This is a genomic window from Paenibacillus campinasensis, from assembly GCF_002272015.1.
GTDB lineage: Bacteria > Bacillota > Bacilli > Paenibacillales > Paenibacillaceae > Paenibacillus_AQ > Paenibacillus_AQ campinasensis.
The window spans coordinates 1-57,671 of sequence record NZ_NPBY01000027.1 but is presented as its reverse complement, the minus strand read 5'-3'; the positions used below and the strand labels follow the sequence as shown (position 1 = coordinate 57,671).

Genomic DNA, 57,671 nt, shown 5'->3' with positions numbered 1-57,671 from the left:
TCGGGGCGGTCTGTGTCGGCTTTTTTCACAAGCCGGAATTGGCCGTCATTCTGGCGCTTGCCCATTATGGCAGCGGGCTCCTTGTCGGCCTCTTGATGCGATTCCATGGGCGTAAGGAAATAGAGGCCACCACATCCCGCTCGGAGAATAAACGGAAGACAAGCCGCATGAAGGCTGCCCTTCAGGCAATGCACGCCGCAAGAGCACGTGACGGGCGGGATCTGGGCACCTTGCTGGCCCAGGCGATTCAGTCCTCCCTCCAGCTTATTATTGTCGTCGGGGGGCTGGTTGTATTCTTTTCTGTTTTCCTGGAAATGTGGACGCAGGCAGGCGCCATTCCGCTGCTCACCCGCGGGGTGAATGAACTGCTGGCTGTGATGGGCATGCCGGAGGAGTTATCGACGGCGCTGATGGGCGGATTGTTTGAGGTCACGCTTGGCGCTCGCTATGCCGGCGAGGCCTCAGCGGCAATCCCGCTTATGTATAAGGCAGCTGCCGCTGCGTTTATCTTGTCCTGGGGAGGCCTCAGTGTCCATGCCCAGATCGTCAGCATTCTGAACACTACCAAGCTCAGATACTGGCCGTTTGCCATGGCGCGATTCATCCACGGGGTACTCGCTGCCGGCCTTGTGCTATTGCTGTGGAACACGCTGATGGGATCAGAGCCTTCCGGCACGGTTACGCCATCCTTCGCCTACTCGGCTTCCGGCGGGTATGCTACCCTGATGTCCGCATTCTGCCTGCTGTTTGGAATGCTGCTCGGCATTGCTTTACTGATGCATTGGGTCAGCCTGTGGCGGCAGAAATTTCGCAATTTTCCCCGGTGAGCGTTGTGTTCTCCTTCAGGTTTGAGTTATCATCGTTATATACCCTTATAAAGGAGCTATCAACTTGAGATATTATGTTCTGGATCGCGGAGACCCATTGTCTGTCGAGCTGACGCAGCAGTTTCACAAGCTTGCGGAACAGCGGGGATTTGAGCTGGATGCAGAATCGCCTGAAATTGTCGTCTCCATCGGCGGAGACGGAACTATGCTGCATGCTTTTCATACGTTTATAGATCGGATTCCCGACTTGGCGTTTGTCGGTGTTCACACCGGGCATCTTGGATTTTACGCAGACTGGAAAGCGGACGAGCTGCACGAGCTCATCGACCACATGAGCGGCGCCCGTGGTTCCGACTCGCATCCCCGGATTGTTAAATATCCATTGGTTCAGCTGGAAATTCACAAGAAGTCCGGAACGTCCTCTTATATCGCCTTAAATGAATTTACGCTCAAGGGCATTGACGGCACAGTCGTCGCCCAGATCGACATCAATGACGTGACCTTTGAAATGTTCCGGGGCGACGGCATATGTGTATCCACACCTTCTGGCAGTACTGCCTATAACAAAAGTGTGGGGGGAGCGATGGTTCATCCTTCGATTGAAGCGCTCCAAATCGCTGAGATCGCATCGATCAACAACCGGATTTTCCGTACGCTAGGCTCCCCGCTGCTGCTGCCGAAGCATCATCATTGCGACATTTTCTCACGCAAGGAGCAGCGTCTGCTGCTGACCGTGGACCATATCAACATTACGATTGACGATCTTATCTCTGTTCGCTGTCAAGTTGCCGAACAAGAGGTCAGCTTTGCCAGATACCGCCCGTTTCCGTTCTGGAATCGGGTGCGGGATGCGTTCCTCGGCTAATCGAATAGGTATACACCATAAGGCCCCCTGCTTGGTTGCAGGGGGCCTCTATGCTTTTTCTATGCTTTTTCTATGCTTTCGTTGTCTCTGCCTCTTTCGAAGCATCCTTGGCAGCTTCCTTGTGGGAACGTTTCTCTTTGGATTCCCGGTGCGCACGCGCTTCCCGCTTGCCTTCCCGCTCCCGTGATTCCCGGGCTTCACGCGGCTCGCGCGGTTCCTTCTTGCCTTTGGCTTCGCCCTCAGGCCGGGGCTCGGCCGAGCCCCGGCTCTCGCGGGCTGCATCGGCATCCTTCGCATCTTTGGAATCTTTGGAATCTTTGGCGTCTTTAACGTCCTTGGCCTCTTTAGGCTCCTTGACATCCTTCAGCTTCTGCAGCACGAAATGCGCGCAGCCGAAGTTGCAGTACTCGTTAATATAATCGGATACGCTGGAAAACGTCGCGTCCTTGGGCGCTTTCGGATGGTTGTCACGATAGAAGCCCTTCAAACGGAGCTGGTTGTAGCCCCAGTCGCCCACGATGTAATCATAACGATCCAGAACCTCGCTGTATCTCTCCCGGAAAGCCTCGGGGTTCCAGCCGTTGCGGTGGTCCTTGAGCACCTCGTAACTTTTGTTGCCGATCACGATCACTTACGGTTCCCCTGCCTTTCATCCAAGGTTAAGAGCTTACTGGCTCTTCCTTCTGGCGCTGAGCCGATTTCACCTGTTCATGCGCATGGTAGGAGCTGCGGACAAGCGGCCCGGACTCGACATGGCTGAATCCGCGCTTCATGCCCTCTTCCTTCAGCTGTGCAAACTCCTCCGGCGTGTAGTATTTCTCGACATTCAGATGCTTCGGTGATGGCTGCAAATATTGTCCGATCGTCATGATGTCGCAGTCTACTGCGCGAAGATCGTCCATCGCCTGCAAAATCTCGTCCCACTGCTCGCCGACGCCCAGCATGATGCTGGATTTGGTTGGGATGTCCGGCTGCATTTTCTTGGCATTGGCCAGCAGCTGCAGGGAACGGGAATATTTCGCTTTGGCGCGGACCCGATCCGACAGTCTCTCCACCGTCTCGATATTGTGATTCAGAATATCCGGCTTGGCATCCATAACGATCTTCAGCGCATCTTCGCTGCCCATGAAATCCGGAATCAGCACTTCGACCGAGCAGAGTGGAAGACGTTTGCGAATCGCTTTGACCGTTGCTGCAAAAATCGACGCCCCTCCGTCCTTCAGATCATCGCGCGCCACACTCGTCACGACGCAGTGCTGCAAATTCATCTGCTCGGCAGCTTCCGCTACCCGCTCTGGCTCCTGAAGATCGAGCTCCGTCGGCAGTCCCGTATTCACCGCACAGAAGCGGCAAGCACGGGTACAAATATCGCCCAGAATCATAAAGGTTGCCGTCCGGTTCGCCCAGCACTCGTAAATGTTCGGGCAGCGTGCCTCCTCGCACACGGTATGTAGCGTCTTGGAACGCATCATGTTCTTGATTTCCTTATAATTATCGCCAGTCGTCAGTTTGATTCGTATCCAGTCAGGTTTTGGCTGTTTAGTTTTGGACAAAGAAAATACCTTCTTTCGAATGGATTAAGGGATATGGTTCCCCCTCTATCTTCAACTGTTCCATATTATATCATGAAAATGGTTGATTTACCTGTTTCACATCGGTATGAGATTGATCTAGGTCCGGCATGGATAAAATTTCTCCTTTGGAAGCACGCTACTGGGTAGGCGAGAATCTATCGCCCCGACATAGGACCGGCGTTCAGCCAAACGCTGGCTGCCTATAGCCATCAAATTGCAGTCCTTTCATTCAATATAAGGAGGAGAAGACGCCTTGAGGATCGTCAATCTCAGAGACCGCCGCTCTGCCGGCAAACGGTGGAGTGCTGCCTTCATTGCCGCCGTGACGGCAGTATGCTGCCTGAGCAGCTCCGAAACCGCCGAAGCATCTCCTTCATCGAAGGAGGAGCCCATGGCAGCCAAGATTAAGGCGGAGACGGCCGAAGAAATTTTTGCAGCTCGTAAAGCGTTATATGACCAAATCTCAGCCGTTACCCATATCCCGTGGTTCCGTCTGGCTGCCATTGACCAATATGAGCGCACCATGACCCGCGTGCATCCGAAGGATCGCAAACATCCGGACCGCCTGATCGGCATTTTCGTCCCTCCGACGCGCTGGGCAGGACCGCTCAATCCTGACAAGGAGGATACGAATCCGACATCCATTCGCGTGTTCTCCGGCATCGGCCGGGACGGCAATGGCGACGGCATCGCGGACCCGAACAATGATCTGGATCTGCTATACTCCATTGCTGCCAAGCTGGGCCCTTACGGACATTCCCAAGAGGATTTCAGCATTGGGCTATGGGCTTATTACCAGAACAGCCGGGCGGTTCAGCGCGTCGAGCAATATTCGAAGCTATATGAAACCTTTGGCAAACTCGACCTGTTTGAGCATGCCTTCCCGCTCCCGATCAAAAGCGACTATTCGTACAGAAGTACCTTTGGCATGGGCCGAAGCTGGGGCGGCCGGCGAATACATGAAGGAACCGACCTGTTCGCCGATTACGGCGTTCCTGTCCGCAGCACCTGCTATGGCGTTATCGAGATCAAAGGCTGGAACAAGTATGGCGGATGGCGAATCGGAATCCGGGACTTGAACAACCAGTATCATTATTACGCCCATCTCCAAGGCTTCGACAAGGGAATCAAGCTCGGCGACGTCGTACGCCCAGGGCAAACCATCGGCTGGGTCGGCAGCTCCGGCTACGGCAAGCCCGGCACCCAGGGGAAGTTCCCTCCCCATCTGCACTATGGCATTTACCGGGATACCGGCCTGACCGAGTGGTCCTTCGATCCTTATCCGCTGCTGAAGCAGTGGGAGCGGGAAGAGATGCGCCGGCCGAAGAAGAAAACGCGCTCCTGATTGAAATCAGGGCGCGTTTGTCTGTGTACCGGCCGAGTCTGCGTCGCTTCCGGATATGCCGCCGCTATTCGGCGCCCCCTCCGGATGTGGCGGCGGCTCAAGCGTCGTCCCGGATGGCGACATTTCCAGCCCCCCGGTGCTGGACTCTTCCTCCGAAACCGTCGGCGGCGGAAGGGCAATGCTTGGCGCACTGGCGCTGTTCTCGCCTACCGCTCTGCCCTGGCCGTCATAGTAATACATCGGCACATCACCGACGATCAGCAGATACGAGATCGGAATATCGGTCTGAACAGTCTGGGCCTCCATATCAAAGGGCACCACAACCGCTACCTCTGTCGTGATCCGAACATACACCTCCACCAGGATGTTGTTGATGCCCGCTTCCTTCTGGCGCGTGGACAACTGCACTTTTACAGCTCCTTGCGGCTCAATCTTGACGGGAATTTGCGGGCCGAAGGAGGCGACGATCGGGCTCTTAAGCACCTGCCCTAGCGGAATATGCTCCTGCCGCTTGTGAATGTCATCGAGCGTCTGCTGCACAATTTCCGTCGTGAAGGACGTAATCTTCAAATGCTCGTCATAGTTCAGCATAAAGCCGCTGACTTTTCCAGAGGCATCGGTTTTCCAGTTGACTAGATTGTCAAATTGCTTGCCTTGGGCGACCTGGCTGGAGATCGCCTTGTTAATGGCCTCCGTGGCAATCTGCTTCACCCGGATTTGCGCCAGATGCATAATGGGCGGGCGCAGATTGCGCTCGATATACATGAAAAATTCAAACATCGCGAAAATCATAAGAAACACCGCGAGGAGCACCCATTTTTTCCGGCCGCCGGGCTTGACGGTTCTTGGCTGGTGCGAGGAAGGCCTTGGTGTCCTGAAGCTTCGTCGCTGCGCCTTGAACCCCCGGCGCGCTTTGGGCCACGAAATGGACGGAAAGGTCAAGCGCCTCGTTCCCCATCTTTTTCTTCTCAAAGCGTTCCCCCCTCTTTACATTCATGAGGAGTCTGTGTTGACTTGGCAAGCTCCTTTCTGTATAGAAGGTATGCAGACAGGCGCCAAAAAAGAAGAGCCGGGACACTCGTTCGTCCCGGCTCTTCACTCTTATTATGAAGACTCATCCGTATCCGATTCCACATAAGCGCGAAGCATGGACAGCTTGTTCTCCCAGAAGCGGTCAAAGTAAGATAGCCACGCCTTCAGCTCCAGCAAAGGCTCCGTGTCCAGGCTGTACCTTGTTTCGCGCCCGACTCTCCGCTCTTTCACCAGACCGGCCTCGGACAAAATCCTTAAATGCTTGGAGACGGCCGTTCGAGTCATTGAAAAATGCCCGGTAATATCCTTGAGCGGACGCTCTCCGTCGCCGAGCAGGCTGAGCAGCTTGCGGCGGGTCGGATCGGCAACTGCCTGAAAGACATCATGCTTGGCAGGGGCTGCACTCATGATTACTCCTCCACAACCCCGGCCAGTTTCTGCACGAGACCGCCCCAGCCGTTGTCCATCCGGTCCCGAACGATCGAGTGGGCCTCTCCAAACTCGGTCAGCTGATCTGCTGTCCATCCGCCGTGAATCAGCGTGAACTGCGTGTAGTCCCCCTGCTGCACCAGCTCAAAGGTGACCGTCCAATCCTTACCCCAGTTGAACGATAACCCATTCGGTGGGTCGATCATCGTCACCTTGCACGGGGAAATCCCGAACGGTCCTGCATTCAGCTGAAACTCATAGCCCTCGATCGGCTCAAATGTGTTCGGCATGAACCATGAGGCTATGCCTTCGGATGTGGCAACTGCCTTCCATACCTTATCGATGGAAGCCTTCAAAACCAAGGTGTGGCGAATATCAGGCAGCTTGGACGGATCTATGTGCTCACTCATGTACATCTTCCTCACTTTGTATCTTATTTTATGAAACCATTCGGTTTCCATTTCGATTATATGACACCATATGGTTTCATGTCAATCCAGATAATCATCGCCTCTATCTTAGCTAAATGAAAAAACCGGCGCTCTCGGGTAGATTCCCCGAAAGCACCGGCTTTATGCCGCGTGCATAGCTGCATCAGCGTGGAATGCTTATGGAACCACGGGATATTCCGTCCTTGTCTAATGGATGAGCGGATCTCCTAGGTTTGCGATGCCGGCCGGCTTCTTCTCACCGCCAAACGGAGTAACTGGATAAACAACGCAAAGATCCATCCAGCCAGAGCAAACAGCACAATGAGCGTCATGCCCGTGGCAGCAATGCGTCCAACGTTCAGCAAGAGAAAAACACACCCCATCCCGGCCCCCGCCAAAAAGTAGACGAACATTTGCCATATCACACCGTATTTCATGACCCAGGCATCGATATAGATAGATACCGGCACAGCAAAGAACACATATATAAAGAACAGAACCAGGAATCCTTTAAGGAAGGTGCCGTAATAATACAGCAAGCCAGCCACATCCGGGCTATTGATCACAGTAAACCCCAGCGAGAGCAGCATAGCCGACAATATGGCAGACATAAACCGGATCAAGATACGCCCTCCCTCCAGCATTCACAATTTTAACGCATGGTGCCGAGACTGCCTGTCATCCATCATTTCGGCGTGTCCTTCGATGATCCCTTTAGTTCCATGCCTCTTGTAAAGAATACGACCCCCAGAGCGGCAAAAGTAACATAATTGCTTATTCTCGCTATGACGGCCTCATCATTCTCATATTGAATCCAGAACAAGAGAGCAATTGGCGAGATGATCATGAGTGCTTTCATAACGAGCATAAAAACATACCGGACTTTCTGCTTTCGCAAATCCCCTTCAGTTTCCGCTATTCTAAGGCTCACCTTGGACGAATCATAAATGGTGATCAATAATGCGATGATGCTCGTATACGCCGTTATTTTAACGCCGATCTGAATCCATGGTATAAAGGCCACAACGGCAATGCCCAAATATATTCCTGCAGCCAGATAAAAAAGGTTGCTCTTTAGTTTGTTGCGCAGCATTCTCTCTCTTGTCCTCTCATCAGCCTATGATTTAATCATTATCGGAACGCTTTCCGCTCGTTATGAAGGAATGAGCGGTTTATAACATCCGCTGCCGCAGCGCCTCAAACAAGAGCACGGAAGCGGCCATCGCCGCGTTAAGCGATTCCGCTTTCCCCGGCATCGGAATGATCATCGTATCGTCGACGAGCGCCTCCACTTCAGGAGATACGCCGCGGCCTTCGCTTCCGATCACCATCCAGCAGTTGCCCCCAAAATCATATTCATAGCAGGAGCGGGATGCGGCGAGCGATGTGGTCACCATTCTTGCTCCGCGCTCCCGGGCTTCAGGCAAAATGGTCAACAGATCCCCCTCCACAACCGGCAGGTGAAACAAAGAGCCCATGGTGGAGCGGATCGTTTTCGGATTGTATAAATCCGCACAGCCCCGGCCGAGCAGCACCCCCGCTGCTCCGGATGCATCCGCACTGCGAATAATCGTCCCGACGTTGCCCGGGTCCTGCAAACCATCCAGCACCACAACGAGCCCCTCCTCATGAAGAAGCAGCTCCTGCCAGCGGCGGGATTCCTTGCGCACGACGGCAAAGGTCGGCTGCGGCGAAGGCGTGTCACTCACCTTGGCAATGACGGCTGGCGAGACGCCGATCCATTCGATCGCTTGTCCCGTATCCACGGTGGCAGCCTTAAGCTCATGCGGAATGCCTTTCTCCACATCATAAGTGACACATTCGATGTCCGCTCCGGCCTGCAGCGCCTCCTGGACCAGATGAATGCCCTCGATGATATATTTTTGCTGCTTATCGCGATGCTTCTTCTCCTGCAATTGTGCCCACGCTTTGACTCTAGCGTTCTGGGGCGACAAAATCTCCATAGCTGATCATACGTCTCCTTTATTTGGCATACGCCAGTTCAAGCTTGGTCAGATCATTCTTATGACCGACGATAACGAGGATGTCTCCATCTTCAATCCGGTCGTCCGGATGCGGGGAAATGTTCATATCCTCTCCTTCGCGGATCGCCATGACGTTGCAGCCAAAGCGTGCCCGGATATCCAATTCCCTCAGGTTATGGCCAATCATATTGCCCGAGGCCTTCATTTCCATAATGCTGTAGTCATCCGACAGTTCGATATAGTCCAGAATATTCGGCGATACAAGATGGTGGGCCACCCGCATCCCCATGTCCCGTTCAGGGAATATCACTTTGTCTGCACCGATTTTGGCAAGTACCTTCCCGTGCAGTTCATTTCTTGCTTTTACAATAATAACCGGCACGCCGAGATCCTTCAGGATCAGCGTGGTCAGAATGCTGGCTTGAATATCCTCGCCAATCGCCACAACCACGACGTCGAAGTTCCGGATGCCAAGCGCCCGCAGCGCCTCTTCGTCCGTGGAGTCTGCGGATACCGCATGGGTAACCAGACCCGCTATCTCCTGTACTCGCGATTCGCTTGAATCCACCGCAAGCACGTCAAATCCCATTACGCTTAGTTCCCTGGCCACGCTGGTGCCGAAACGGCCCATGCCAATGACCGCATACTGCTTCTTCGCCATGTCAATATCCTCCCACGAACCTGAGCTTTCCTTATATGATCAGTATATCACACTGTCTTTGTTCCTTGTATGTAACTCGGGTCAAGCGGGTACATTACACATTGACCCTGAATAACAAGGAGGAGCATTTCGATGTCCATATTGTTAGATCTAAGGCAGGCCGTCATTCACAAAGTCCATGACCAGGACAAAGACCAGCTTCGCTCCATGATCGAGGGTTCCGTTGACGGGCCGGAAGCTGCGCTGCCGGGACTCGGTGTTATGTTTGAGATGATGTGGAAGGATATGGATGCCAGCCAGCAGGATCAGCTTGTTGATACCATCCATCATCATTTGCAGAATACCACGCCGGGACAGCTTGTGAACGGTGCCGGCAACGAATGAAAAAGGACAATCCCCCGGCGGTCTTGCCTGGGGGATTGTTGTCTCCATCGCCTAATAAGCGATTTTACGGAGCCATCTCAAGGAACTGGGCGGTCGGATTTTTCTCCATCGCCGTTCTCATCGCATATTCATTTTCAAACAGAACGACATAGTTGTCCTTCTTGTCCTTCACCAAGGTGGAGTTAATTCGGAATTTGGACGGGTCCAGATTCTCGTCCACGATCCAGCGGGCGAACTGGTACGGCATCCGCTGCAGCTGAACGTCTACCCCATACTCGCCCTTCATCCGATATTCGAACACCTCGAACTGGAGCTGGCCGACCACGCCGAGGATCGTCTCGTCAAAGCTTGTGGTGCGGAACACCTGAATCGTCCCTTCCTCGGTAAGCTGGTCGATCCCCTTCTGATACTGCTTATGCTTGAGCGCATTTTTCACCGTGACTTTGGCGAACAGCTCCGGCGAGAATGTCGGAAGCTCGTCAAACACCACTTCACGGCCTTGGCTGAGCGAATCTCCGATGCGGAAGATGCCCGGGTCGAACAGCCCGATAATATCGCCAGGATAGGCTTCCTGGACAATATCCCTATCCTGTGCCAAAAATTGCTGCGGCTGCGACAGCTTGATCTCCTTGCCGGCCCGCACATGCTTTACGCTCATGCCGCGTTCGAACTTCCCGGACACGATGCGCAGGAAAGCGATCCGGTCGCGGTGGGCCGGGTTCATATTGGCCTGAATTTTGAATACATACCCCGAGAATTTCTCGTCGGTCGGCTCGATCAGCCCTTCCGTGCTCTTGCGCGGCTCCGGCTTAGGTGCCAGCTGCAGGAAGTTCTCCAGGAACGTCTGGACGCCGAAGTTGTTGATCGCACTGCCGAAGAAGACGGGCGTCAGCTGCCCTTGCAGCACTTTGTCATAATCAAACGGATCACCGGCCACGTCCAGCAGCTCCAGGTCCTGGCACAATTGCTCATGCAAATATTCGCCGGCCATCTCGCGGATCACCGGATCGGTGTAGCCGTCTACCTTCTGCACTTTAATCGTGGAATGATCGTCCCCCTGGAACAGCTCCACCTGATTCTTCATGCGGTCATAGACGCCGCACAGATCCCGCCCTGAACCGATCGGCCAGTTCATCGGCACCGAGCGGATGCCGAGCACCTGCTCGATCTCCTCCATCAGGTCAAACGGACTCTGTCCCTCCCGGTCCAGCTTGTTGATGAATGTAAAGATCGGAATGCCCCGCTTGGCGCAAACCTGGAACAGCTTGATCGTCTGGGCCTCGACGCCCTTGGCGACATCGATAAGCATGACCGCGCTGTCTGCGGCAGTTAACGTACGGTAGGTGTCTTCACTAAAATCCTGGTGACCCGGGGTATCCAGAATGTTCACCCGATGTCCCATATAATCAAATTGCATGACAGAGGAGGTTACGGAAATCCCCCGCTGCTTCTCGATTTCCATCCAGTCACTTGTCGCATGCTTGCTTGCTTTCCGGGCCTTGACCGTGCCCGCCAGACGGATCGCGCCGCCGAACAGAAGCAGCTTCTCGGTCAGCGTCGTTTTCCCCGCATCCGGGTGAGAGATAATCGCAAACGTTCTGCGCTTATCCACTTCCTGCTGGAGCTCATCTATTTTACTCATTTCACATATCCCTTCGCACTAAAGTCACGTATATCATTGTACCACAATTCATACGCAAATCATCCCCATACGTAACACGCATGAGGATGATTTCAGCGGCCTGCCCGGGACATGTTTACTGCCCTTTCAGCCACACCACGTTATCTTCTTTTTGCCCGTTAACCGGCCACCAGTGGAATCCGTCTTCCTGCAGCAGCTCGTCGGCCTTCGCCGGCCCCCACGATCCTGCCGGATACATCTCCAGATCCCCTTGCTCTTCCTTCCACGCATTCGCAATCCGGTCGACAAAAGCCCAAGCCGAAGCGACTTCATCCCAGCGGGTGAAATAAGTGGAATCTCCGCGCGCAGCATCATGCAGCAGGCGCTCATACGCCTCCGGCGAGTTGATGCCAACGATGCAGCTTTGGCAGAAATCCATCGCCACCGGCGCAATCTCCGATTCCGACCCTGGCTTCTTCGCATTGATCTTCACGTAGATGCCTTCCATCGGATTGACGCGAATCACGAGCAGGTTCGGCTCCAGCGAATGCTTCTGACCCAGGTAGACATTGGTCGGCATCCGTTTGAACTCAACGACAACCTCGGTCGTTTTCACCGGAAGGCGCTTGCCTGTACGAATATAGAATGGAACGCCGGCCCAGCGGAAATTGTCCACGAATACCCGGGCTGCAAAATAGGTTTCCGTCAGCGATTCCGGATGAACCTTGTCTTCTTCACGATAAGCAGGCAGCTCCTTGCCGTCCGCCGATCCCTTCGTATACTGGCCGCGAACAACATTGTTCCGCACTTCCTCACTTGTGGCATACGGACGCAAGGAGCGAAGCACCTTCACCTTCTCGTCGCGAATATCCTCGGCCAGCAGGCGGCTAGGCGGCTCCATCGCAATCATCGTCAGCAGCTGCAGCATATGGTTCTGCCCCATGTCACGCAGCGCCCCCGCATGATCATAGTATCCGCCGCGCTCCTCAACCCCGACCGTCTCACCGAGCGTAATCTGAACATTGGCGATATGCTTGTTGTTCCAGAGCGGCTCGAAGAAGGCGTTGGCGAAGCGGATGACCTCGATGTTCTGAACCATCTCTTTGCCAAGATAGTGGTCGATCCGGTAAATCTCCTCTTCCTTAAATACCTTCCGGATTTCCTCGTTCAGCTTCGCTGCCGATTCCAGATCGTATCCGAACGGCTTCTCGATCACCAGCCGGTTCCAGCCTGCGCCTTCGAGCATGCCGCCCTTCATCAGATTGAACGATACGCTGCCGAACAGCTCCGGTGCCAGCGCCAGATAGAACAGGCGATTGCCCGGAATGTTAAACTTCGTCTCCAGCTGCTCAGTCTGCTCGCGCAGTTCCCGGAAGCCGTCGATGTCGTTAATATCCAATGATTTATATTCAAAATGCGCTGCAAATTCGCCCCACTCCGGCGCTTGCTCCGGCTTATATCGGCAAAACTCCTGAATGGACTGATACACGTCCTCCCGGAATTCCTCTTGCGTCCGTGAACGTCTTGCCACGCCGATCACCGCAAAATCTTCGCTCAGCTTGCCTTCGCGATAAAGACTGTAGATCGCCGGAAACAGCTTGCGTCTTGCCAAATCTCCGGTTGCTCCAAAGATGAAAAATACCGTTCCCGGTGCTTTCAAAGGTTCTAGATTTTGATTTTCAGCCATGGCTCCTCATTCTTTCTATGTAATATTGTATATGCTCCATTGTAAACACAAACTCAATGTGATGACATTTTAGCATATTCATTTCAAGGATGCTATTGCCAGCCCGATTTTTCATTGTTGTTTCAGAAATACACTTTCAATACTCAACGGTAATGACGGGAAATCCGATCGTGATTCTATTCCATTTATTTATGGAATCTTCATGGACCGCAATCTGCATCTGGATCGGCTGCCGTCCGCTCATGACATGAAGCGGGAGGTCGGGAACGTTATAGGACCGGCTTATTGTCGTTACATCTTCATAATTCTCTACCTGCTGAAAATGAAGCATCGGAGACAGCTCGCGTTCAACCTGAGCGATTGTCTCATGAACCGCCGCAGTCTGCCCGGCATACCCCTGCATCGATGCATTCCAGTCAGCCTTGATGCCAAGCGCCGCCATCTCCGTCTGTACTTGCTGCTGCAGCGCGGTCAACCATTCCACTTTATCCGGCCGTTCCTCAGTCAGCATCACCCTCACATAGCTGTTGCCATCCGGCGTTACTGCCCAGTTCAGAGCAGTCTGGATCCCGCCGATAACCCCTTCCGCATGATACACGTCATTGCCATGAAGCTGGTCTTCCCGGACCTCGGTCAATCCGATGGCCGAAGCGAGCTGCTGGGCCGCTTCCCTAGCTTGTACGAATGATGCATGATTTATCAGTTCTCCTTGCAATTTGACAGTGATCGTCCCGCCTGCTTCCATCTGCCGAGCGCCAAGGTCGATAAGCATGCGCAGCTGATCAGCCGCGTCAGCCTTGTCGCGTTCCAAGCGCTGCCCGGCCTCCGAACCCGATATAACGCCACATCCCGACAGAACGACGACGATACCGCTTAACAAAGATATAATCATTGCCAGACTCCACAACTTCATTCCGAATTGTCTCATGCTTGGCCCCGCCCCTCTTACAATCTATCAATCTAGTAAAAGGTTAGCCAAAGGACATTCGCTTTATACCTTCCCCCGTCCAAAATAAAACAAGCCTAACTCTTCTTCTACATAAAAAAGAACCGGCCTTATTACTCTGCCAGTCCGTTCTTGTAGGCATAAATCGCTGCCTGTGTCCGATCCTCCACACCCAGCTTGCCTAATATATTGGTCACATGAAATTTGACCGTCTTGATGCCAATCACCAGCTCATCGGCAATATCCTGATTCGATTTTCCTTGCGCCAGCAGACGCAGCACTTCCATCTCCCGTTCGGTAAGATCATGATGCGCAGCCGACTCTGTCTTCGGATGACGGAAACGATTCATCATCTTCGAAGCCACCTGCGATTCCAGCACCGATTGCCCGCGAGCCGCAGCCCGTATCGCATCGGCCACCTCGGAAGCCCGGGATGTTTTCAGCAGATAACTGAAAGCTCCTGCTTCAATGACCGGGTACATCTTCTCATCATCCAGATAACTCGTCAGCACAATCACCTTCAGCTCCGGAAACAGCTTCATCAGCTGCCGGGTCGTCTCGATCCCGTCCATGCCGTCCATCACCAGGTCCATCAGCACCACATCCGGGTTATATTCCTTGGCCAGACGGATGCCTTCTTCGCCGCTGCCCGCTTCCCCGACAACCTCAATCCCGTCCTCTGTTCCGAGCACGGCAGCCAATCCGATGCGAACCATCTCATGATCATCCACAAGGAGGACCTTAATCGGTGTCTCCACTTCCATTTGTTTCACCCCGTTTACGTTCTTCGTTCATTAGTGGTACTGTAATTTCAATTCGTGTCCCTTTGCCAGGCGCCGTGATGATCTGCATCGAGCCTCCCAGCTCCGCCACCCTTTCCTGCATCGTTGAAAGGCCGTAGGACGTTTGCTTCTTCTCATCCATTTCGAACCCGACTCCGTCATCCCGCAGCATGACACGAACCGTATTGTTCTTGCGGTGGATGCGAATGTCCATCTTCTCCGCTTTGGCATGCCGAAGCGTGTTGGACATCGCCTCCTGGACTATCCGGAACAGATGGTTCTCGATCCCTTTGACCAGCTGAATGCCTTCATCCATCTCAAATGTAATCTCCATCGGCACCTTGATCCGCAGCTCCTTGATCAGCTCCCGCAGCCCTTGTTCAAGCGCCTTGCCTTCCAGGTACACGGGACGCAGATGAAGCAGCAGCGCTCGCATCTCCGACTGGGCCACAGCGGCCATCTCCTCAATCAATGCCACCTGTCTCTGGGCTTTGTCAAAATCCTTCTCCAGCGTCCGTCCAACAGCCGTTGCGGTCATCGAAATCGCAAACAGCTGTTGAGACACCGCATCATGGAGCTCGCGCGCCAGCCGCTGACGCTCTTCCACGATAGCCGAAATCCGCGCCTGCTCGGCAAGCTGCGCATTGTTCGTGGACAGCCGCTGCAGCGTAGACACCTGATCCTCCCATCGCTTGCTGATCCGGACCAGCTGCTCCCCGAGGCGGCCGACCTCGTCTTCCCCAATATCAGGCATGACATCGGTCAGACTCCCCTTCTCCCAGCTTACCAGAGTTTCTCTCACGAGGTCGAGTCTTTGCTTCACCCGATAGCCTTGAAAAAAACCGTACACCGCTCCCAGCCCGAGCGGCAGCAGCACCAGCGTAATCACCGCTTCGATCCGTCTTCCCCACGATTCAAACGGCTGAAGATATCCATATGTATAGAGCAAATACAGCACCACCAGCATAACGCCAAGACCCAGAAGGGTTCCTTCTCGCATGCTTCGGGTAACCATATTTGCTTTTTTATCCGATTTCACCGGGCAACCCTCCTGATTCTCTCCGCTATGGCGCGCCTTCATTCTATACCTGGCGAATGGTCAAATCTCCGCCCAGGTACGACACCATAAATTTCACTTTATATTCGGACGCTTCATAATTAGGCGACTTCCAGCGTACCCGGTTCATCAGACCCGTTTCCTTCCGTCCGTCAAAATCAATCGAACCGAACAAAATAAAACCCTCGATCTCCACGCCATAATAGTCTGGGATGACAAGATCAATATCGCCAAGCATCCCGTAGAACATCATGACGGTGTGCCGCTCCTCGGGCAAGGCAAGCGTCAGATCAACGTCGGCTTCGCCGAGCACATGCCATATGCTATGGCTCCGCATCACCCACGGGGCCCGGTCCCAATCAAAATTGGACATGAAGTTCTGTTTCTGAATATAACCATCCGTCGTATGCGCCTTGCGGGACTTCCGATAAAATATCCCGAGCGATACAAGACCGATCCCAATGATAAGCATCAGGTGCTCAAGCATCACCATAATGGCCCCGACCGCAAGCAGAATATATCCCTTCTTCACCTGACCGTCCCGAATTTGCAGCACGCCAGCAAAGATTAATAAAAGGGCGACAATCGTAAAGAAACCAAACCATTGGCCAAACAGCATGATGAAGCCCAGGAAGATTAATCCAACGGCAATCCAGCGGTTTCTATCCATGTCGCACCTCCTCAAGGATCATGATGATAAGCTTGCAAAAGCCATAAAGCGGGCCTTGGGCCCACCGTATGGCTTTGCTTGGAACATCCTTAGCATATCCCATTGCTATAGCATATCACATGAATCTAGATTTTCGAATAAGATCGGCACTTGTAAGGGTGAAATAATGCTTACTCCGGTTTGGAGCTGTCATTCATTTTGTTCTTCAGTGCCTGAAGCTGTTCTTCAACTTTCAGCTGCTTTTCAGCATCTACAGGGCTAGTGTAGGAGGAAGCGCCTGTTGGGCGGTACGGAGCCCGAAGCACATCCGCCTCGGCTTCCATCTCCATAATCTTCTCTTCCATACGGTGGAAGCCCATCGAAGCGCTGCCGCTTTCGATTGTGTGCAGACTGCTGATCTGGGACATCTGCTTCTTCGCTTTGGCCATTTGGGCACGAGCGACAAGCTCATTGCGCTTGTTGCGCATTTTATAGAACTCATCCTTCATTTGATGCAGCTGGTCCACCAGCTCTTTGGCTTGGCTTTCGGCCTGCATGTGCAGCTCCACATACTCGGTTACTTTTTGATCGAAGTATATTTTCTCTTCCAGCAGCTTGCGCGCCACTTCCTCCTGACCGTTCTTCAGTGCCAGCTCAGCCTGGGCTTCGCGCTGCCCTGCCATTTTTACCGCTTCGTCCACACGATGCTTCATCCGGCGCTCATTCGCCATTTGCTTCGCAACCGTAACCTCAGCCTCGTGAATCTCTGCCTCCATGTCGCGCAGATACTGATTCAGCATTACAATCGGATCTTCTACTTTATCCAGCAGATCATTTACAGACGCCTTCGTCATGTCTTTAATTCTTTTAAATACTCCCATTGTTATTTATCTCCCTTCTCATAGTTCGAAAGTTTTTTCTTAAGTTCCTCAATTTCCTTCTGCAAAGCCTTCTTCTCGATATCTTTCATCATAGCGTCCAGATCGGAGTCATCCGACTGGGCTCTGCCGCCTCTCGCGTCGTAACTGTCATCGTAGCGGGCATCACGTTCAGGACGATCATATCTCGGACCGTATCCGCCGCGGTTGCCCCGAGGACGGTCGCGATCATAACTGTCACGATAGTCTCTGTAGCGGTCGCCGCGCGACCCGTCATTATAGCGGTACCCGCCATCATAACCGCCGGGACCACCATATGGGTCGCGGTAGTACGGTTCCTTCGGAACGACCAGCGATGCAATCAGGTAGATCAGTAACGTTGTACCGCCTGTGAAGAAGATACTGATGACGAATATGAAACGTAGTAGTGTTGATTCTACACCGAAGTAATCGGACAGCCCGCCGATCAACCCGGTGAACATTTTATCTCGGGTGGAACGGTACAATCTGCTCATGCTTACTCCTTTCCGCTGTTATCCAGCTTTTGCTTCAACCGGGCAAGCTCCTTCTCAAGCGTCGAGGAGACAGAGTGAGCTGCCTGATCCAAATATTCCGATCCCATCCGGCGCACATCCCGCAGGCTCTTGGCTTCAAGCTCCCAATCGGTAATGCGGTCCTCCAGCCGATTGAACATCTTCGGCACATCGTGCCCGCCACCATACGCTCCAGTACGTTCGTTCATCTTCTGCTGGAGTCGAAGCGTCTCCATCCGGGCTACATAATATTGACGTTTGCTGTACACCGTCTGGTACTCCATCCGAAGCTCGCCGAGCTGCTCCTCAATCTCTCTCAAGGATTCCAGGCTTGCGTCCAGGAGGCCCTGATACTGCTCGATTTTCTCTTCATAGATGAGCTTCTCTTGCAGCGCCAGCTTAGCCAGGTGCTCCTCGCCCGCCTTCAGTGCAAGCAGCGCTTGCTCCTCCCGCTTGTACTTCATCGTCTCCGCTTGATCCACCTGCTGCTTCAGCTGACGGGCATGTGTCTCGCACTGGCGAACCAGCTTTTCGGCTTCGGTAATGTCTTCTCTTGTCGTGTGCAGGAACTGGTCGATCAAGCGAACCGGGTCCTGACTCTGCTCTAGCTTTTCGTTCAATGTTGCTACCGTTATGTCTCGAATACGGCGAAAAACGCTCATATTGGATTGGCCCTCCTCTTCTTACAAATTACTCCGCGCTTTCGCAGCTGGAGGCTGTCGTTATGTCATGCGTTCAGTAACGCGTTCTTCCGTTTCTCAATCTCGAAATTCCGTAGAGGATCAAAAGTATACCGAATATCGGGCCGATCACCCAGGAAAGTTTACCCATCAGCCAGATCACACCGATGATCAGGATGATCCATCCAATAAAATTGTTGCCGCGGCGGATGCCGTAATACCCGAGTGCGATCATCATCACCGGTACCAGAAGACTGAACAGCCATCCAAGCAGCGGACCGAATACGCCGAGAAGAATCAACACTCCAATTCCTATCAAAAGTATGCTCAGCCCGTTCCCTTTCGTTTGCCTCATATGTTCACCACCTTCCGAATTCATTATCGTGTTTCACCTTATGACTCTATTTTAGGTAAATCCGCATTGAATCAAAACGGACCGGGGACGGTTTTTGATCCTAGACCTAAGGCGGGGATGGCTTTGGACCCCAGACCAAGCATTTAATTAGCCCTGTGACGTTACCGCCCTGGAGCAACTGAACGAGTAACGACAACTAGCCTGCTGAATCATCAGCAAGCTAGTTGTCGTTCACAAGCACGCGATTATCTACGAAACAATCAAACGGCTTTTTACTCGTTTAAATAAATTGTCACTTTGTTCTGGATCAGCTTTGCTACTTCTTCAGCCGTTTTGTTTCCGCTAAAATAGGCCATCGATTCTTCTCCTACGATAGAAATCACCCGACCATCCGCTTCCGAGTAATTATCCGCTGCATCAATGAACTCCTTGAACCTTACAAATTCATCATCCGATACTTTAGGTGTTTTCCCGTCGGGTGTCTTATACGTTCCGCTTTTCACTTGTTCTTGAATGTCATTAAGCTGTTTCTCGTTCACGGATTTCAGCAGTGAAAACCCTTGCCGTTCTTGAAGAGACTGCCCTTCTTCGGATAGCATGAATGAAATAAACTTCCAGGCCTCTTCCTTCACTTGCGAATTGGCTTGAATGGCGAACTGGGATGAGAGAACAATTCTTGTTCCGCCGGTTTGTTCCGGTTTTTGCAGTAACCTCGGATTGGGGAAGTATGCATGCAGATCATTGATAAAGTCTGCTGGTGATCCCAAAACCGTCGAATAGAACATTTGCTTGCCTACATCCGCCGATTCGGAAGTCATGACCTTATGATCATACATCTCTTTAATTTGTTTCATCGCATCCAGGAATAACGGTGAGTCGAATATGGCCGTTTTCCCTTCGGTATCCACAAACTCGGCATACCTGTCCACCATCAATTCTTGCATGCGGAAATCAGGCGCTTCATTCGCCATGGCATACCGACGTTCTGCACCGTTCGCCCCCAGCTCCTTCGATATCTCCTCAAACTCCTTCCAAGTCCAATGCTTATCGTCGATACTTGTCATCTCAAGAATATCTCCATCACCTACAAACGCTCGCAGTCTAAATCCGAAAGGCATGGCGTACAGACCATCATCTGACTTAATGGCATCCATAATGTTTATTTGCCACTCGCTTTTGTTTAGCGTTTTGTCCTGCTCTATGAAACCATCCATATTCAGGAGAAGGTTCTTATTCACATAATCTTTAACAGGCAAACCGTTTGTTTCAAAAATATCCGGACCCTTGCCCGATAGTATTTCTGTACTTGTTGTCTTCTGGTATTGCTCATAATCTTCTATAACCTTAATTTGCAAATCGATGTCCGGATACTTCTCCTCGAACTTTTTTTCTGCTGTCTCGTATAGGGGGCTGGCCTGCTGCACAGATAAAGTAACGACGGTCTTTCCCTCCTGATTCACGGGGCGCTCCGGGCTTTCCGCTTGTTCGCCGCCTCCGGAACTGCATGCTGTCATCAGCACAATTAACATTATGGTAGTGATTATATATAGCCGCTTCTTCATCGAATGAATTCCTCCTGTCATTTTCGGATCGTTACTGCCTTATTGCAGGCGAACTCGGTTTCCATCCTGCAAAGGCTCACTGCTTTCCAGTATCACAAGATCGCCCTCATAGAGACGATCGGATTGAATCACCGTTAGATTGTCATTCCTTTCAGTAGACTGAACATGCACTTTGCGGGCAACAAACTCATTTCCCAATGGACCTCTCTGCTCGTCGATTGTATATATAAACAGCCCGTCACGATCCCGATGAATGGCCTCGCCCGAAACGACCAGTCCTTCCAGGCGGGAGCGTTTCTCGATGTTGATCCATGCTTGCTCACCCCCTTTCAGTTCAGGATCGATGACCTTGATCCGAAGCAGCGTCCGAGGAACCGTTCGGGTCAAGTCCGCTACTTCTCCGAACTCGGATGTGCTCTCTATTCTCGGCTCAGCGTCCTTCATCTCGGTAATCGTACCCTCGATGATGCGGCGCTGTTGTTCCTGAACGGTGTGTATTTCAACCTCTGCCTTCGCTCCGACCATGATTCCCAATTGATTCAACAGCGCGGAGTCGGCGGGAATATCCAACCTATAGCCCTGACTGTTATTAGTGATCACAACATCCGCTTCTCCCGATGATGCCATTCCTTCGATGGCATTCAATTGTGTTACGATGCCGTCGAACGGTGCGGTCAGTTCTTGTCCGCTTCTCAAATCGTCTCTCATCTGGTTGATTTTTCGTTCCTGCATTTCCAGATCAAGCTTAAGCGATTCAATTGCCCGTTCTGTGCTGCGAATGCCAAGCTCATCCTCTTCCCATGTCGATTGAATGAACTGATCATGTAGATTTTCCAGCTCTATATTCATCTTCTTCAAGTTGACGATTTCATTATCCAATTCTCGTTGGGCGGCTTTGCTGTCGTACTCAATAAGCCTTTGTCCCTTTTTCACGAGGTCTCCTTCATTGACCACAATCTTTCGAACGCTCCAGCCGGCGGGATTCGTTAAACGCTCTTCGGTGATCGGCTGCAACATGCCACTGCCCTCGACCGTAAACATAAGACTCCCGTTTGCCAGCGCCTCCGTTCTCACTTTCGGCAAAGTCAAGGATTGGAGTGTGTTGCTGAAAAACGTAAGGAATACGAGCACTCCCATAAAGATCATGGACACGATTTGAATCATTCGTTTGCGATTTCGATCATCCTGCCTGTTTACGAACTCCATATCCGCTCGTTCTCCTCCTAATCACTTTCTCATTTAAATCAGCCCTTGATGCCGGACAATTGAACACCTTTAATGAAATAAGTTTCCGCATACAAAAATAACAGCACCATCGGAGTCATGTAGAGCACGGACGCGGCGAAGGCAATCCCCGGTTCATCATTGATTCTCGATAAATACACGGATAGCGGCTGTCTGAATGGATCGTCCAAAAAAATGAGAGGCTGCTCCACCATGTTCCAATAATCGACAAATAAGAGAACAACAAGCGAGGCCAAACCCGATTTCACCATGGGGACGATGATGGTGAAGAAAATCCGCAAATGGCCTGCTCCGTCAATCTTCGCCGCTTCGATGTAGGCATACGGAATATGCAGCATGAATTGCCGCAGCATAAATACACCGAAAGCTGAGAAAATGCCGGGCCATATAATGGCACTGGCACTATGCAACAATCCCAACTTGTCCGCCATAATGTAGTTCGGTACGAGTGTCACCTGAAACGGCATGAGCATCGTTATGACATAGACAAGAAACCACTGGTCCCGACCGGGGAACCTCAGTTTGGAGAATGCATAAGCGGCAAGCGCCGCTACCAGGATTTGTCCTGCAATGATCGGTACCACTAAAAATACCGAATTCCAGAACATCTTCAGATATCTCGGGCTGCCTATCAGGACTTTCCCATACTGCTCCATGGTTACTTGGTCCGGCAGCAATTTTAGATTCGCAAAAGCATTTTTATCCCTTGATGCCGGTTCATTCATCTGCCCGATGGGCCCATAATTTATTGCGATCTCCTGTGCTGTCATGAACGAATTGATGAACGTAATTACAATCGGAAATAAGAATAGAACCGCAACTGTGACCATGAGGACCGTAAGTCCGATTTTTTTGCAATACCTAAAAACAATGTTCAATGACTCCACCTCTATTCCATGAACTGCCGATATCGGCGTTCAAGCGCAAACAATCCCATGACGATCAGAAGAATACAACTGGCCATGATCGTCGCGGCGGCAGTCAGCTTCTGAATATCCAATGACGTGAACATGTTGTTCATATAATGCTGCATCATGTAGATACTGTCATGCGGATAATCACCCGCGATCAAATACGTTTCCCGAAATACTTAGAACGAGTTCATGATCGACAGGATGACAACAAAGAACATCGTCGGTGTGAGATAGACAAGGGTTATGCTGCGGAACTGTCGCAAACGCCCCGCTCCTTCCATTTGGGCGGTTTCATAGTAATCCTTCGGTATTAGCTGCAACCCTGCCAAAAATAAAATGACGTTATAGCCGATGTTCTTCCATAAATACACAACAATGATGACGTACCGGGCTGCCTCGGTCTTCATCCAGTCCACGCGGTGCATTCCGAAGCCACTCATCCATGCGTTCACAGATCCGTTCCAATCAAACAGCATCTGCCAGATGAACACAATCGAGGCGACGGGAACGACAAGCGGCAGAACATAGGCGGTCCGCAACCATTTTCGCAGATATAGGTTCGAATTCAGCATCCATGCCAGACCTAACGATAGTACGAGATTAAGCGGAACACTCACCGCGCTGAAATAAAGCGTATTGAATGCCGCCTTACGGAAGGAGCCGCTGGCAAACAATTCGCGGTAATTGTCCCATCCCGTAAAATGGCGATCTAACGAGCTGTCCGCAAAGGAATAGAACACTCCCATAACAAACGGAATCAGGTAGAACAGTGCGAATCCGACCGCGCTCGGTGCAAGAAATAACCATGCAACTGGTGCATCCTTGCGCATCCAGTTCATGATCTTCGTGACAGCGCCAACAAGCGCAAAAACCCACTTATTCATTCTCAGTTTCCTCCATCTATCCATATCTCTAGAATGGCGAAGACTGTTTAAAGAATAAGTGGGGTAAAAATAAAGTTTTTATTAAATGATGGATATTCTAGTTAACCAGATTCTGAAGGTAAGAATTGCGGGAGATGGACTTCAAAGAGCGTACGAATGGAGTCGCTTTGAGCCGAGATCGCGCCTTGATGCTGCTCTACAATATTCTTCACAATGAACAGGCCGATGCCTGAGCTGCCCTCCCGTTGCGTCCGCGCTTTATCGCCCGTGTAAAACATATCGAAGATATACGGAAGCTCTTCCGGGGGAATGCTGTGACCATAATTGATCACCTGGACTACTGCATTTTCCGAATCCGGACGGCATTGAATATCGATATATCGGCCGTCTTTGCCATAGCGGATCGCGTTCGTCAGAAGATTCTCAAATACGCGCGCCAACAACTCTCCGTCTCCCCAAATCATCACATGCGGAGCCACATGCAATCGGGTAGTCAAGCTGTTTTTTTCTAATGCAGGGTATAGCTCTTCATTTAATTGGATGAGCAGCTCGCTAAGATCGATGGGTTGTTTGTCCATCTTCAGCTTGCCGTAATTCATGCGGGCGATTTCAAACAGCTCGTCCACTAACTTCTCCAGCCGTTGCGACTTGGAAAAAGCAATGCCCGTATAGTGCTTGATTTGTTCCGGTGTCAGCTTTTCTCCCTGAAGAATGAAGTCCAGGTAGCCCAAAACGGAAGTAAGTGGCGTGCGCAAATCATGTGCCAAATTCAACACCAATTGTTCTTTGCTGTTCTCCGCAAAGTCCCCCCTCTCCAGCGCTTGCTGCAACTTTTCACTTGCCAGATTAATATCACGTGCAATGTCTTCGAACTCGGACGAATGTTTATTTTACTGTTGAAATCGCCGTTGGCCAACAGGTTGATCCCTCGTGATATCTCCTGAAAATAAAGCGAATACCGTTTCGTAAGGAGAAAGAAGAAATAAAATGAGAGGGGTATAAAAATAATCAAAAAAACGTTGAGGTCCCCGACTTCTCTCATGAAGTAACGGAATTTCGTCAACGGATCTTCAAACCTCGTTGTGTGATAATAGAACTGGAGAACCTTATAAATCAGAAAGGTGATCGTACCGGAGCAAAGTAAGCTTAAGACAAATAGCTGAATCATTTTAAACCGGAAACTTCGGATCTTATTCGCCATTGAACGTATATCCCACTCCCCAGACCGTCTTGATCCATTGGTTTTTATGCCTGTCTTCCTTGAGCTTCTTCCGCAATGTTCGTATATGCACCATAACTGTGTTACCGCCTTCGTAATAGGTCTCTCCCCATACATGTTCAAAAATATTTTCAGAGCTGAAGACCTTCTTGGGGTGGCTCGCCAACAGGTACAATATATCAAACTCTTTAGGGGTCAGTTCAATGGGAGTATTATACAGGAAAACCGTTCGTTGTTCGGGATTGATGACCAGGCCACGCGCTTCCAAAACGGATGTGTTGGATGAAGCCGATGGATTAAACTGCGTCGCGCGTCGCAATTGCGCATTTACGCGGGCGACCAGTTCCATCGGGTTGAACGGTTTGGTCACATAATCGTCCGCTCCTCTGACGAGTCCTGTAATTTTATCGAGATCGGTCGCTTTAGCGCTTAAAAAAATAATAGGCAAATGGTGGTGCTCCCGGATCAATTCCGTCGCTTCGTAGCCATCCAGATTGGGCATCATAATATCGAGAATCGCCAAATCGACCGACTGCGTCCGAATGACCTGAACAGCCTCTAGCCCGTCAGAAACTTTGATGCAGCGATAGCCCTCTTTAATTAAATGCAGTTCAATCAAGTCCGCAATTTCCCGCTCGTCGTCCGCTATTAAAATGGTGCTCGGTTTCATCATCCACCTCAGGCAAATAAAGATAATAATTTCTATATTGTATCAGATTTCCCACGACACAGGCGTATCCGGTTTCTCACCCGTCCTCTGGAGCCGCACTCGACGGCTTCTGAACTTGCGGCTTCTCGTCCGCCGGAACCGTATCGGCCGGATTTTCAACCGCCGGAACGGTGTCCGCTGGAGATTCATCTGTGGAAGCATCCTTGTTCAGGTCCTCGTTTGTTGAGGCATCGTCCTCACCGGAATATACCGTCACAATTAATCCGTCTATATTGTTGCCTGAAATCTCATAGTGAAGATTCACCGGCACCCGGATCGTTGTATCCTCGATGATAGGATAGTAATCAATTGTATATTTTTGGCGGTTTACAGTGATCGTCATGGACTTCTGTTCTCTCAAATAATCCAAGTATTCCTCCAGCACAAAATGGTTCTCATACATAATAGCGCTGTGTGGCAAACCGACATAGCGAAAGTGCCACGGTTCAAACTGTATACCCGTGATGGCTGTTTTGTCCTCCGGGTAACGCAAAACAAAACCGTATCTCCAGGCGTTGTCCATCAACCACTTGCCTTCGGCGGCGTATTCCATCTTCCCTTCCGTTGACCCAATATCCAGCGCCAATCCGAGATTGTGCTCGCTGTAGCCTCCTGGCAGCGCGTAGTCAGGGCCCATTTCCTCGTATAGCTCAGTTTGTTTCTTCTTGTCCCGATAGCCGCTGGTAATCATAAACCGGTTAACGTCGTCTTTTTGTGCCGCCTTAGTCATTGTTGAAAATTTTTGTACCAAGAAGGGCGTCAACCGGATCGAATTATCCAGCAGTACGAAGCCGTTTATCAGCTCCGGATGTTTAGACAAATTCACTGCATCGGACGCTTCAGCCACCGGTGACACAGGATGATCCTTATTGACCAATACCAAATTTCCTTTGTAGACCTGATCCTTTGTTACCTGAATTGAATGCATGTTCGTTCTATCGTTCCCATCCTGCACTTGGTGGTTTTCTTCCGACAATTTTTCGTTATCGGTTTTCTCCTTATACTGAATAACGCCATAGCTTAGAATTAATAGTATTACAAGCGCAACAACCCCATACAGCCGTTTCTTCATACTCCGTTATCTCCTTACCCTTCATTCACTTTAGAATAAGGAACAATATTTAAAAAGAAATGGGGGTAAATATAAATTTTTTCTTAAAACGAGATGAGCAACCCACCGAGCCGCTCATATTCATCAGCACCGCCCTCGGGAATGACTCAGCTGGAATTTCGCTCACGAAGCTTCATAGATGAACTGTCGTACTTCGCTTGATAATCCGTCGTAAACAAGAAACCCGCCTCGACTGATTCTTTACAAAAGCTTATTCCCCTATTAACTCTCCCCTTACATATGGCCGGTACAATGGTTTTGTAATGAAATATTTCAAATGATCCATTTCTGAAATTCTCATTACAACAAGTTGTTTGATTAGAAAAAGCTTGGCCGAGCTTTCTATCCACCAAAGGAGTGAGCATGTGAATTGGAGCAACAAAACCATCATCGCTTTTGACCTGGGTTACACGTTGGTTACCAATGATCGAGTAAAGCATTATCACCAATATTTGAAGGAAAAGAACATCGATATGAACGTCAGTGAAGTGGAACAAGCTTTCCATCTCATTGACAAGAAGTTTATGCGCGAGTATCCGAAAGTGATCTCTACCGGCTGGAATGCGTATTTCCCTTGGTTCCTCGGGCTTGTCAATTTCCACTTAAAGCTGACTTTCGACCTGGTGGAGCAATGTGATTTCATCAAGCAAGCGGCGGTCAAGCAAGGCCCGCCATTCTGGAAGCCGTTCCCGTGGACGTTCGAAGTGTTGGCGGCATTGCAGGCAAGATCGTATCAGCTCGCTCTGCTGTCCAATTGGGATCACAGCGCGCGTCCCATCCTCGGAAAGCTGGGGCTGACGGATTATTTGGAAACGATCATTATCTCTGACGAATTCGGCTGCGAGAAACCGGACGTGGAAATATTCCGCGAACTGCTGCGGCAGACCGGCAGTCCACCGGAGAACATCTTATATGTGGGCGACAATTATTACGATGACGCTGTCGGCGCGCTGCAGGCCGGGATTGATACGGTCATTCTGAACCCTTACGAGCGGATCGGGATCGAAGAAACAGATCATCCGCATGTGGTGAACAGCATCCGTGACCTGCTGACACTTTTGCCAGCCCGGGAGGAAGAAGGACATGTCCACCAGCATCGGTAATCTTTCTGCGGACAACCATGTCAAAGCCAGAATTGATCGGCAGTTTGAGAACATGAGCCCGGCTCTGCAAAAGGCGGCAGCGTGGCTGCGCAAAAACACGTACAAGGCCGTGTTCATGTCGATCAAGGACATCGCGCTTGCGGCGGAAGTGAGTGACGCGACAGTACACCGGCTCTGCTCGGTATTAGGCTACTCCGGCTTTAATGAACTGAAGAAGGACCTCAAGGCGGATGAACTCTCGCTTCGAACGCTCAGAAGATTGGAGAAGAATCTTGAGGCACCTCCCTCTTCCTTCATGCAAAAAGCCATCGAGATCGAGCTGCAGAACCTTCAGCAGACCTTCACACCCGAGCTGGAGTCATCGCTTCACGAAGCAGCCGATATGCTGATCAGCGCGCGCAGAATCTATGTTGTCGGGTGGCGCATGACATTATCCGTCGCTCATTCACTGTACTACCAGCTCCATCTTGTGTTTGGCAATGCGGTGCTCATTCCATCGGCAACGGAGATCACCGAGCATCTGGCATTTATCGGGGAAGACGATGTGCTGCTGGCCATGCATTTCCCCCGCTATTCACGCATCATTACCCAAACTGTCGACGAAGCCAAGGAACTTGGAGCCCGCTGCATTATAATGACCGATTCGCCGCTGGCCCCCTCATTCTCCCGAAGCGATGCGGCCCTGGTCGCCGCAACCGACTCGCCCGGATTTCTGGATTCATATGTAACACCGCTGCTCATCAGCCAATTGCTCATTCAGCTTATCGCGTTGAAACAGCCGGACCAGATCAAGGCCCAGCTGCGCAAACAGGAGCAATTGTTCGAAGATTTCGGTATGTTCCGCCCATAAGGAAAAAGCCAAACGAACGTAATCACAAGGAGGATATGGACATGAAACGTAATCTGAGGATGATGCTGTTCATCACTTTGTTAACCTTGGCTGGATTGATTACAGCCTGCGGCACTGGCGACACCAACAACAACGCATCGGGTGGCAATAACCCCGTCACGAGCAACAATGGCGCTTCTTCCGATTCCTCGAACAATGATAACAGCAGCAGCGGAAGTCAAAGCGGAGGCAGTCTCGTCTATGCGATGGCCAACGATGTGGACGGGCTTGACCCGCAGCGCACCGTATCCGCCTCCACTTTCCTCGTCACGCATAATTTGTTCGAAACGCTGATCTCCGTCACGCCGGAAGGCGAACTCGTTCCCCAGCTCGCCACTTCCTGGGAGCCGTCCGAAGACGAGCTGGAATGGACGTTTCAGCTGCGGGACGACGCGCAGTTCCATAATGGACATGTCATGAACGCAGAAGACGTCATTCGCTCGTTTGAACGTCTGAGAGCGGCGGACAGCCCAAGAGCAGGCGAATATGCCAACATTGCGGACATTCGTGCCAATGGCGATCATGAACTTGTATTCACGCTGGCGAGCGCTGACGCCACGTTCCTGTCGCAATTAGCCAATCCTTGGTCTGCGATCGTGCTCGAGCAAGACGGCGATGTGATCGGAACCGGGCCGTTCAAGCTTGTACGTTACGAACCTCAGCAATATATTGATCTTGTCAAAAATGAATCCTATTACGAGGAAGGCAAACCGTACCTGGATGAAGCACGGCTCATGATCATCCCTAACGCAACAACGCTGCTCGCCAATTTACAGTCGGGCACAGTGCATATCGGCGGCATCACCGGAGCGCAGCTGCCACAGGTCGAACAGCTGAGCCATCTTAAAACCCAAGGCGCTGCAAACAACAGCGTACAGCTCATGGCGATGAACAATGACCGCGAGCCGCTGAATGATGTGCGCGTCCGGCAAGCGATTGCCCTCGCCGTGAACAAGCAGGATGTCATCGATGGGGCAACATGGGGCTTTGGCACACCGCTTGGCAGTCATCTGCCGCCGCTAAGCAGCTATTTCGTGGACACGCTGGATGTTCTTCCTTATAACATGGATCAGGCCAAAGAACTGCTGGCCGAAGCCGGTTACGCCGATGGGCTCAAACTGACGCTTTCTCTGCCGGAAGGTTACGACACGCATATCAATGCCGGTCAGATTATCGCTGACCAATTGTCCCGCGTTGGCATCGAACTGGAGATTGAAATTGTGGAATGGGGAACGTGGCTTGAAGATATTTATGCAGGACGCAACTATGATCTGACCGTCATCAGCCATACGGGCCGCCTTGATCCGCATGCGTTCCTGAGCCGCTACCTGTCCGACTCGAGTGAGAACTACTTCAATTATGTGAACGAAGAAGTTGATCAGGCCCTTCTCGAAGCTGCTGTCACTTCCGATGTTCAGAAGCGTGAGGAGCTGTACTCGTTCATCCAACAAACGCTCGCGGAAGAAGTGCCCGCACTCTACCTGCAATCGATGGAAGGCATCACCGCTCTGCATGAATCGGTGCAGCAGTACGAATCCTTCCCGATCGGCATCATCAACTTAAAAGACGTATATCTTGACCAGTAAAGGATGTCATCCATGAGCTATCTAGCACAGCGTCTGTTAATTGCAATACTGCTTGTCTTTCTTGTATCATTCGCTTCCTTTGCTGTTCTGATGCTCTTGCCTGGTGATCCTGTACGGCTCATGCTCGGTACCGAAGCTCCTCCTCATCTTGTCGAGGAGCTTCGTGCCCAGTACGGGCTGGACCGCCCTTGGCTGCTCCAGTATGCCGATTGGCTTGCCGGCGCCGTAAGCGGCAATCTGGGCGAATCGTTCATCTATAAGATGCCTGTCACGCAAATTATCGTAGACCGGCTGCCTATGACCTTGTCCTTGACGATCTTCGCCTCACTCATGGCGCTTCTGATCGCCCTTCCGCTGGGCATATGGGCTGCCGTTAAACGCGGCAGCTGGGTAGACGGGTTCATCCAGGCAGTTGTACAGATATGGATCGCCATTCCTAACTTTTGGCTTGGCATCTTGTTATTGCTCGGTTTCACAGTCATGATTCCCTTGTTCCCGCCGGGCAACTTCGTTCCCATATCCGAAGGGCTTGGAGCGCATCTTCATTCGCTGTTCTTGCCCGCGCTAACACTGGCGATCGCAGAAGCAGCCGTATTGATCCGGATGTTCCGCGCTTCCCTCGTGGAGGTTCTCAATAAAGACTTCATGACCTTCGCTCACACCAAGGGGCTGCCGACCCGGAAGAAATATATCCGCTATGCGCTGCGCAATAGCTTGATCGGACCGATAACCGTCATCGGGCTGCAGGTGATGAGCCTCATCAGCGGTGTCATCATTATCGAACAAATATTCAATCTGCCCGGACTCGGACGTTTGCTGCTCATCGCGGTTCAGCAGCGCGACTTGTTTTTGTTGCAAGGATTGGTGATCTTCATTACCGTTACCGTCATTCTTGTCAACTTGTGCGTGGATCTTCTGTACACGAGGATCGACCCGCGCATTCAATTACACGCTACAAAAAGGAGAACAACATGAAAACACTCATTACAGGAACCGTGATGCTGAGTGTCATTGTCATCATGCTGCTCATCTCCTGGATTGACCTTCCGAGCGACCCGAATGCGATGAACATCGCGAACCGGTTCGCCCCGCCAAGCGGCGAGCATTGGCTCGGCACCGACCAATACGGACGAGACATCCTCAGCCGGCTTCTGCTGGCCTCGCAAAGCGCTTTGACAGTATCTCTCGGCGGAGTGGGCAGCGGAATGCTGATCGGCTGCATACTGGGAGCTGTTGCCGGCTACATGAAAGGGCTGATTGGCAGTGTCATCATGAGAGCGATGGATGTTCTGTTTGCCTTTCCGAACCTGCTGCTTGCCTTGATGCTGGTTACCGTGCTCGGCACGGGCCAAGTCAACGTCCTGCTCGCGATTGCCGTGTTCAGCGTCCCGTCCTTTGCCCGGCTCATGTACGGTTTTGTGCTTGAAGCCCAGTCGTACGGTTATATCAAAGCCGCGAGATCATACAATGCAGGCCATGCTGTAATTCTGTTCCGCCATCTGATTCCGGCAGCGCTCCCGCGAATTGGCGTTCAGATGTCCCTGGCACTTGGCTCTGGTATTTTGACCGAGACAGCTCTCTCCTTCCTCGGACTCGGTGTCCAGCCGCCGCATCCAAGCTGGGGAGGCATGCTGAATGAAGCGCAAAGCTTCATGTACCTGGCTCCTGCATATCCGCTTATTCCGGGCTTTGTCATCTTCCTGGCGGTCGCCGGATTTAACCTTCTCGGAGACGGAATTGCGGCACGCCATAAGGAGGCGGTATCATAATGTTGGAAATTCAAGATCTTAGTCTTGAGCTGTATGTCGATAAGACGTGGAAGCCGGCACTTCGTCCGTTAACCTTTCGCCTGGAGCCGGGAGAGATTACTGGCATTATCGGCGAATCGGGATCCGGCAAATCACTGCTTGCCAAAGCGCTGATGAACATCCTGCCAGCCAGAGCACGCGTCGCTTCAGGCTCTATCCGCCTACACGGCACAGAGCTGCTGTCGCTGCCCCGGCATCGCTTTCGCAGTGTATACGGGCGGCAATTGGCTTATATATTCCAGAATCCGGCCGGTGCGCTCAATCCGTTAATGCGCATCGGGGATCAGCTGCTGGATGCTCTGCTGGCGCATGAAGAGGTGCCCAGAAAAGAAGCGGTCCGGCGGGCATTGAAGGCGCTGGAAGAGGTAGGGATCAGCGACCCGGAACGGGTATTTCGAGCATATCCGCATGAGATCAGTGGCGGTATGAAGCAGCGGGCAGTTATTGCTTGCGCAGTCATCCATGAACCGGACCTGCTGATTGCCGACGAGGCAACCACCGCGCTGGACGCTACCATTCGTAAGCAAATACTGGATCTGTTCCTGGTGCTCAGCAAGAAAAAACGCATGTCGATTCTATACATCAGCCACGATATCGCCGCTGTACAATATGTAGCGGATAAGATCATGGTGCTGTACGGAGGCATGCTGCTTGAAACGGGCGCGCGCGGTGATGTGCTTGATCGTCCGCTCCATCCTTACACCGCCGATCTGCTCCAAGCCGTTCCTTATCATGTCAAGCCTGGCACGAAGCTGGCCGGCATACCCGGGAATGTGCCTCCCATTACCGCCAAACCGCCCGGATGCATATATGCTCCGCGCTGCGGTTATGCAACCGAGCGCTGCAAGGAGGATCTCCCGCCGATGGTGGTAGCCGAAGATCCAAGCACAGCAGCTGATAAGATTCCGCATACCCATGCATGCTTCCATCCGCTGCTCCGGGACAGTCTGGGCAAAGAAACTCATCTGAACACAAATCCATCTTCTCCGGAAGGGAGAGAACGCTATGTCCAGCAACCCGCCGCTCATTGAAGTAAAGGGGCTGAGTAAATCGTTCGCATTGCCAAGACCCGTACTGTGGAAGCCGGCGCAAGCACTGCAAGTGCTGCGGGATATCCATCTTACGATCCAGGAGGGCGAGATTGTTGGGCTCGTTGGTGAAAGCGGAAGCGGTAAATCGACGCTGGGAGAGTGTATCGGCGGTCTGCAAACTGCGCCGCCTGGAACGATCAAGTTCCGCGGGACAGCGCTCGAACAGCTGCAAGGTGCTGGCCTCAAGGAATATCAGCGCAGCGTACAGTATGTGTTCCAGGATCCTGTTGAAACGCTCAATCCAAGGTATACCGTCGAGCAGATCATTGCCGAACCGATCCGCGCTGCCGGCTTGGTCAAACAGCCGAAAGATATCCGCGAAGCCGTGGAGCAGCTATTGCAAGACGTGGGATTAGACGCCGCCTACATGAAGTCGCGTCCAGCCCAGCTTAGCGGCGGACAATGCCAGCGAGTCGCTATCGCCCGCGCGCTGTCCACAAAGCCTGCGCTGCTCATATGCGATGAAGCCGTATCCGCTTTGGATTTGTCCGTACAGGCCACCATTCTTAACCTGCTTGGTGAACTGCGGCGCAAGTATCGTATCAGCCAGCTGTTTATCTCTCATGATTTACATGTCGTCAAATATCTGGCGGACCGTGTCGCCGTCATCCATCAAGGCACCATCGTTGAGTCCGGCCATACCGAGCATGTCTTTAAACACCCGGAACATGCCTACACGCAATCATTGATCTCAAGCGCACTATAGTAAGGTGCAGCGGTTTGATAGCCTGAATATGATTCAATGGTCGATCGGCCGCCGTCCCGCAGCGAAACACCCATGCCGGGAACTGCGCGGTGCGATAAACCGTAGACGCATCAATGCAGGAGTGCAAATTTTATATTTTCTTGGAGGAACGAATAATGAAACTTACCGTTATTGGACACTGGGGCGCCTTTCCACCGGCGAACGGTGCAACCTCATCCTATCTGCTGGAAGAAGGAGACTTCTCTCTCCTTATCGACTGCGGAAGCGGCAGCTTATCCAGCCTGCAGAACTACATCCCGCTACAACGGTTGGACGCATTGATCGTTTCCCATTACCATCACGATCATAAAGCCGATATTGGCTGCTTACAATATGGCATGCTGATTCAGTCCCAACTGGGACATCGCACCGGTACTTTCCCCATCTATGGCCACAGCCAGGATGCTGATGAATTCTCGTCTCTCACCTTCCGGGGATATACGGAAGGCCATGCCATCAGTCCGGAATATCACACGGTTATCGGGCCTTGGGAGGTATCTTTCTGTCCGACTACGCATCCTGCCTATTGCTTGGCGATGCGTTTCACCATCGGGAATAAATCCCTGGTTTACACGGCGGATACCCACTGGACCGATGATCTTGTGGATTTTGCCCGCAATTGTGATCTTCTGCTATGTGAAGCCTCTGTACTGGATGACAATGTCGCTCAAAGCTCCGGCCATATGACTCCGGAAATGGCAGGTCAACTGGCCGCACAGTCCGGCGCTGCTTCGCTGGTCCTCACCCACCTGCCTCAGTACGCACCCGGTGAAGTGTTGGTAGAACGAGCTCGCCAAGTGTACTCCGGCAGCATTCAACTTGCCTCCAGCGGTCTTCAACTGGAGCTATAATCCAGAATCTCATGTGAGATGTATTGGGTTTGGTCATCCCCATCCCCAAGAAACATAAATATTGAAGGATTCTTGATCAGGTGCGACCATATCGAGCACAGCTTCCTCTTTACTCGCAGAACACGCGACCAACATGCTAAAAAGAAAATAATTTAAATTTTGATTGTTTTAATCAACAGAACTGATCTCCATAATCGAAGATCAGTTCTGTTGATGGCAGACACAAACACATGGAAAACTGCTTGGCGGCACTACCTGCCCAGCTTAACTTTCTTCATAAGGAAGGAACTCCTTAAATCCAACCTTGCCCAAATTTTCAAATTTCAAGAAATATACTTTTCTAGACAACAAGCATAGTAAAATAAAAGAGGGACTTTAGGATCCTCCTAATCATGCTCGCTTATGTGGCGGACAGGATAGGAATAAGACCAAGCAACGTCACCGTCAAAACCTCAACCGAGATTGAAGAAATCCGCAAGTTCTTCAGCTACCACTTCTGGCTGTTCCTCTGGGAGGAAGTGGCCGCAGTAGCTTATTGCGCCACCCCGTACATCTTGCACAAAGGCCTTGAGGGGAGTGACCATATCTGTGATGGAACCCTGATCCGAGCCAAGAGCGAGAACGGGTGTCTTCAGTTTTCCCATGGCGGAAAGTTCGCGGTTTTGTTGAGCCGACAAGGATGCGTCGCGGTAATAAGCGAGCCCGGCACGCAGCCCGCCGGGCCTCTTGAAAACGCGCAGATATTCCTCGATATCGGCTTCTGAGAACGCCTCCGGGTTAGCCGCCTTTCTCCGCAAGAACCAATCGAGATATTCACGCTCTCGGCCGGCGATCAGCATTTCTGGAAGGTCTGCGACTGCGTGAAATGCGAAATGCCAGGTCCGCCATGCCCGCTCCGGAGCGGTTGGCAGAGCGTCCGGTAAGGTGATGCCTGGAATTCCTGCATCCATAAGAGCTAAACTCCGAACCTCATCTCCGAACAACGCCGCATAGGTATAGGCGACCCACGCGCCAACATCGTGAGCGGCGAGATAATATTGTTTCATCCCAAGCTGCTCGAGGAACTTGTGCACCGTGATCGCCAGCGTCTTCGTGTCGTAGCCGACCGCCGGACGGTCGGAATCACCCTGTCCAGGTAGATCCAACGCAATGAGCTTGTAAGTCGGAGCGAGCAGCGGCATGATCTTACGCCATGCGTACCAACTCTCCGGAAATCCGGCGAGAAGCACAACCACATCACCATCCTCATTCCCTCCGGCCACGTAATGCAGTCTCATACCGTCCACAGTCTGAAAGAGGTGCTTGAATCCAGCCACTTCCCGCTCGGGTCGAGAAGTCGGAGGCGCTTCGATCGTCCTCTTCTCAGCTTGGGGCGTGGACATTGGGTTTTTCTCATTTTGTTCTTTTGTGATTGAACTCATTGTTTGCACTCCTTTATTTGTCGAATAAGCGTTAATTTCCAGAATGAACATTCCAATAATTTTAAATAAAGATACTCATAACATCTCAATTACGGAGTTCATCATGTCATAAATCTGATTTTTGTCCATGTTCAGCTTGGATACGACATTGATGCTGTGATTAAGATTTAGCAATAAGTGAGACAGCGATTTAATATCTTTGTTGGGATCGAGTTCTCCCGTCTGCTGTCCTTTCCGGAGAAGCTCATAAAATGCCTGTTCCAATTCCTCGAAACCGTCCTGTATCATTGTACGAAGTTGTTCATCCGGTGTATCCAAGCCAATGGTTGCGTTCGTAATCAAACAGCCTCTGGGCAAATTCTCATCAAACGCGGAAGCAATATGATCATCAAAATAGCGCCGTATTCCAGCTTTTGCGGAAGAAGCATCCACCAAGAGATTTGTTTTATATTCGCGTGTTTTTTTGTAATGACGCAGTGCCTCAACATAAAGCGTCTCTTTGTCCACAAACGTTTCGTACAAACTTGATCTGCTTATTTTCATGGCTTCTAATAAATCCGGTATGCTTGTTGCTTCGTAACCTTTTTCCCAAAAAACGAACATTGCCTTATGAAGTACGTCCACCTTGTTAAACTCTTTTGAACGTCCGATTGTGATCCCCCCCTTTACGTAGGAACAGTATAATCTTTCGGGAACGAATAGTCCAGTATTTCAGTTATGATTCCAATTCAGTTCTATTAAAATGCCCGGTACGTCCCTGTTTCCACTTCACCGAGTTACGCCCGCTTGCGGTTACGATAATCTGAACGATCATCATGAGTACGACGATGGTAATCATCCCCAACACCGTAGACCTAAAGCTGTCGGTAGCATCATAAATCCAACCCAATATAATTGGACCAGCAGCTCCGATCACATAACCAACCGCTTGAGCTTGGGCTGACCAGGCAGCAGCTTCATGATGGTCACCCGTAGCATCGATTGGAAGAAGCAGATTTAAGGGCATCAATCCCCCAGCGCCAATTCCGATAAGCGCAGAAGCTAACCATGGCTCAATATTACATACAAGCAAAATCAAACCTAGAAGTTCAAACAGAGATCCGGCAATCAGCCACAAGCGGCGAGAGGGATATTTCTTTAACAAAACTGATAGCAGCAGACTTACAGGGACTTGAATGATTACGAATAGGGTAAAAGCATTTGCAGCGTAAGTTTTCGTGTACCCCATGCCTTGGATAATTTGAGGAAGCCACGCTGTAAACGAGTAAAACAATATGGCCATTAGTCCAAAAGATATGGTAATGATCCACGCCTTGACGTTTCGCCACGGTAAATTAACTTTAGCTTTCCTGATCTCAGAACCCGTGTACGCCGTTTTTTTCACTTGAAGATTGACGAACATCCACCATATCATAGCGGAGATGAAAGCGATAATTGCCCAACATGCAAGCGAATCCTGCCATGAATTGAAGAGTTTCTGTAAAGGTAAAGACAACCAGCTACTGAGGGCAGCACCTAACGTAAGCGCAACTGTGTATACTGCAATCATGAACGGAACTTGACTGGGAAAATGAAGTCTAATGAAACCGGACAACAGCGGACCTATCAATGCAATCCCAACGCCTGCAATCAAGGCAGTAATAAGCAGAAGGGACACTGAGTGAGTAAATAAACGAATGACTGTGCCTACTCCAATAATCCACAGGGACAATCCAATCACCCGCTCGATTCCCCATTTACCGCCCGCCTTTACGGCAATTGGCGATAGAATTCCCATGCATAACACCGGTATCGAGGTTAGCAAACTCGCAACGGCCGCGTTCATCCTCAGTTCTGTGCTAATGCTTGCAAGTAATGGAGCGATCGAGTTAATCGACGGTCGTAAATTGAGTGAGGCAATAAATAATGCAATGGCCAACCGAAGTATGTTTTTTTTCATTTCTCTTAAGCCCCCTTTATGAATAAAATCGCTCGAAGTGATCTGCACAGGTTATTCCGAATGTAATGCTAAAATAGTAAAAGCTCTTTTTCCGAACCATTTGGTCCAAAAATCATAGCGTTAAGGCGCACGAATGCCTTGACTACAGAATTGACCAGAATTCGGTTTACGTACACTTGTTTAGAGTTTTTCGAACCGATCAGTCCAGAATAAGCGCAACAAACGTGCTGCGTTAAGATCTGGATCTTTCAAATAAGCGTGAGATAGGCTAAAGAGTCTCTATCGCGGCACGGGGTGTTTCTGAATGAACTCCTTTGGACGTCCAAATGCTGCCAACCCTCCTTCAAAGTGAATATACCATTTTCGGAACGAGTAGTCCAGTATTTAATAGAGCGACACATCCTCCCTCTCCGATCTGGCTCTGGACTGTTGGCATGGGATCATACACGATATCAAAGCCAAAAAGGCGTGGACTGGCAATTTACTACCGACGAAGCACGAATCAAGCTTTAATTATTGAGGCCTGCCTTCTTTCAGCCTTATGTCAATAAAGTCAACGATCTTCTGAAGTGAGGAGATTTGAATCATAATATGTTCACGTTAACTTCTTAATTGATCCATCAGTTCAGGATAATTAACGGAATCGGAGTTGACTGAGGCAGCCAAAAATGGTCGCATAGCCTCAAGCGACATTCCCGTTTTTTTGAGGCAGGTTATTTGCTTAATCCTATAAATGTCCTCTTTTAATAGAAGCGATGTCCGTTTTCTTTCCGTTCTGCCCGAGGCAACAACATAATCTTTCGTAATAGCGAATTGTGTCCTCGGAAATACCGGTTTGCTCTGCGACTTGCTTGATCGTAAACGCTCTTACCTTCGACATGTACTCGATATTGAGCATTCCAGTTGGTCGGCTGTGAAAAAGACTTTGTCTGAGACGGCCCATTCAATGGGTCGAATTGAATCCAAATGAAGCACTAGAAAAAGACAGCGAGCTCCCCCGCCGGCCCAATGCCTGTGGGGGAGCTCACTCTCTTTTTCTGATCAGCACGCAAAAAATTAAAAGATTGTCGGTACCATTCCCCCATCTATGCGAATCGGGGATCCTTTAAAGGCGGAAGCCATCGGGCTGCAAATGAAAGCAGTCAATCGACCGATCTCCACAGGTCTGATAAACCTCTCGATTTCGGATTGAGGCAGGTTCTTCGTCATAAAGTCTTTCTCTTTAGCCTCGAAGGTCATCTCTTCGTTCGAATATATGCGCTCGATGATCTGCAGCACGTTCTCGGAGAGGGTCGGTCCCGGCAGGATCGTGTTCACTGTAACTTCGGCGCCGCGGGTCAACTTGGACAAGCTCTTGGACAATGACAACAGCATGGATTTGGTCACACCGTACGGCCGTATTCGCGACTCAGCATGGAAGGCAAATAAAACTTGCTTAAGTCATTGGCGGCAAGAAAGTTCGTACGGAAGTACTTCTCCCATACGGCATCGTCTACGTCGTCATAGGGCATGATCTCATAGATGCCCAAACTGTTGACAAGAATATCGATGTGGGGAAAATTCGCGAATAAAGCTTCTCTTTGCTGCGAATCGACGAGATCAGCGGTTGCATTTCGAGGTTCCGTCTCCGGGAACGCCGCTTGGATCTCAGCTACCGTGCGCTCGACATCATCATTGTTACGACCATTTATGAGAACATGAACGCCTTACCTGGCAAGTTCAAGAGCAATCGCTTTTCCTATGCCTCTAGTTGATCCCGTTACCAAAGCTGTCTTATTCTTCAATCCCATATCCATCTTCCTGCACTCCTTATGTCTAGGATAGAGATTATGATACATCGTTGTGCCTACTCAGTAACTAGCGCTGAACACCAATCATCTTGCAAGGCGCGCCAATTGGCAGGAGTCTTCCCTGCCCATGAGCGAAATGCGCGATAAAACGAATTTGGGTCCTCGTAGCCGACGAGAAATGCAACTTCTTTGATCTCCAGCGCAGGGTCTGCCAAGTAAGCGACGGCCATCTCCCGCCTGGTTTTCGCCAGCAACTGCTTGAAGCTTGCGCCATCTTCCGTCAACCTGCGCTGCAAGGTACGCTCGCTCATCCCTAGCTCCGAGGCTACATTATGAATGTCGATTCGCTCTCGAGTTAGGCATCGGGTCAAGATCCACTGCACCTTAGCGCTCATGGTGGGCTGGCTCTGTCGTTCTTCCAGCGTACGATCCAAGGAGGGAGTCAGAATCTCGAGAGGTTCTTCGTTGTACGACGTGAAGGGGCGGTCCAGATCTTCGTGATTCAGTATGAGCCGATTGCGTCCCGTCCCCATCCGAACGCGACAACCGAAATAACTTTCAAGAGCTTCAACATCGCCCATGGAGTGTATGAATTCAACGGAATGTGCCTTCAGATGATGACCGGTTCCCCGGCGCCCGAGCTCAAGCAGATAGGCGAGCGTAATGCCGACAAGCACCGGTGGTCCGGGTAGTTCGGCATGCTGCCATTCCAATTCAATCGAGTAATGCTCGTCTTCTTCCTGAATCTTCAAGTTTTCCGGAGGGCACATTTGCTTATAGCGCGCCATTCGGTTCAGCGCGTCCCGGTAGTCGCAAGCGTGAAAGGTCGCCAAAGCATTCGGCGGATACTGTGCTGTCTCGTACGCGGTCGCAAGCTTGACGATTCCTGTAGCAATGTCCCCGACTAGTTCGGAATAAGCTTGCCAGATCGAATAATATTGTGCGGTCGTGACTAACGGTTCGGTTTGACGGTTAGCGGCAGACGAACTTGGCGCGCTACATCAATGGGTTCTATTCCTATCCCCCTCAAGCTAGTCCAGAAACCTGGCGCGATCTTGATACGGTCTGCGGAAGGAGCGTTCATGGCTGTCGACCTCCAAGGATAAAGTCAAATTGCAATCATCCACGAACCGTGGACCATTGATACTTCTGAATTATAGCCTACCCAGGAGGGGTGAGGGTACCTGGTTCATTGATTTGCGGTGACCTCACGAACTATTTTTCTGCGTTATCGTTGAACACCCCCCCAAGAAATTCATGTGTATAAATATCAGATATTTTTTCCAGGACACGCTGCGCATGTTCTGTAAATTTCAAGTCCGCAATCCGATCTTTGAACAGAAACACGCCGGTCTCCTTGCTGTTTTTGCCGAGAGCTCCCTCATATAATAGGTTGGCTCCATGAGTAGGCGGAGAGGAAAAAAACTTCATAAACAGTTCAAACCCTGCGGTCAGTCCGGAATCTTTTCCTTTTCTTAGCGTATTGTTAATGCCTGGGTCAACGCTGCGGATCTTGATGCCTTCCTTGGCAAGCTGCGGTGCGATGGCTTGGGTCCACAACGAAAGAGCCAGCTTTGAAGTCGCATAGGGTCCATACATTTTGCGGAAGGTTTGGGGATGCTCCAATTTTTCGATCGTAAACGCCTTCGTAAATCTAAACACCTGCGACGAAGTGTTAATCACCGTTTTTATGCTGCCGTTCTTCAACAGTTCCTTCAATTCCATCAGAATAATAAAAGGAACGACCGTCAACAATTCATAATGCAATTCGCGGCCTTGTTTCGAATAGCGCAGCTCACTTAAGCCTCCTCCGGCGTTGTTAAACAGTATATCGATCCGCTGTTCCTTGCTTTTTATTTCTTCCAAAGCCTGCCTCAAGCTGCCGTAATCGGTGAGATCCTTCACTTTATAGGCTCGGAGCTGTCCGTCCTTGAGATGATTTTGGAGGAATCTATCGTCCGCTGGAAAATCCGACCGGTTCAAAGCAACCACCTGCCAGTTCTCCGACAGCATTTTCCGGGTCAATGCCAACCCGATCCCGTTACTTGCGCCTGTTATCAGTGCAATATGTTCTCGTTGGTTCTTACTCAATGCATGTCCTCCTTTATTCAGAATTTCCTCGGGTATATGGGATCATCAGTCGGAGTCCGGCAGGAGGATCAGTTTGCCGCGAGCCCTCCCGCTCTGGCTGATTTCGACAGCTGAACGCCATTCTTCGAGTTCGAAAGTCTTCGCGACCGGAATCGTGAACTTGCCGTCCGCTGCGTACCCGGCAAAGTCGCCGACAACGTCATAACGTGCGGTATGCAGTTCTCCATAGCTGGTGCGAACGCCAAGTTCAGCGGCTGCGGCGAAATCGCTGACGGTTAGGACATGCTGGGGATGCCCGTTGACGATTTGGACCAGATCTTTCAATGAACCGCTGATTGGCGCGGTATCCAGGGCGAGATCAACCGGCTGCTTTGCCAGTTCGGTCACTCGTTCGACCATTCCATCACCGTACGAGGTCACCAACGCCCCCATTGAGCGGAGCTTGTCGGCGTAAGTGGGACCAGCGGTTGCGATCACGCGGGCACCGCGCATGAGGGCAATTTGAACGGCGGCGAACCCTACCGTGGTGCCGGCTCCGTGCACGAGTACGGTCTGACCCGGTTTCACCCCAAGAGTATCAATGCCACGGTAAGCGGTTTCGACTGCCATTGGCAACGCTGCAGCTTGAACAAAGTCAAGTCCGGCCGGCATGCGGAACCAGTAGTACATAATTGCTTGATCCGACGCACCGGCGCTCGATCCATTCATGAAGTCTGCGCCACCCAGAACGGAATCGCCGATGGCAACATCGGTTACGCCCTCTCCAATCGCGTCTACAATACCGGCCACGTCCAGCCCGATTCCGCGAGGCAAGGGCAATTGAGCGGCAAAATGGCCTTGGCACGTCACCCAGTCAACCGGATTTAAGCCGCAAGCGCGTACTTTCACGCGAATGCGTCCCGGCCCTGGCTCTGGGATCGCCACCTCATCCAAGCATAAGACATCCGTTGGTTCTCCGTATTCGTGGAACCGGATGGTCCGCATGGTATTCTCCATTGTGATCTCCCCTCCATTTTGCTCTGATAAAGTCGTGTTCTCTGTGATTTCGAACGGTCTTTCAAGGAAAACAAAGAAATTCTAAGCGATAAAGTTCACTAGAAGGCAGGGTGTCATAAGCGGAAGCTATGCCCCCTGCCCTCGCCTTATTGGTCAGGGTGTGCGAACCTGAGGAGCTTAGATCTGGGAGCCTCCTCCGTCGATAGGGAACTCAGCCCCGGTGGTATAGGTGGCCTCAAATGCCAGGAATGCAACAGTCTTGGCTACCTCAACTGGATCTCCTAGACGCTGCATAGGGATTTGCTGTTTCATCTGTGCCTTTGTCTGCTCGGCAGCTTCTTCCGGCATTGACTTTTCCATGATGCCTGTGTCAATGACGCCGGGACTGACTGCGTTGACGCGAATATTTCGAGGTAATAACTCGCGCGCCAGCCCTCGAGTCATGGAGCGCAGCGCCGCCTTACTAGCTGCATAAGCACTGAGCATTGGGAGACCCACTACGTTCACGATTGAAGTGGTAAGGACGACCCCGCTACCTGAGCCCAACAACGGAGCGAGTTTCTGCACGGTAAAGTACGGTCCTTTGGCATTGATTGCAAGTATCTCGTCGTACTTGTCTTCAGTCATTGCCTCGAAAGGGACAAACCCCGTGACACCAGCATTAACGAACAGCGCATCTATTGTTCCAAATTCAGATTCCACTCGATCGGCTAATGCGGCGATATCCTTCAATGAGGCAGCATCGCTTAAGACCGCGATCGCGTTGTTTCCGAGTTGTTCACGAGCCGCATCCAGCGTCGCCTGAGTACGTCCAGTAATCAGAACGCGTGCGCCTTCATCCACTAGCAACTTCGCCGTCGCAAGGCCGATTCCACTGCTACCTCCCGTGATCACGACCTTTTTGTCAGAGAATTTCCCCTTATTGAAGGGTTCCATTTAAATCGTCCTCCCTTTATATAAATTGGATAATTAGGTACAGGACTGATTATACGCCACGGGGTTAAATAAGTAAACTAAATTTATTAAATTAGTTAATTTTATAATCTTTATACATAAAGGCAGTGAATTTGTTATAATAATTTCGAAAGGCATTAAAGGGAGGCACTTATCCGTGAGAAAAGCTGTGAGTGTAGATACCTATGTGGAAAAAATAAAACCCATTATAAGAAAAACAAAATTCAGCCAACTGAAAGTTGACGACCTCGCAAAATATATGGATATCAGCAAAGTGACACTCTATAAGCATTTTTCCTCCAAAGACGATATCATCGAACACGTCGTGGATTATTACATTGATTATTCGAAGAAGGCTGACACCGTTGTCAAAGACGATTCCGTCTCTTTTTTGGATCGTTTTCAATTAACATTCCTACAATCTTTGATGTGTGCCGCGTATATCTCTGATTTGTTCTTACAAGATCTGAAGGAATTTTATCCACACCATTATGAGAATCTGTCCGTTGCCCTGCAAAATCGGAATAAAAGCTTACAAACTTTTTTTGAATCCGGTATGGAGCAACAGATTTTCAACAGATTGAATGCCGTGTTGTTTATGGTTCAAGATGACGCTGTGCTGCGACGCTTTATCGAGCCGTCATTTTCGATTCAGTATGATATCACTTTGAAACAAGCGATTATGGATTTCTACTACATGAAGCAGTATCAATTGCTTAAACCTGAGTATCTGAAGATCATAGACAATTCCAACGTTGAAAGGAAGATCGTTCATATTTTGCAAGCCATTTCATAAGTGAAGGGCCATATCCGACTCCGTTTGGACTACATTGGTAAACATCTTCACATAAAGGTTGAGTTGTACGCTGAACGCGGATGCAAAAACGAAGAACAAACGAATAAAAGCATGCGGAGCCAAGTCATTTGTAAATTGGCATAGAGAAGACGTTAAGGGCGTATTACACGCCTAAAATTTCTATAATGCTTGCCGGACGTAAATAACCGCCTAACAGGCGGTTAGAGAAGCCAACGTTCCAATAACGAATCTAACATTTTTATTTCACACTCAAAAAACACTAGGTTTACTTACATCGTTCCATGAGCGACTGTTTTCGTTTCATGAACTGTGCCAAACGGATGCTCGGGCGGCGCATAGATAACATAAACTTTAAGAGGGCAACTACCTGTATTAATTATATTATGCCATTTTCCTGCAGGTATCATGATTGCATAGTCTTCGTACGCCATCACTTGAAAATCTAAGTTTTCTCTGCGGTCACCCATTTGAACAAGTCCCTGACCTTCTTCAATCCGTATGAATTGGTCAGTTGTCGGATGAACTTCCAAACCTATGTCTTCGCCACCATTAATACTCATCAAAGTTACTTGAAAATACTTACCTGTCCATATTGCAGTACGGTAGTTATTGTTTTGTTTGGTTGCTTGGTCAATATTCACAACAAATGGTCTTGTTCCATAATCCTGTGATGTAATGTTTCCAAGTGATCCATAGTTGCGGTTGTTCCAGTTGAAATAGTGGGGATTCCAATTGTTACACCAATAGCATTGCATTGGATATTGCCATTGATGCTGATAACCTGTAATAGAATACATACTTATACTCCTTCGAATGATTTTTTGACCATTTATCCTATGCAACTGCCTAGTTACAGGTAAACAAAATAGGCAAATACCCACTCATTTCCTCCCCGCTAACTTAGTTTCGGAGCTGGACCAGCCAAACCTCAAACCCCACCACGTTCCATGCCCGAGCACCGGGTGGACGGTCCAGAGGCATAAACGACTCTTCAGCGCAATTATTCGTCGCAGCTTCCTTTGCCAAATAAAATCCTCTCTCCTCCTGAGCAAACTGACAGCGGTCAGCTCATACATGGACGAAAGGGGATTATTTCGCGGTACCACCCAGGTTTACTGCATTCTTACAGTTGCAGTCTCATAAGGTATCGCCGTTACGATACCTGCGGCATGTTAACGGATGCCCAGGCCGGGTTTATCCTACTTGCGGTCTGCAATCACGCCTTCCGCGTTCTGTCAACAGCTCCGAGACGACACTATACATGCGTTAAGACGGAGGTTTCAGCGTTTCCTCTGCTCTCTGGGCAATACCCGCTATTGCATAGCCTTCTCGTAAGTTTAACCCATTCATACTCCAGATGAGAATTCACGGTTTCGAAAAATATAAAATTGCCGGCAACACCACATGATCAACAATCTCTTCCAATTTCTGATGCGACACCCCTCCATTTTCAAGCATAAACGTATAGCGAATTTGCTCAAAAAGAATGAGCTTGGTCGCTTTAGGTGGGAGCTTTGTGATTTCTCCCCGTTGTACGGCCTGTTGAAGAACGTAATCCATAATCTTAATATTGGAACCCGTTGCTTCGGCCAACATCTGGCTTGTCCGTTCTCGCTCCTGCTGGCTAATCATCTCGGAAAACAGCATTTTAAATAATCTAAACGGTCCTTGGTCGGACTCCAATATAAATTGCTGACCAACATATAATAAATGATCACGGAGACTGCCCCTCTCGAAATCCAGACTCTTGAATATCCCTTCCGATTGTTGCATCCGTTGTTGGACAGCTGCAAACACTAAATCAAACGGAGTATTCCAATAACGATAAACTACCGAACGACTAGTATTCGCCTCACGAGCAATGCGCGCAAAATTAATCGCGCTGTACCCTTCCGTCTCCAGCAGACGATACGCTGCTGCATAAATATCATTTTGTAATTGGTCGCCACGGCGGCGGCTTTTATTTGATTCCGTCATCACTTTTTCTCTCCTTGTACGTTCATTATACAGCAAACTGTATCTTAAATAAATAAGATCCAAACGTGTATCTAATTGACTTATTAAGATACATTCATGTATCCTAATTATAAAATAAGATACAGTCATGTATCCAAAGGAGAGATCATCATGAAGGTTATTGTTTTGGGAGGCTCGCACGGGGGGATTGAAGCGGTTGAAGCGTTACGATTGATGTGCCCAAAAGCGAACGTTCAATGGTATGACAAAGGAGACTTCTCCTCCACTTCGGCCAAGGATCTTGAATCCATTCAACAACAAGGAGTATCCATCTTCGGCAACACTGAAATAACTCAAATAGAACCTGACAAACACCAAGTGGAAATCTTCAATCATATGACAGGGGAAGCACGAAAGGAAAGTTATGACAAACTCATTATAAGTCCTGGTGCAAAGCCATTTATTCTTCCTGTCCCTGGACAGCATTTAAAAAACATCGGTACGATGAGCAGTCGGCAAGATATATTCAATATGAGAAAACATGCTGCAGATCCCGATATTAAAAATGTTGTTATTGTTGGCGCAGGATACATTGGAACTGGAGCAGCATCATTATTTGCTGAATCAGGGAAAAAGGTTACGCTAATGGACATCAACGATCGGCCTTTAAGCTCCTATTTAGATCAAGAATTTACGGATGTACTTGAAGAAGAAATGAAAGATCGGGAAGTGGAATTGGCACTAGGCAACTCGATCATCGAATTTGTCGGTGATGAAAATGATAGAGTCACCAAGGTTGTAACTATAAAAGGCACCTATTCAGCTGACCTGGTCATCTTGTCTGCCGGCAATCGTCCCAACACGGAATGGTTGCGAGGCGCAGTGGAATTATTGCCCGATGGCAGAATTAAAACCAATGAATACATGCGCACAAGTGATCCCGATATTTTCGCCATTGGGGATGCAACAACGGTTTGGTACACTCCCGGTAAAATGCGGATGAATGTTTCATTAGGCACCAACGCGCGTCGTCAAGCACATTATGCAGTAAAAAACTTACTCGAAGCTATTCATCCACTTCCTGGTGTACAAGGCTCTTCAGGTGCGCATATCTTCGATTATTATTTCGCTACAGTTGGTTTGAATGATAAAACGGCAAAAAAACTTGGCATTGAAATAAAATCCGTCTACTTGGAACAAGAGACAGCCCTGTTTTCTCCGGAGACGACCATTATGTTCAAACTGGTTTACGATCCAACAACTTTAGAAATTTTAGGGGGACAAATCATGTCTAAAGTTGATTTGACTGCTAATATCAATACGGTCTCCCTTGCGATTCAAACCGGATGCACATTAGAACAATTGGCCTATGCCGACTTCTTCTTTCAGCCAGAATTAAACACACCATGGAATGTAATAAATACAGCAGGATTAAAAGCATTACTACAAGAGAATTTAATGTAACAGACTTTCATTTCGCATCAATGAGGATGTAGAAAGGGCTTTTCCTCAGTTCAAAATTTCGCCGTTACTTATGATACAGCTCTCTGTACGTCACTCACTGGTATAGCAAAATGGTTAAAGGAATCGTCTTCTGTGTGCCAGAAGACGATATTCTTCATGCTCTTTCGATCTGCTTATAAGCGACACACATCATTCAACATGCCTTGTATTCCTATACTGTCATTGGAGTTTGCTAATCAACTGTATTCCTTTTATTCTGATCCTAAATTCCTTGTTATTAGTAATCAACTCCGTTAGTGTTACCGGAGTGAAGGACAAGGTGCTTTTTTTTCCTCTAAAGTTACTCCATCCTTTCTCAGCTGTTTTTAAAATGCCTTTATTAAGTCAATATACATTTCATATAACAAGGAGCGCAGCCTATTTAGGCTTGCTCCCCCATTCAACAATATTAGGCATTCCACATGTGAGGAGTGTCACAATCGATCAGAAAGTCGCCTAATAGTGCGCCTCCCCTGCCTGCAAAGCGTCGCGAAACCGCTGGATGTCCCTAATCGGCGGGGCGCCAAACATACGCGCGTATTCTCGGTTGAAGTACGAGGGACTCTCGTAGCCAACCTGAAAAGCCGCTTCAGCCGCTTCCATCGTTGAGGATAGGAGAAGGCGGCGCGCTTCTTGCAGCCTAAGTTGCTTTTGGTACTGGATCGGGGTCATTGCCGTTACTTCTTTAAAATAATGATACAAGGACGACGCGCTCATTTCAGCCTCCTCGGCTAGTTCGTCAACGCGTAAAGGCAATGCAAAATCTCGGTTCACCCTCTCGATCACCTTCGCGACCCGTTGTGCATGGCTGCCGATTAATGCGAATTGCTTGAGAGTATTGCCCTGCTCTTCCTGAAGTATCCGGTAAATGATTTCACGAACCGCATACTGCGCAAGTACCGGAATGTCGCGGGGCGAGTCCAACAAATGCACAAGGCGCATTACGGAGTCGTGTAAAGAATCGCTCATCCGATTTATGACCAAACCGCGTCCATATTGGCGTTTTGAACTCTCTACTTGATCAGAGGCTTGGAGCACATCAAGGATTTGATCCATCGTAAATTGCAGCCGAAGGGAAAAATACGGCGCTTCGGAAGACGCCTCAGCGACTTGCCCGGATATCGGCAACTTTACGGAAGCGGTCAGATAATGATCTGAATCGTACTGATAGACCTCTTGCCCCAGCATGACAACCTTCGAGCCCTGCGCTACCACGCACAGGGATGGTTTATAAACCGAATGCACCGGTTCGGATATTTGGGACGCCCGAAAAAAGCACAAACCGGGAATCAACGTCTCATGCGTGCCATCTGTCATCGTAAGGCGCTCGATAACCTGTGCTAATTCTCCCCTCTGCATCGCGACCTTCCCCTCCATCTCTTCATAACCCTTTAACCCCATGTTCTTAGCCCTAATATTATAACCTTTTGGAGGATTAGGCAATTGCATGAAATGATCCGGCTACCGCCTTACCTTCGAGTGAGAACATAATAATAATGCAGTAAGAGTAGCAATCAAGATCATTTATGACCCGATCTGGAAGGAGAGAGCAAGAATGAAGACAGACCAAGCAAATCCCCATCCCTATGTCGGAATGTGGGTTACCGCCGACGGATATATCCGGCATGAACTACTGCCAAATGGTCGGTACGACGAAGCTCGCGGCAATCGCAATAGCGCTTATCAAGGCAGCTATACCATCGATGGCGATCATATCCAATATGTAGATGATACCGGGTTTACGGCTGATGGCGATTTTCGAGAAGGGGTGCTCTACCACGCAGGTATGATCCTCTATCGAACGTGACCGAAGGAAAGAAAAGAAAACGAAGAACTGCATCAATTTCATTTGCGTAAGGAGTTTGGAATGGATAAACGAATATGGATTTTAGCAATTGCCTCATTTGTAGTAGGCACTGTCGAGCTCGTCATTGCCGGAATAATCGATATGATCGCACAAGATCTGAACGTTTCAGTAGGTACCGCAGGCCAACTGATTACGGTCTATTCATTAGTCTTTGCTTTTGGTTCCCCTATACTAATTACCCTTACCTCTAAAGTAGAGCGTAGAAAATTATTGACTGCTGCAATGTTTGTCTTTTTCGTAGGAAATATGATTTCTATCGTTAGCCCTACCTTTGCGGTTCTTCTTGTTTCGCGGATTATACTTGCAGCAAGTTGCTCGATTGTGGTTGTTCTTTCTGTTGTTATGGCTTCAAGTATAGTTGCACCCGAATTAAGAGGTCGTGCAATCGGTATTATTGTTATGGGGATAAGCGCATCTCTTGTCATTGGCGTCCCTCTTGGCACATTTATCGGCGAAATGTGGGGATGGCGCTCAACATTTGCTTTGGTCGGGGCCCTTACCTTAATCGTGGCATGGGCAGTCAATCGATATCTACCACAGGTAGCTCCACGGCCGGGAGTCCAGTTGCGAGAACAGCTTCGAACGCTAAAGGACTCCAAAATTTTATCCGCTCATTCAATCTCAATATTACAGATGACTGGCCAATTCACAATCTACGCCTACATCACACCTTTTTTACATGAGATGATGGGGCTGTCAACGAACATGATCAGTCTTGTTCTGTTTGTATATGGATTAGCAGGTATAGCAGGAGGATGGATTGGAGGATGGTCCTCAGATAAACTTGGAAACAGCAAAACGATACTCATCACTCTCCTGTTACATGCGCTCGCTATATTCTTGTTGCCTTATTCTACAGGTTCTATCTTTCTATTACTCATCGTAACCGTAGTCTGGTGTGCATGTAATATGGCTCCAAGTCCTGCCATTCAAAGCTATCTGGTACAAACAGCTCCGGAATCTTCGGATATCCAATTAAGCTTTAATACATCATCTTTACACATAGGAGTTGCAGCAGGTTCAATACTTGGGGGACTGATTGTCAACCATTATTCCGTCACAACGAATGCTTGGGTTGGCGGACTGATTGTTATTCTAGCCATCATTTCAGCCCTCTTCTCCTTAAATAAACAAAAAGCATCGACATTTCCATCATAGGTGAATGGTAAATAAAACTCCAAATAAAGGAAAGCCCGAACGTTGAATGCGTTCGGGCTCCTCCGCCATTCTAAACTCTTGAAGAAGATTCGAGCTGCTCTGAATGCTGGCTCCGATAATCGATTAGCAGTTGCTGCATCTTATCCACCGTGCCATCCGGATGAGGAACATGAATGGAAACGGTCAAATTAGAATCGTTCAAGTAATGGAACGAAACTAGATCAAAATTCAAGATCCCGAGATTCGGACAATGCAGCGTCTTAAGAGCATCCATAGCATCGAGAACCTCGTGGGAATCCCAAAATTCCCGAAACTCCCTGCTAACCCGTGAAAGCGCCTCGAACTGCTCGGACCACCAAGGATCGTCGACGTGACGCGCATACCCGGCATGGAAATTGGCAACGATTCGCCTGGCATGCAGTTCCCATTGGTCTCCCTTTAAATAGCGAAAACGGGGAGAAGTAAACGTCATCCAAGCCAGATTCCGCTCCCTCTCCGACATCACCGTGAGATTCCCATTTAATGCGCAGTAAGCTTCATTCCAGGCAATGATGTTCATGCGCGCATCCATGACATTCGCAGGGGAAAGGTTCTGGCTATCCAAGAAACGTTGAAGCTCCGGCGTTACCTTAGAAGGTTGCTTCATACCGGTCAGGGGAAATTGTTTACGGGCAAGATGGTACAGATGCCTGCGTTCCGATTCATCTAACCGAAGCACCTTCGCGATTCGATCAAGGACCTCAGCGGATACATTGATATGACGCCCTTGTTCCAAATAGGTGTACCAATCCAATCCCATGTCGGCCAGCAGAGCTACCTCGCTGCGGCGAAGACCTGGGGTTCGTCTGCGACCGGAATCCGGCACTCCTGCTTGTTCTGGGGTTATTCGTTCACGGCGTGAACGCAAAAAACGGGATAATTCCTCATAACGGTCCAATCTGTTCGCCATAATCTACATGCCTCCTATCTATTCGTGAACGTAGGATTACCAATCCTACGATAACTAGACCTCTTCCTAGGCTCTTCGGGCCCGTTTAGACTAGTTTATGTCCTCCTTAGGAGGAATATCAAGAATGGATAGACATGGGGGGGATCCGCCCTACCTATTCAAAGCCATTCAGACCCTATCATATGAGGTGATGAAAATGAACGTAGCCGCCATAGTCGGAAGCATTCGCAAGGAATCATACAACCTGAAATTAGCTCGTTATATTCAAAACCGTTATCCGCATCTTTTTCAGTTGGATGTGCTGAACATTCGGGACCTCCCCTTTTACGATCAGGATATCGAGTCTGTTCCGCCGCAGCCGGTTATCGATTTTAAGGCAAAAGTCGCTGCTGCCGATGCGGTGTTGTGGATCACTCCGGAATATAATTCAACCATTCCCGGCGTCATGGCGAACGCGATTGACTGGTTATCCCGCGTGGATCGAGTCATGATCGGGAAGCCCTCATGGATCGTCGGATCTTCCATGGGATTATTGGGATCGGTCAAAGCGCAGGGCCATCTGCGTGACATTCTGTTCGCATCCGGCATTTCCTCGCCGCTGTTGCCTGGAAATGAAGTGTACATTGGTCTTGTTCATGAGAAGTTTAACGAGAAGGATGAGCTGACTGATGATCCTACGATTCAGTACCTTGATCTTGTAACCAACAATTTCGTGAAATGGATGAAGGAGCTCTCCCAATTGAAGCAGCTCCAAAGTCCAAAATAAACAGAAACTAGGAGGGAATAAGATGTTTGAGCATATCGTGCTATTGAAATTCAAGCCCGATGTTTCGATTGAAGTAAAAGAAAATGCAATAAAGCGTGCATATGACTTTAAAGGGAACATTCCGGGGATCGTGGAACTTAGCGCAGGGATTAACGTTACGGAGGAAATAGAGCATATGCAGGGGTTTACGCTGGGAATCAGAGTCACTTTCGAGAATCAACAGGCTTGCCGGGAGTATATTCAGCACCCCCTGCATCAAGGATTATTGCAATCCATTGGTCCGTTTGTTGAAGGAATCGTCGTTATGGATTACCCGTTTGCTTAATGTTCCCCTTTACAACAGATTAGAAAGGAGAGCTTGCAGAAATGGATAAAAAGCTTGCCGGCAAAGTTGCCTTGGTCACTGGAGCATCCAGAGGAATCGGCAAAACCATTGCCGAGTATTTAGCGAATCATGGCGCCAAGGTGGTTATCAACTTTGCGAATCGTGCAGATCAGGCGGCAGACGTTGTACAGAACATTCAAAGGAATGGCGGTGAAGCCGCAGCAATTCAGGCCGATATCAGCCGATTGAGCGAGTTGGAGAGACTTTATCAAGAAACCATGAAAACGTTCGGAAAGCTAGATATTGTGGTGAATAACGCGGGAGTCATCATTACAAAACCGGTGGGCGATGTTACGGAAGCGGATTACGACCAGCTATTTGCGATCAATGTCAAAGGGACCTATTTTTCATGCCAGCTTGCTGCTAAGCATTTAAACGCGAATGGCCGCATTATCAACTTTTCCACTTCAGTGGCGGGTCAGATGTTCCCTGCATACAGTCTTTATGCGGGCTCCAAAGGAGCCGTTGAACAATTCACGCGGCAATTGGCCAAGGAGCTTGGAAATAGAGACATAACGATTAATGCTGTAGCACCTGGCCCTATAAATACCGAGCTTTTCACGGTTGGCAAAACACCCGAACAAATCCAGGGACTAGCCAACATGAACGCCTTTGGACGTCTCGGAGAGACCGGGGACATTGCAGGTGTGATCCTCTTTCTTGCGAGCGAAGAATCGCAGTGGGTTACGGGACAAACCATCCGTGTTAATGGTGGATTCATTTAATCAATCCAATCTAAATACACTGTCTAGCAGATAATAAGAAAAGTACCACGGACCGCGGTCATTCCCTCACCCTGCATCATGTTGCCGCTCAGTTCCCCTGTAGGGAAACGAGCGGCTTTCTCTCGTCCTTGAAAGTACCTTGGGCCGGATTAATTGACAATCCTTATCAACCACGGTTTTGTTACAAAAGTTATTTACTTTAATTAAATTCCTTTTTAACAAAGTCAATAAGCTTGGACCTTAAGGCATCACCGTGCTCTCCCCCATGGTACATATCTGTTCCGTGATAACCACTCTCATCCACAATTAGTTCTTTATCCGTTGCTCCGGAGGCTTGATATAATTTACGCACTTCTTGTTCAATTGAGCCTCCATAATCGCCAGGTGAAAAAACAAACATGGACGGTGCTTTAATCTTCTCAACGCTCGGAATTGAATCAAGGGGCCCACATTGTGCAGGAGAAGAAAGAATAATCAGCCCCTCAATAGGCAGCGCCTGACGAACGCCTGCAATGATTGCTGTACTACCGCCACATGATGCTCCCGCCAAAAAGACTCTTTTGGCACCCAATCGTTCGAGTTCGCTTAAGGCAGCATCTGCATCACGATCTATATTCTGATTATCCTCCGGAAAATCCTCTGAGGCACCATGATTACGATATTCAGGAATAACTACCAGATACCCGCTGTCAGCCAGTTCAGTTCCCATGTCAAGAAAAGAGCAAATGTTATAACCTTGCTCGTGTGCAAGCAGGACTCCTTTATCTCCGCTGCCAAGCACAAGTGCAGACAGATACACCCCATCACTGGTTGTTAATGTAGTTGCTTTATTACGCAGCTCATCCGGAACACAACTATTCACAAGATGCCCGTTAGAAGACTTCACTGAACGATCCGGCCAGGCAGGATCATATTCAACCGGTGGGTTTGGGGGTATGTTCTTCTTTTCGGCAACTGGTGTTTCAGGTACAGCATTTTCTACAGGTTTCGTATGTTGAGGTTGATCAGATAGAGCTTGATTTTCATTTGAAGATATCGGCATTGATGTGGTGCATCCTGTAATCGTTACTAATAAAATGAGCAATACAAATACCATTTTTGTTCCTTTAGAAAATACGTTCATTGATTTTTTACACCTCCAACTATTACTGAAATTATAAGTGATTATTGAGCTCACCTACAAATCGGAAGACAGATGCACTAAGTAATATAAGGAGTGGCAGTTGATCTCGGAAGGAACCTCCTCCCAGGTCTGCCCCTATCTTTAAGAAGGACGAACGTCATATTGGATGTCATCCAGATTAGGCGGTATTTTCATTTCTGAGAAAGAAGGTACTTTACGCTCCGTTTCGTTCCGCAGCTGCAGACCGGCGATGCAGGGATAATGAAATAATAGCCGGCATGAGTCCAGTGGTAACAGAAGCTCCGCCAAGAGAACCAACGGATGCAAGCGAGATGCTTTCTATAACGATGCCTCCGATTACGGCCCCCCCCCCCATAGCCATGTCCAACTGCACAATGCCGTGAGCGTGAGGCAACTGAATCATATCGAGGGAGCTTAACAACCTGACTTGGTCTATGAATCGAATGTCCTCGTGTCGTTTAGTTGTCATGCATCATCTCCCGAAGCCAGGAGATGATGCATTTTAGTCATTTGCAGACAGGTGCAATTTCAATTCATTTAATGGACACCTGTTTGGACTTTATCTCAGGGCGTTTTCGACCTTGTCTGCCGGCACCATTCGCACCTTCAAGAACGATACCACCACGATCGCAATAGCGACTCCAACCATCCCGACCCATGTAATTGATGACAGAGACACCCGGCCGACCATGACGCCTCCGATAGCTGCTCCCGCAGCCATAGACAACTGCATCATGGATTGGTTCAGGCTCAGCATGATTCCAGAATAATTCGGTTCAATCCGAACCAGATTGACTTGTTGCGTTGGACCGGAGGTCCATGCCGCAAACGACCACAAGATCAGGAGGATGACAATCGGCAGCCACGAGTGCGTATAGGTAACGGCTAGAGAGAGAAGCAGCAGCGCTATGACGTGCAAGAGCATTCCCCCTGACAGTGTCGGGAATACCCCCCATTTATCCGTACTGAAACCGCCAAATTTGGATCCGAGCAGGCTGGCGATACCGAAAGCTAACAGCACTCCGCTCAGCATCCCTTCTTTCAATCCGGCAATGTCAAGTAGATACGGCGAAATGTACGTGTAGGCGATCGAGTATCCGCCGAGCCAGAAAAAAGTAATCGCAAGCCCTAGCGCTACGTTTCCGTTTTTCAAGAAGGCAAGTTGCTTGGATAACGGCATCGGTTTATCCCCTTGAACTCGAGGGATGATGGCGTACAGAACGAACATAGCCACCAGACCGGCCAGTGCCAATATACCAAAAACCGCTTTCCATCCGAGTTGTGCTGCAACGATACGACCAAGAGGCACGCCGATAATCAAGGAAGCCGTAAAGCCCATCACCACAGTAGCAATCGCGCTGGCTTGTTTGCCTGGTGCGGCAATTTTCGCGGCGATGTCCAAAGCGGTTACTACAACCATTCCCGCGCCTAAAGCCATGATGACGCGAGCTGCAAGAAACGATGCATAGCCCGGCAACACAAATGATAGTACATTCCCAATTACGAAGATACCTAGCGCCAAAACAAGCAGTTTATGTCTTTCCACTTTAGCAGTCAAAGCCATAAGGATCGGGGTGCCAATGGCGTATACAAAGGAAAAAATCGTGACTAACTGCCCCGCAGAAGTAACGGAAATCCCCATTGAATCCGAGATCTTATCCAAGATGCCGGAAATAACATACTCGGATGTACCCACCAAAAAAGTAACTAAAGCCAATAAATAGATCTTCCACGTGTTAAACAAAGCATTCACTTCTCCTTCTTTGTTGTTTTAATAGTTACCGATATGAGTTTTTATAATATATTTATATATCGCGATATGTAGATATGTTAGTCCAAAAAAACTGAATACGTTTGAGGTATTCAGTCATGATTAGAGTTTTTGATTCAAGAAAGCAGCCAACTCGCTTATCTTTTCTTCGTCTCGTTTGTAGTACGTATATTTACCAATTCGTTCGGTTCGAATCAGTCCGGCCCGTTGCAGTATGGACAAGTACTGCGAAGCGGTTGACTGTGTCATATTCAACTTATCCGTAACCTGACTAACGCACACCCCGATTGTCCTCATATCCACTCCTTCATGGGGCACAAAATGTTTTTCGGGCTCTTTGAGCCACTGTAAAATCTGCAGCCTCGATTCGTTGGACAACGCCTTGAACACTTCAATTGGATCCATATTTCATATTATATCGATACTTTCCGATATGTCAATATAATCGTTACTGATATTCCCGAACAACAAAGTCGAGCCGCTCCTTAACGTCTGCGTTCTTTTCTCGCCGAACGGCACGGTCGTTCAAAACATTGTAAGTGAGGTGCAAAAATAGCAAAAGCAACTCACTATACAAATCGTGAAAGGGCACTAAGATTGGGCTAGCTGTAATACTATGAACCAGGTCGTAAAAATATAAAAAAGCCCATTAGAATCATCTAATGAGCTTTCTTCTTGTTAGTAATACCGGTGAGAGGACTCGAACCTCCACGGGTCTCCCCACTCGATTTTGAGTCGAGCGCGTCTGCCATTCCGCCACACCGGCATATTAAGAATATATGCAGTTTACTTGCTTAGCCTATATCATGTGGGAAGCCCACCTGATGGAAAAGTGGCGTGCCCTAAGAGATTCGAACTCCTGACCTTTTGATTCGTAGTCAAACGCTCTATCCAGCTGAGCTAAGGGCACGTATTTGAGATGGAGGCGCCACCCAGATTCGAACTGGGGATAAAGCTTTTGCAGAGCTGTGCCTTACCACTTGGCTATGGCGCCAAAATAG

The 57,671-nt window shown here is 49.6% G+C and carries 58 protein-coding genes, 3 tRNA genes and 5 pseudogenes (1 of these 66 running past the window's edge); 19 read left to right on the top strand and 47 right to left on the bottom strand.

Translation table 11 applies throughout. The features are described 5' to 3' along the window. Positions 1–827: the 3' portion of a sporulation integral membrane protein YlbJ gene (gene ylbJ, locus CHH67_RS07960; RefSeq protein WP_095264632.1), read on the top strand. Its footprint begins 400 nt before the window's first position; only the last 827 of its 1,227 coding nucleotides appear in the window; the start codon falls outside the window, past its left edge; its stop codon occupies positions 825–827. Between the two features lie 64 nt (positions 828–891). Then, positions 892–1,692, top strand: a complete 801-nt coding sequence (locus tag CHH67_RS07955; protein ID WP_095264631.1) for an NAD kinase — start codon at positions 892–894, stop codon at positions 1,690–1,692. Positions 1,693–1,762: 70 nt separating this feature from the next. On the opposite strand, the gene CHH67_RS07950 is transcribed toward CHH67_RS07955, so the two are convergent. Then, on the bottom strand, positions 1,763–2,323 hold the full coding sequence (locus CHH67_RS07950; RefSeq protein WP_095264630.1) for a YutD family protein: 561 nt from the start codon (positions 2,321–2,323) through the stop codon (positions 1,763–1,765). Positions 2,324–2,351: 28 nt separating this feature from the next. Continuing rightward, positions 2,352–3,245, bottom strand: coding sequence for a lipoyl synthase (lipA, locus tag CHH67_RS07945; protein ID WP_095264629.1), 894 nt, complete (start codon positions 3,243–3,245; stop codon positions 2,352–2,354). Between the two features lie 334 nt (positions 3,246–3,579). Here lipA and CHH67_RS07940 point away from each other — a divergent pair, with 334 nt between their 5' ends. Continuing rightward, positions 3,580–4,611, top strand: a complete 1,032-nt coding sequence (locus tag CHH67_RS07940) for a M23 family metallopeptidase (RefSeq protein ID WP_413773607.1) — start codon at positions 3,580–3,582, stop codon at positions 4,609–4,611. Between the two features lie 6 nt (positions 4,612–4,617). Here CHH67_RS07940 and yunB read toward each other — a convergent pair whose 3' ends face one another. From yunB to CHH67_RS07905, 8 genes are all read right to left on the bottom strand, one after another. Next, a complete protein-coding gene (gene yunB, locus CHH67_RS07935) occupies positions 4,618–5,403 on the bottom strand; it encodes a sporulation protein YunB (protein ID WP_244908128.1) in 786 nt (261 codons plus the stop codon). After that, complete coding sequence (locus CHH67_RS26725; RefSeq protein ID WP_244908124.1) at positions 5,384–5,608, bottom strand: hypothetical protein; 225 nt, start codon at positions 5,606–5,608, stop codon at positions 5,384–5,386. Before CHH67_RS26725 ends, yunB begins: the two co-directional genes overlap by 20 nt. A 107-nt stretch (positions 5,609–5,715) precedes the next feature. Next, a complete protein-coding gene (locus CHH67_RS07930; protein WP_095264626.1) occupies positions 5,716–6,051 on the bottom strand; it encodes an ArsR/SmtB family transcription factor in 336 nt (111 codons plus the stop codon). 2 nt (positions 6,052–6,053) lie between these two features. Then, positions 6,054–6,482, bottom strand: a complete 429-nt coding sequence (locus tag CHH67_RS07925) for an SRPBCC family protein (RefSeq protein WP_095264625.1) — start codon at positions 6,480–6,482, stop codon at positions 6,054–6,056. A 248-nt stretch (positions 6,483–6,730) separates the two neighbouring features. Beyond that, the gene (locus tag CHH67_RS07920) at positions 6,731–7,126 is read right to left on the bottom strand and encodes a hypothetical protein (protein ID WP_095264624.1); all 396 of its coding nucleotides are present in this window, start codon (positions 7,124–7,126) and stop codon (positions 6,731–6,733) included. Between the two features lie 62 nt (positions 7,127–7,188). Then, positions 7,189–7,596 (bottom strand): hypothetical protein, encoded by a 408-nt coding sequence (locus tag CHH67_RS07915; RefSeq protein ID WP_095264623.1) that lies wholly within the window; start codon positions 7,594–7,596, stop codon positions 7,189–7,191. 79 nt (positions 7,597–7,675) lie between these two features. Next, complete coding sequence (locus CHH67_RS07910; RefSeq protein WP_095264622.1) at positions 7,676–8,467, bottom strand: TrmH family RNA methyltransferase; 792 nt, start codon at positions 8,465–8,467, stop codon at positions 7,676–7,678. Positions 8,468–8,486: 19 nt separating this feature from the next. Continuing rightward, positions 8,487–9,149, bottom strand: coding sequence for a potassium channel family protein (locus CHH67_RS07905; RefSeq protein WP_095264621.1), 663 nt, complete (start codon positions 9,147–9,149; stop codon positions 8,487–8,489). A gap of 132 nt (positions 9,150–9,281) precedes the next feature. Here CHH67_RS07905 and sspI point away from each other — a divergent pair, with 132 nt between their 5' ends. Next, the gene (sspI, locus tag CHH67_RS07900) at positions 9,282–9,533 is read left to right on the top strand and encodes a small acid-soluble spore protein SspI (protein WP_095264620.1); all 252 of its coding nucleotides are present in this window, start codon (positions 9,282–9,284) and stop codon (positions 9,531–9,533) included. A gap of 64 nt (positions 9,534–9,597) precedes the next feature. Here sspI and CHH67_RS07895 read toward each other — a convergent pair whose 3' ends face one another. The 17 genes and pseudogenes from CHH67_RS07895 to CHH67_RS07815 all read right to left on the bottom strand — a co-directional run. Then, complete coding sequence (locus CHH67_RS07895; protein ID WP_095264619.1) at positions 9,598–11,175, bottom strand: peptide chain release factor 3; 1,578 nt, start codon at positions 11,173–11,175, stop codon at positions 9,598–9,600. A 115-nt stretch (positions 11,176–11,290) separates the two neighbouring features. After that, positions 11,291–12,841 (bottom strand): glucose-6-phosphate dehydrogenase, encoded by a 1,551-nt coding sequence (gene zwf / locus CHH67_RS07890; protein WP_095264618.1) that lies wholly within the window; start codon positions 12,839–12,841, stop codon positions 11,291–11,293. A gap of 136 nt (positions 12,842–12,977) precedes the next feature. Next, positions 12,978–13,769: a YwmB family TATA-box binding protein gene (locus tag CHH67_RS07885; protein WP_095264617.1), complete on the bottom strand. Its 792-nt coding sequence runs from the start codon at positions 13,767–13,769 to the stop codon at positions 12,978–12,980. A gap of 131 nt (positions 13,770–13,900) precedes the next feature. Next, a complete protein-coding gene (locus CHH67_RS07880; protein ID WP_095264616.1) occupies positions 13,901–14,551 on the bottom strand; it encodes a response regulator in 651 nt (216 codons plus the stop codon). Then, positions 14,529–15,608 carry a sensor histidine kinase gene (locus tag CHH67_RS07875; protein WP_095264615.1) on the bottom strand — a complete coding sequence of 360 codons (1,080 nt, stop codon included), beginning with the start codon at positions 15,606–15,608 and terminating at the stop codon, positions 14,529–14,531. The genes CHH67_RS07880 and CHH67_RS07875 overlap by 23 nt, the downstream gene beginning before the upstream one ends. Positions 15,609–15,651: 43 nt before the next feature. After that, complete coding sequence (liaF, locus tag CHH67_RS07870) at positions 15,652–16,296, bottom strand: cell wall-active antibiotics response protein LiaF (RefSeq protein WP_095264614.1); 645 nt, start codon at positions 16,294–16,296, stop codon at positions 15,652–15,654. A 170-nt stretch (positions 16,297–16,466) separates the two neighbouring features. Further along, positions 16,467–17,156, bottom strand: coding sequence for a PspA/IM30 family protein (locus tag CHH67_RS07865; RefSeq protein WP_095264613.1), 690 nt, complete (start codon positions 17,154–17,156; stop codon positions 16,467–16,469). 2 nt (positions 17,157–17,158) lie between these two features. Further along, a complete protein-coding gene (locus tag CHH67_RS07860) occupies positions 17,159–17,668 on the bottom strand; it encodes a PspC domain-containing protein (RefSeq protein ID WP_095264612.1) in 510 nt (169 codons plus the stop codon). A 2-nt stretch (positions 17,669–17,670) separates the two neighbouring features. Beyond that, on the bottom strand, positions 17,671–18,348 hold the full coding sequence (locus CHH67_RS07855) for a PspA/IM30 family protein (RefSeq protein ID WP_095264611.1): 678 nt from the start codon (positions 18,346–18,348) through the stop codon (positions 17,671–17,673). 73 nt (positions 18,349–18,421) lie between these two features. Further along, positions 18,422–18,721 (bottom strand): LiaF transmembrane domain-containing protein, encoded by a 300-nt coding sequence (locus CHH67_RS07850; protein WP_095264610.1) that lies wholly within the window; start codon positions 18,719–18,721, stop codon positions 18,422–18,424. A 272-nt stretch (positions 18,722–18,993) separates the two neighbouring features. Beyond that, a complete protein-coding gene (locus tag CHH67_RS07845; protein ID WP_095264609.1) occupies positions 18,994–20,283 on the bottom strand; it encodes an ABC transporter substrate-binding protein in 1,290 nt (429 codons plus the stop codon). 39 nt (positions 20,284–20,322) lie between these two features. Next, positions 20,323–21,489 (bottom strand): efflux RND transporter periplasmic adaptor subunit, encoded by a 1,167-nt coding sequence (locus tag CHH67_RS07840; protein WP_095264608.1) that lies wholly within the window; start codon positions 21,487–21,489, stop codon positions 20,323–20,325. 38 nt (positions 21,490–21,527) lie between these two features. Next, positions 21,528–22,358 carry a carbohydrate ABC transporter permease gene (locus CHH67_RS07835; protein WP_095264754.1) on the bottom strand — a complete coding sequence of 277 codons (831 nt, stop codon included), beginning with the start codon at positions 22,356–22,358 and terminating at the stop codon, positions 21,528–21,530. Between the two features lie 59 nt (positions 22,359–22,417). Further along, positions 22,418–23,326 (bottom strand): annotated as a pseudogene (locus CHH67_RS07830) (carbohydrate ABC transporter permease). Between the two features lie 101 nt (positions 23,327–23,427). Next, positions 23,428–24,527 (bottom strand): annotated as a pseudogene (locus tag CHH67_RS07825) (sensor histidine kinase). Next, complete coding sequence (locus tag CHH67_RS07820) at positions 24,517–25,215, bottom strand: response regulator transcription factor (protein WP_095264753.1); 699 nt, start codon at positions 25,213–25,215, stop codon at positions 24,517–24,519. The pseudogene CHH67_RS07825 and the gene CHH67_RS07820 overlap by 11 nt, the downstream one beginning before the upstream one ends. 238 nt (positions 25,216–25,453) lie before the next feature. After that, positions 25,454–26,326 (bottom strand): annotated as a pseudogene (locus CHH67_RS07815) (M15 family metallopeptidase); the annotation flags it as partial. 404 nt (positions 26,327–26,730) lie between these two features. Between CHH67_RS07815 and CHH67_RS07810 the strand changes: the two are divergent. The 8 genes from CHH67_RS07810 to CHH67_RS07775 all read left to right on the top strand — a co-directional run bounded on the left by CHH67_RS07810 (position 26,731) and on the right by CHH67_RS07775 (position 34,438). Further along, on the top strand, positions 26,731–27,468 hold the full coding sequence (locus CHH67_RS07810) for an HAD family hydrolase (protein ID WP_179292080.1): 738 nt from the start codon (positions 26,731–26,733) through the stop codon (positions 27,466–27,468). After that, positions 27,449–28,318 (top strand): MurR/RpiR family transcriptional regulator, encoded by an 870-nt coding sequence (locus CHH67_RS07805; RefSeq protein ID WP_095264605.1) that lies wholly within the window; start codon positions 27,449–27,451, stop codon positions 28,316–28,318. The genes CHH67_RS07810 and CHH67_RS07805 overlap by 20 nt, the downstream gene beginning before the upstream one ends. A 41-nt stretch (positions 28,319–28,359) precedes the next feature. Continuing rightward, entirely contained in the window at positions 28,360–29,943 is a 1,584-nt protein-coding gene (locus tag CHH67_RS07800) for an ABC transporter substrate-binding protein (RefSeq protein ID WP_095264604.1), read from the top strand. 12 nt (positions 29,944–29,955) lie between these two features. Beyond that, entirely contained in the window at positions 29,956–30,918 is a 963-nt protein-coding gene (locus tag CHH67_RS07795) for an ABC transporter permease (protein ID WP_176475530.1), read from the top strand. Next, on the top strand, positions 30,915–31,712 hold the full coding sequence (locus CHH67_RS07790; protein ID WP_095264602.1) for an ABC transporter permease: 798 nt from the start codon (positions 30,915–30,917) through the stop codon (positions 31,710–31,712). Before CHH67_RS07795 ends, CHH67_RS07790 begins: the two co-directional genes overlap by 4 nt. Next, positions 31,712–32,782: an ABC transporter ATP-binding protein gene (locus CHH67_RS07785; RefSeq protein WP_095264601.1), complete on the top strand. Its 1,071-nt coding sequence runs from the start codon at positions 31,712–31,714 to the stop codon at positions 32,780–32,782. Before CHH67_RS07790 ends, CHH67_RS07785 begins: the two co-directional genes overlap by 1 nt. Then, entirely contained in the window at positions 32,757–33,548 is a 792-nt protein-coding gene (locus CHH67_RS07780) for an ABC transporter ATP-binding protein (RefSeq protein ID WP_095264600.1), read from the top strand. The genes CHH67_RS07785 and CHH67_RS07780 overlap by 26 nt, the downstream gene beginning before the upstream one ends. A 155-nt stretch (positions 33,549–33,703) precedes the next feature. Next, positions 33,704–34,438: an MBL fold metallo-hydrolase gene (locus CHH67_RS07775; protein WP_095264599.1), complete on the top strand. Its 735-nt coding sequence runs from the start codon at positions 33,704–33,706 to the stop codon at positions 34,436–34,438. Positions 34,439–34,890: 452 nt separating this feature from the next. Here CHH67_RS07775 and CHH67_RS07770 read toward each other — a convergent pair whose 3' ends face one another. The 9 genes and pseudogenes from CHH67_RS07770 to CHH67_RS07725 all read right to left on the bottom strand — a co-directional run bounded on the left by CHH67_RS07770 (position 34,891) and on the right by CHH67_RS07725 (position 43,611). After that, on the bottom strand, positions 34,891–35,910 hold the full coding sequence (locus CHH67_RS07770) for an alpha/beta fold hydrolase (protein ID WP_218832010.1): 1,020 nt from the start codon (positions 35,908–35,910) through the stop codon (positions 34,891–34,893). Positions 35,911–35,934: 24 nt separating this feature from the next. Continuing rightward, a complete protein-coding gene (locus tag CHH67_RS07765) occupies positions 35,935–36,483 on the bottom strand; it encodes a TetR/AcrR family transcriptional regulator (RefSeq protein ID WP_244908123.1) in 549 nt (182 codons plus the stop codon). A gap of 91 nt (positions 36,484–36,574) precedes the next feature. Next, a complete protein-coding gene (locus tag CHH67_RS07760; protein ID WP_095264597.1) occupies positions 36,575–37,798 on the bottom strand; it encodes an MFS transporter in 1,224 nt (407 codons plus the stop codon). A 727-nt stretch (positions 37,799–38,525) separates the two neighbouring features. After that, entirely contained in the window at positions 38,526–38,678 is a 153-nt protein-coding gene (locus tag CHH67_RS27170) for a MerR family DNA-binding transcriptional regulator (protein ID WP_342351951.1), read from the bottom strand. Between the two features lie 176 nt (positions 38,679–38,854). Beyond that, positions 38,855–39,594, bottom strand: a pseudogene (locus CHH67_RS07745) (SDR family NAD(P)-dependent oxidoreductase). Positions 39,595–39,644: 50 nt separating this feature from the next. Beyond that, a pseudogene (locus CHH67_RS07740) lies at positions 39,645–40,672 on the bottom strand (helix-turn-helix transcriptional regulator). A 131-nt stretch (positions 40,673–40,803) separates the two neighbouring features. Beyond that, the gene (locus tag CHH67_RS07735; protein ID WP_095264596.1) at positions 40,804–41,679 is read right to left on the bottom strand and encodes an SDR family NAD(P)-dependent oxidoreductase; all 876 of its coding nucleotides are present in this window, start codon (positions 41,677–41,679) and stop codon (positions 40,804–40,806) included. Between the two features lie 45 nt (positions 41,680–41,724). Further along, entirely contained in the window at positions 41,725–42,675 is a 951-nt protein-coding gene (locus CHH67_RS07730; RefSeq protein WP_095264595.1) for an NADP-dependent oxidoreductase, read from the bottom strand. Positions 42,676–42,852: 177 nt separating this feature from the next. Continuing rightward, entirely contained in the window at positions 42,853–43,611 is a 759-nt protein-coding gene (locus tag CHH67_RS07725; protein ID WP_095264594.1) for an SDR family oxidoreductase, read from the bottom strand. A 175-nt stretch (positions 43,612–43,786) separates the two neighbouring features. Here CHH67_RS07725 and CHH67_RS07720 point away from each other — a divergent pair, with 175 nt between their 5' ends. Continuing rightward, positions 43,787–44,425 (top strand): TetR/AcrR family transcriptional regulator, encoded by a 639-nt coding sequence (locus CHH67_RS07720; protein ID WP_095264593.1) that lies wholly within the window; start codon positions 43,787–43,789, stop codon positions 44,423–44,425. 290 nt (positions 44,426–44,715) lie between these two features. Here the strand turns inward: CHH67_RS07720 and CHH67_RS07715 are convergent, their stop codons facing one another. Next, positions 44,716–45,243, bottom strand: coding sequence for a cupin domain-containing protein (locus tag CHH67_RS07715; protein WP_095264592.1), 528 nt, complete (start codon positions 45,241–45,243; stop codon positions 44,716–44,718). Between the two features lie 568 nt (positions 45,244–45,811). Next, positions 45,812–46,423 (bottom strand): TetR/AcrR family transcriptional regulator, encoded by a 612-nt coding sequence (locus CHH67_RS07710; RefSeq protein ID WP_095264591.1) that lies wholly within the window; start codon positions 46,421–46,423, stop codon positions 45,812–45,814. A 150-nt stretch (positions 46,424–46,573) separates the two neighbouring features. Between CHH67_RS07710 and CHH67_RS07705 the strand changes: the two genes are divergently transcribed. Further along, a complete protein-coding gene (locus CHH67_RS07705) occupies positions 46,574–47,866 on the top strand; it encodes an FAD-dependent oxidoreductase (RefSeq protein WP_095264590.1) in 1,293 nt (430 codons plus the stop codon). A 495-nt stretch (positions 47,867–48,361) separates the two neighbouring features. Here the strand turns inward: CHH67_RS07705 and CHH67_RS07700 are convergent, their stop codons facing one another. Next, positions 48,362–49,282: an AraC family transcriptional regulator gene (locus CHH67_RS07700; RefSeq protein WP_425320435.1), complete on the bottom strand. Its 921-nt coding sequence runs from the start codon at positions 49,280–49,282 to the stop codon at positions 48,362–48,364. A gap of 178 nt (positions 49,283–49,460) precedes the next feature. Here CHH67_RS07700 and CHH67_RS07695 point away from each other — a divergent pair, with 178 nt between their 5' ends. Both CHH67_RS07695 and CHH67_RS07690 read left to right on the top strand, forming a co-directional pair. Continuing rightward, on the top strand, positions 49,461–49,712 hold the full coding sequence (locus CHH67_RS07695) for an Atu4866 domain-containing protein (RefSeq protein ID WP_095264589.1): 252 nt from the start codon (positions 49,461–49,463) through the stop codon (positions 49,710–49,712). A 60-nt stretch (positions 49,713–49,772) separates the two neighbouring features. Next, positions 49,773–50,930 (top strand): MFS transporter, encoded by a 1,158-nt coding sequence (locus tag CHH67_RS07690; protein WP_095264588.1) that lies wholly within the window; start codon positions 49,773–49,775, stop codon positions 50,928–50,930. A gap of 70 nt (positions 50,931–51,000) precedes the next feature. Here the strand turns inward: CHH67_RS07690 and CHH67_RS07685 are convergent, their stop codons facing one another. Then, positions 51,001–51,879: a helix-turn-helix transcriptional regulator gene (locus CHH67_RS07685; RefSeq protein WP_095264587.1), complete on the bottom strand. Its 879-nt coding sequence runs from the start codon at positions 51,877–51,879 to the stop codon at positions 51,001–51,003. A gap of 196 nt (positions 51,880–52,075) precedes the next feature. On the opposite strand from CHH67_RS07685, the gene CHH67_RS07680 reads away from it, so the two are divergent. From CHH67_RS07680 to CHH67_RS07670, 3 genes are read left to right on the top strand one after another with little or no spacing between them, the layout of a single operon-like run. Continuing rightward, entirely contained in the window at positions 52,076–52,645 is a 570-nt protein-coding gene (locus tag CHH67_RS07680; protein WP_095264750.1) for an NADPH-dependent FMN reductase, read from the top strand. A 22-nt stretch (positions 52,646–52,667) separates the two neighbouring features. After that, positions 52,668–52,970 (top strand): Dabb family protein, encoded by a 303-nt coding sequence (locus tag CHH67_RS07675; protein ID WP_095264586.1) that lies wholly within the window; start codon positions 52,668–52,670, stop codon positions 52,968–52,970. A 41-nt stretch (positions 52,971–53,011) separates the two neighbouring features. Then, positions 53,012–53,755 (top strand): SDR family oxidoreductase, encoded by a 744-nt coding sequence (locus CHH67_RS07670; protein WP_095264585.1) that lies wholly within the window; start codon positions 53,012–53,014, stop codon positions 53,753–53,755. 199 nt (positions 53,756–53,954) lie between these two features. On the opposite strand, the gene CHH67_RS07665 is transcribed toward CHH67_RS07670, so the two are convergent. The 7 genes from CHH67_RS07665 to CHH67_RS07635 form a co-directional block, all read right to left on the bottom strand. Then, positions 53,955–54,878 carry an alpha/beta hydrolase gene (locus tag CHH67_RS07665; RefSeq protein WP_095264584.1) on the bottom strand — a complete coding sequence of 308 codons (924 nt, stop codon included), beginning with the start codon at positions 54,876–54,878 and terminating at the stop codon, positions 53,955–53,957. Positions 54,879–55,092: 214 nt separating this feature from the next. Beyond that, positions 55,093–55,368 (bottom strand): hypothetical protein, encoded by a 276-nt coding sequence (locus CHH67_RS07660; RefSeq protein WP_095264583.1) that lies wholly within the window; start codon positions 55,366–55,368, stop codon positions 55,093–55,095. Positions 55,369–55,458: 90 nt separating this feature from the next. Next, on the bottom strand, positions 55,459–56,643 hold the full coding sequence (locus CHH67_RS07655) for an MFS transporter (RefSeq protein WP_095264582.1): 1,185 nt from the start codon (positions 56,641–56,643) through the stop codon (positions 55,459–55,461). A gap of 129 nt (positions 56,644–56,772) precedes the next feature. Continuing rightward, on the bottom strand, positions 56,773–57,075 hold the full coding sequence (locus tag CHH67_RS07650; protein WP_095264581.1) for an ArsR/SmtB family transcription factor: 303 nt from the start codon (positions 57,073–57,075) through the stop codon (positions 56,773–56,775). A gap of 280 nt (positions 57,076–57,355) precedes the next feature. After that, positions 57,356–57,436, bottom strand: a tRNA-Leu gene (locus tag CHH67_RS07645). A gap of 67 nt (positions 57,437–57,503) precedes the next feature. Beyond that, a tRNA-Arg gene (locus CHH67_RS07640) sits at positions 57,504–57,580 on the bottom strand. A 10-nt stretch (positions 57,581–57,590) separates the two neighbouring features. Beyond that, a tRNA-Cys gene (locus tag CHH67_RS07635) sits at positions 57,591–57,664 on the bottom strand. Positions 57,665–57,671 lie beyond the last annotated feature (7 nt).

Bases quoted from the DNA above. Each gene is read 5' to 3' on its own strand.
- yunB (WP_244908128.1), bottom strand. From the start codon at position 5,403: ATGATTTTCGCGATGTTTGAATTTTTCATGTATATCGAGCGCAATCTG.
- CHH67_RS26725 (WP_244908124.1), bottom strand. From the start codon at position 5,608: ATGAATGTAAAGAGGGGGGAACGCTTTGAGAAGAAAAAGATGGGGAAC.
- CHH67_RS07930 (WP_095264626.1), bottom strand. From the start codon at position 6,051: ATGAGTGCAGCCCCTGCCAAGCATGATGTCTTTCAGGCAGTTGCCGAT.
- CHH67_RS07925 (WP_095264625.1), bottom strand. From the start codon at position 6,482: ATGAGTGAGCACATAGATCCGTCCAAGCTGCCTGATATTCGCCACACC.
- CHH67_RS07915 (WP_095264623.1), bottom strand. From the start codon at position 7,596: ATGCTGCGCAACAAACTAAAGAGCAACCTTTTTTATCTGGCTGCAGGA.
- CHH67_RS07910 (WP_095264622.1), bottom strand. From the start codon at position 8,467: ATGGAGATTTTGTCGCCCCAGAACGCTAGAGTCAAAGCGTGGGCACAA.
- CHH67_RS07905 (WP_095264621.1), bottom strand. From the start codon at position 9,149: ATGGCGAAGAAGCAGTATGCGGTCATTGGCATGGGCCGTTTCGGCACC.
- sspI (WP_095264620.1), top strand. From the start codon at position 9,282: ATGTCCATATTGTTAGATCTAAGGCAGGCCGTCATTCACAAAGTCCAT.
- CHH67_RS07895 (WP_095264619.1), bottom strand. From the start codon at position 11,175: ATGAGTAAAATAGATGAGCTCCAGCAGGAAGTGGATAAGCGCAGAACG.
- zwf (WP_095264618.1), bottom strand. From the start codon at position 12,841: ATGGCTGAAAATCAAAATCTAGAACCTTTGAAAGCACCGGGAACGGTA.
- CHH67_RS07885 (WP_095264617.1), bottom strand. From the start codon at position 13,769: ATGAGACAATTCGGAATGAAGTTGTGGAGTCTGGCAATGATTATATCT.
- CHH67_RS07880 (WP_095264616.1), bottom strand. From the start codon at position 14,551: ATGGAAGTGGAGACACCGATTAAGGTCCTCCTTGTGGATGATCATGAG.
- liaF (WP_095264614.1), bottom strand. From the start codon at position 16,296: ATGGATAGAAACCGCTGGATTGCCGTTGGATTAATCTTCCTGGGCTTC.
- CHH67_RS07865 (WP_095264613.1), bottom strand. From the start codon at position 17,156: ATGGGAGTATTTAAAAGAATTAAAGACATGACGAAGGCGTCTGTAAAT.
- CHH67_RS07860 (WP_095264612.1), bottom strand. From the start codon at position 17,668: ATGAGCAGATTGTACCGTTCCACCCGAGATAAAATGTTCACCGGGTTG.
- CHH67_RS07855 (WP_095264611.1), bottom strand. From the start codon at position 18,348: ATGAGCGTTTTTCGCCGTATTCGAGACATAACGGTAGCAACATTGAAC.
- CHH67_RS07850 (WP_095264610.1), bottom strand. From the start codon at position 18,721: ATGAGGCAAACGAAAGGGAACGGGCTGAGCATACTTTTGATAGGAATT.
- CHH67_RS07845 (WP_095264609.1), bottom strand. From the start codon at position 20,283: ATGAAGAAGCGGCTATATATAATCACTACCATAATGTTAATTGTGCTG.
- CHH67_RS07840 (WP_095264608.1), bottom strand. From the start codon at position 21,489: ATGGAGTTCGTAAACAGGCAGGATGATCGAAATCGCAAACGAATGATT.
- CHH67_RS07835 (WP_095264754.1), bottom strand. From the start codon at position 22,358: ATGGTCACAGTTGCGGTTCTATTCTTATTTCCGATTGTAATTACGTTC.
- CHH67_RS07820 (WP_095264753.1), bottom strand. From the start codon at position 25,215: ATGAAACCGAGCACCATTTTAATAGCGGACGACGAGCGGGAAATTGCG.
- CHH67_RS07805 (WP_095264605.1), top strand. From the start codon at position 27,449: ATGTCCACCAGCATCGGTAATCTTTCTGCGGACAACCATGTCAAAGCC.
- CHH67_RS07800 (WP_095264604.1), top strand. From the start codon at position 28,360: ATGAAACGTAATCTGAGGATGATGCTGTTCATCACTTTGTTAACCTTG.
- CHH67_RS07795 (WP_176475530.1), top strand. From the start codon at position 29,956: ATGAGCTATCTAGCACAGCGTCTGTTAATTGCAATACTGCTTGTCTTT.
- CHH67_RS07790 (WP_095264602.1), top strand. From the start codon at position 30,915: ATGAAAACACTCATTACAGGAACCGTGATGCTGAGTGTCATTGTCATC.
- CHH67_RS07785 (WP_095264601.1), top strand. From the start codon at position 31,712: ATGTTGGAAATTCAAGATCTTAGTCTTGAGCTGTATGTCGATAAGACG.
- CHH67_RS07780 (WP_095264600.1), top strand. From the start codon at position 32,757: ATGTCCAGCAACCCGCCGCTCATTGAAGTAAAGGGGCTGAGTAAATCG.
- CHH67_RS07775 (WP_095264599.1), top strand. From the start codon at position 33,704: ATGAAACTTACCGTTATTGGACACTGGGGCGCCTTTCCACCGGCGAAC.
- CHH67_RS07770 (WP_218832010.1), bottom strand. From the start codon at position 35,910: ATGTTCATTCTGGAAATTAACGCTTATTCGACAAATAAAGGAGTGCAA.
- CHH67_RS07760 (WP_095264597.1), bottom strand. From the start codon at position 37,798: ATGAAAAAAAACATACTTCGGTTGGCCATTGCATTATTTATTGCCTCA.
- CHH67_RS27170 (WP_342351951.1), bottom strand. From the start codon at position 38,678: ATGTCGAAGGTAAGAGCGTTTACGATCAAGCAAGTCGCAGAGCAAACC.
- CHH67_RS07730 (WP_095264595.1), bottom strand. From the start codon at position 42,675: ATGGAGAATACCATGCGGACCATCCGGTTCCACGAATACGGAGAACCA.
- CHH67_RS07725 (WP_095264594.1), bottom strand. From the start codon at position 43,611: ATGGAACCCTTCAATAAGGGGAAATTCTCTGACAAAAAGGTCGTGATC.
- CHH67_RS07715 (WP_095264592.1), bottom strand. From the start codon at position 45,243: ATGTATTCTATTACAGGTTATCAGCATCAATGGCAATATCCAATGCAA.
- CHH67_RS07710 (WP_095264591.1), bottom strand. From the start codon at position 46,423: ATGACGGAATCAAATAAAAGCCGCCGCCGTGGCGACCAATTACAAAAT.
- CHH67_RS07705 (WP_095264590.1), top strand. From the start codon at position 46,574: ATGAAGGTTATTGTTTTGGGAGGCTCGCACGGGGGGATTGAAGCGGTT.
- CHH67_RS07700 (WP_425320435.1), bottom strand. From the start codon at position 49,282: ATGGAGGGGAAGGTCGCGATGCAGAGGGGAGAATTAGCACAGGTTATC.
- CHH67_RS07695 (WP_095264589.1), top strand. From the start codon at position 49,461: ATGAAGACAGACCAAGCAAATCCCCATCCCTATGTCGGAATGTGGGTT.
- CHH67_RS07690 (WP_095264588.1), top strand. From the start codon at position 49,773: ATGGATAAACGAATATGGATTTTAGCAATTGCCTCATTTGTAGTAGGC.
- CHH67_RS07685 (WP_095264587.1), bottom strand. From the start codon at position 51,879: ATGGCGAACAGATTGGACCGTTATGAGGAATTATCCCGTTTTTTGCGT.
- CHH67_RS07680 (WP_095264750.1), top strand. From the start codon at position 52,076: ATGAACGTAGCCGCCATAGTCGGAAGCATTCGCAAGGAATCATACAAC.
- CHH67_RS07675 (WP_095264586.1), top strand. From the start codon at position 52,668: ATGTTTGAGCATATCGTGCTATTGAAATTCAAGCCCGATGTTTCGATT.
- CHH67_RS07670 (WP_095264585.1), top strand. From the start codon at position 53,012: ATGGATAAAAAGCTTGCCGGCAAAGTTGCCTTGGTCACTGGAGCATCC.
- CHH67_RS07665 (WP_095264584.1), bottom strand. From the start codon at position 54,878: ATGAACGTATTTTCTAAAGGAACAAAAATGGTATTTGTATTGCTCATT.
- CHH67_RS07660 (WP_095264583.1), bottom strand. From the start codon at position 55,368: ATGACAACTAAACGACACGAGGACATTCGATTCATAGACCAAGTCAGG.
- CHH67_RS07650 (WP_095264581.1), bottom strand. From the start codon at position 57,075: ATGGATCCAATTGAAGTGTTCAAGGCGTTGTCCAACGAATCGAGGCTG.